The following is a 48,546-nucleotide window of genomic DNA, read 5'->3' on the forward strand; positions in this document are numbered from 1 at the left end:
TGAATAGCTTTATGAATGTTCGAAATCTCGGTCATCATTGCCTCATCAACTGCCAAACGTCCAGCGGTATCTATAATAACCACGTTAAAGCCATTAGCTTTAGCATAAGCAACACCTGCTTTGGCAATCGCTACAGGATCGGTATTACCGCGATCACTAAACACCTCAACATTGATTTGATCTCCTACCACGTGAAGTTGATCAACCGCCGCCGGACGATACACGTCACAAGCCACTAATAAAGGTTTCTTTGTTTTTTTGTTTTTAAGAAAATTCGCCAATTTTCCGGAAAACGTCGTTTTACCAGAACCTTGTAAACCAGACATCAAAATAACGCTTGGATTTCCTGAAAGATTCAATCCTTCAGCCTCACCACCCATAAGTTCAGTTAATTCATCCTTCACCAACTTTACCATCAACTGTCCAGGTTGCAAGGTGGTCAATACATTTTGACCCATTGCTTTTTCCTTCACGGTGTTGGTAAATTCCTTCGCAATTTTAAAGTTAACGTCGGCATCCAACAATGCTCTTCGAACTTCTTTCAAAGTCTCGGCAACGTTTACTTCCGTAATACTTCCATGTCCTTTAAGAACGTGTAAGGCTTTATCTAACTTTTCACTTAAATTATTAAACATATGTTTTCAGTCTTCTGTTTGTAGTGTTTAAAACCACAAGAATTAAATTTTGAGTTGCAAATTTACATATTTGATGTGTATTTATAAAACCTAAGGGCTTAATAAATTACATACGTTCTGGCACATCAATTCCCAACAAACCAAATGCTTTCTTAATGGTCACGGCAACCTTATTGGACAATGCCACTCTGAAAGCTTTTTCATTGTCGTTTTCAGCACCAAGAATGGATACATTTTGATAAAAAGAATTGAATTCCTTCACTAAATCATAGGTGTAATTGGCCACTAAAGCAGGACTATGATTCTCCGCTGCATTCTGAATCAGTTCAGGAAATAACATGATAAATTTTATAAGTTCCTTTTCTTTTTCGTGCAAACTAATTGTTTTGAAATCGATAGGCACATCTTGATCGGCCTTTCTTAATATCGATTGGATTCTAGCATAGGTATATTGTATAAATGGTCCGGTATTCCCTTGAAAATCGATGGATTCCTTCGGATCAAAAAGAATACGCTTCCGCGGATCCACTTTTAAGATGTAATATTTTAATGCCCCCAAACCGATAGATTGGTAAAGTGCTGCTTTTTCGGTTTCTGAATAGCCGTCTAATTTGCCCAATTCCTCAGAAATCTCTTCGGCAGTTTGTGCCATTTCTACAATCAGATCATCAGCATCCACAACGGTTCCCTCTCTACTCTTCATTTTTCCTGAAGGTAAATCGACCATTCCGTAACTTAAATGAAACAGGTTTTTCGCCCATTCAAAACCAAGCTTTTTAATAATCAAAAACAAGACTTGAAAATGGTATTCCTGTTCATTTCCAACCGTATAAACCATCCCGCCAACATCAGGAAAATCCTTAACACGCTGAATAGCTGTACCAATATCTTGAGTCATATAAACCGCAGTGCCGTCTGAACGTAAAACGATTTTTTCATCCAAACCATCTGCCGTCAGATCACACCAAAGGGAACCATCTTCTTTTTTGAAAAACACGCCTGATTTCAAACCTTCGGCTACAAATTCCTTTCCTAAAAGATAGGTTTGACTTTCGTAATAAAGACTATCAAAATCAACACCTAAATTTTTATAGGTTTCATCAAAACCTTTATAAACCCAGCCGTTCATTTTTTCCCAAAGCGTCACAACGTCTGCATCGCCGGCCTCCCATTTTAAAAGCATGTCTTGTGCTTCAATAATAATCGGTGCTAGCTTTTTGGCTTCTTCTTCAGTTTTTCCTTGGGCGATTAACTCCTGAATTTCCTTTTTATATTCTTGATCGAATTTGACATAGTAATTCCCAACGAGCTTATCACCTTTTAAACCTGTGGATTCCGGTGTCTCGCCATTTCCATAACGCTCCCAGGCCAACATGCTTTTACAAATATGAATTCCTCTGTCATTGATGACTTGGGTTTTATAGACTTTTTTACCCGATGCCTTCAAAATTTCGGCAACACTATATCCTAATAAGTTATTTCGGATATGTCCCAAATGCAAAGGTTTGTTGGTATTTGGCGAAGAATACTCGACCATAATCGCTTTATCTTCTGGATTAGGAGTAACAAATCCGAAAGTATTTTGGTTTTTTATCGACTGAAAAAAATCAAGATAATAGACCGCATCAATTTCAACATTTAAAAACCCTTTCACCACATTGAAAGATTTTACTTCAGCAACATTATCCAAAAGATATTGACCAATTTGTTCGCCAATTTGAACCGGATTTCCTTTCACCACACGTAGCATCGGGAAAATTACTACAGTGATATCGCCCACAAACTCTTTGCGTGTGGATTGCAATTCTACCGACTCTATGGTCGCGCCAAAAATATCGTTTACTGCTTTTTTTACCTGATGTGATATGGTCTCCTGAAGATTCATCTGTTGTATAATTTAAGCTTGCAAAGATAGGATTTTTATTAAATTTTTGAGTCGTCAAAACTGTAATGTTGTGCAAAATAGATACGCACGGCAGGCGCTTTTAATTCTAAGGAATATCACTCGTCCAAAATTGATTAAATTCAAATAAGAAAATACCTTATGATTTACCGAAGCCATTAGTAAGGCTTTTTGCTTTTAATCAATAAAAACATAATTCCAAATAAGTCACAGCAGTAACTATTGGTATACTTTATGTTTCCTGACCATCGAATAATAAGACAAAACGTACAACAAATAGGAGTAGTCGAAAGAATTTGCATTTCATCGACACAAAGGTCGTATTTCTATGATATTTACCTTTCATCGATAAGGGAATTTATCCAAAAAAGAATAAGTATCACTTTATCTAATTTTTTGGCATTAAAACCCAAAAATTAGATTTTAAGAACGCTTTTAGTCATTTTTGACGAAGCTATTAATCAAAGTCCCAAAAACGTTGATGCACCATTTTTAAAAATCCTTAACAGCAATGTTATTGTATACTGTGAACGTGCCTAACCTCTCCCTCAAGGCAAGCTCTTATCACATCAACATTACATTTTATAACTAATTGCCAAAAAATGAATCGGTTAATTGTCTTAGCTGCCTTTTTTGCTATCTTATATGGTCATGCCCAAACCAAAAAGATAGACAGCCTTGCTATACAATTAGCTTATCAAAAACAGGATTTATCCAAAGTCGATACGTCAATTGAACTTATCAAAGCCCTTTACAAAACACAAGATTATCAAAAGGCACTCTTATATATTTCCGAGACCGAACAGCTTTCAATCTCACTAAATTACAATAAGGGCATAGCAGAAGCCAACTATTATAAGGCGCTTATTTATTCCAATAAGAATGATTATTACAACGCGATTGATCATTTCAATAAATCCAAAAAACTGTTTTCCGACCTCAATGATTCCATTGGAATTGCCAAAGTAAGCAACAGCATTGGCCTCATCGAAATCAAAAGAGGCAATTACAGCACGGGATTAGTAAATTCTTTGGCAGCGATCAAAATATTCGAAACCCAAAATCTATATGAAGATCTTGGTGCGGCGTACAATAATTTGGCCGAAGCGTATTTCCAAACACATCAAATTGACAAAGCTCTTGAATTCAACATGAAAGCACTGAATATAAGACAACGCCTAAAGGATAGCACAGGCATTAAAATGTCCACAAAAAACATTGCACGTTTGTATTCAGAACGCAAGGAACACCGAAAGGCCATTGAATATTATGAAGCTGTTTTAGCAATGCTCAACCCTGAAACCGACCAAAAGCTTAGAGGCGAAGTGTTACCGCGCATTGGAGAGGAATATCTAAAGTTTAATGATTATGACAAGGCTTCCGAATATTTGATGGAAGGATTAAAGTACAACAGAAAAACAAACAATAACGACGGTATTTTGAGAGCCTTAAATTCTATTGGGCATCTTAACCTCGAAAAAAAGAACACACGACTTGCCGAAAGCCAGATTTACGAAGCTCACGAGTTGGCTAAAAACACTGAAAACACTGAGGAGCTTCTAAAAAACTATAAACTCTTGATGACTTTGGACTCCACCAAAGGCAAGTTTCAAAATGCTTATAAATGGCAAAGAGAATATTTTACTTTAAAACACCTTATCGATAGAGAAAACCAACCTAAACTCCCAACAAATACCGATTCTATCGAGGAGATTATAGAGAAAAAATCCGAAGCTGATACTGTTGTAATTACGCCTCATAATGCCACCGTCGGTCAAAATGACCAGGTCAAAAATTTAAAACTTCTGTCTTATGGACTGATTATAGCGTTTTTAACAGCTCTAACCATTTTACTTTTAATCTATCTGAAGAGAAAAAGTTCTATTCAATATACTCAGGAATTAGAGACAAAGAATACGCAAATTCAACTTCAACATGATGCTATTATGGAGCAGAAGCGCGATCTTGAAGAGATCAACAATATTAAGGATCGCTTATTCTCCATTGTTTCGCATGATTTAAAGGATTCGATTTCATCCATTAAAGGTTTTTTGGATTTACTTAATGAAGAAAATATCAGCAAAGAAGAGTTTAATGAATTGATTCCAGAACTGAGTGAAAACGCCAATAATGCCTCCTTATTATTATTCAATCTATTAAATTGGTCAAAGTCTCAAATGCAAAATTTGGAACCTAATCCTGAACTTCTCAATATCCAGGAAATTTTCCATGACAAAATCAATTTAGTAGAACCAAAAATAGAACAAAAACGCCTTGTGGTTATTGATGAGACGCAACGTGAATTTGTCTACGCCGATAAGAGCATGGTCGAAATTATTATTCAAAACCTCATTACCAATGCGGTAAAATTCAGTCGTGTGGGCGATATTATTACCATCTCAAATAAAGAGCACCATGGCAAATCCTTGATTTGTGTGGAAGATACGGGTGTGGGTATTTCAAAGGAGAACCTCAAGAAACTTTTCAAAAACAACAATTTCACAACTATCGGCACCCAAAACGAAAAAGGCACCGGTTTAGGATTGACCATCTGCAAGGAATTAGTCGAACTCAATCACGGTCGTATCTGGGTAGAAAGTATTGTCAATGTCGGAACCAAGTTCTATATTGAGCTTCCTAAGAAGAAAATGCAAGAGTGAAATTAAAAAGTTTTTTGTTTCAGGTTTCTTGTTTCGAGTTCTCCTATAGAGAGACCCAAAACGAAAAGACACTGGCTTAGGATTAACAATCTACAAGAAATTAATAGAACTTAATCAAGGCCACATCTAGGTAGAAAGAACTGAAAATGTCGATATCAAATTTTAAGACGAAAACCGAAGTACAGAACTAAAAAAGCTTCAAATTCAAGTTCGATTTCGCGCCTCTCCACTAAAGTTACTGACGGGCAAGCAAATTCGACTTTGATTTCAAGTTCAAATTCGATTTCAATTTCAACTTCATTATGCTTTCGGCAAAAACACTTCTGCCATCATGCAACGTGCGCTTCCACCACCACAGGTTTCTATAGTTTCTAAATCACTATAGAGCACATCGCAATGCATAGATATTTTTGAAATCTGCAAGCTCGTTAAACTCTCATGAGCCGCTTTACTCATGACCAAATAACGTTTTTCATCTGCTCCTCTTACCTGTAACATATTACCAGCAAAATGATGCATTTGTTCTTCAGTAATTGCAATTATTTCTTTACCATCTTTTTTAAGATGCTCCACAACATTCTTGCGTTCCTTTTTATCATCAATAGTATCCAAGCAAATGACTGCAAAAGTCTCAGCAATACACATCATGACATTGGTGTGGTAAATAGGCAATCGCTCGCCATCTACAGTTTGATAAGCCGTAAAAATTACCGGAAAATAATCGAAGTCTTCACAGAATTCAATAAATAATTCTTCATCTGCCCTTGCCGATAATGCGCAGTAAGCTTTTTTATTGACACGATCCAAAATGATACTTCCTGTACCTTCCAAAAAGAAATGATCTTCTTCAGCACTGGTATAGTCCATAATATCGTTGATCTCAAATCCCTCATCTTCCAAACGGTCAAACAGCTCTTCACGACGTTCCTTGCGTCGGTTTTCTGCAAACATAGGATAGAGCGCCAAATCGCCATTTTCATGGAAACTCACCCAATTATTCGGAAAAATCGAATCTGGAGTATCGTTAGCGATGTCATCATTTTCTACAATAACATTAACACCGACAGCTGTGAGTTTTTCAAAAAAAGCATCAAATTCAGCTTGTGCTTTTTTATTAATTTCCGAATTTTTCAGATCTAAATCTTCCTGAAAATAATTATTGACAGCGGTTTGTTCATTCATCCTGAAATTTACCGGACGAATCATCAAGATTGTATTTGTGGTTTGGTGCATGGTGAAGTCAAATTTATGCCTGCAAAATTAGTTTAATTTGAGTAATTTTGGAAGACATTGTGTTTATTAATTATACATGAATCTGAATCGAAAATAATTCCTAATGAAAACCACTTTCCTCTGCTTTTTGATATGCCTTTCTGGTATTGCTCAAAATAAAAATTCAAATAAAGATTTCTTGACTGTTTTTGAAAAAAGCGACGGACTTAAAACTGCGGCTTACCAGGAAGTAATCGCGTATTATCAGCTCTTAGCAGATAGTTTTCCTCAAATTCACTTGGACAGTATAGGAATGACGGATGCTGGCAAACCTTTGCATATCGCAACCTTTAACCCGGATAAAATTTTCGAATTCGAAACCATCAGAAAAACCAAGCAAATATTACTGATCAACAACGGCATTCATCCTGGCGAACCTGATGGCATTGATGCCACGATGCTTTTGTTCAGAGATCTTGCACAAGGAAAAATTAAAATACCTAAACACACTGTTTTAGTGACCATTCCCATCTATAATATTGGTGGCAGCCTCAATAGAAATTCAACCACTCGCACCAACCAAGATGGCCCAGAGGAATACGGTTTTAGAGGCAATGCCCGAAACTATGATTTGAACAGGGATTTTATAAAAGCCGACACTAAAAACGCACGTACGTTTACCCAGATTTATCATATGGTACAACCCGCTGTTTTCATTGACAATCACGTCAGTAATGGTGCCGATTATCAATATACTCTGACTCACTTATTTACGCAACACAATAAACTTGGAGGTGATTTGGGCAATTATCTCCATACGGAAATGATGCCAAGTTTGGAGCAGCAACTAGCCATTAAAAAATTGGATATCACGCCCTATGTCAACGTTTTCAACGAAGTCCCTGAAGCTGGGTTTAGTCAGTTTTTGGATGGCCCTCGTTATTCAACGGGATATACTGCTTTATTCAACAGCTTGGGCATGATGGTTGAAACGCATATGCTCAAACCTTACAAGCCTCGTGTTGAAGGCACTTATGAATTGATGAAAACCATGATCGACATCATTGAAAAAGATCACGTTAAAATTAAAAACTTACGATCCAACGCACTTAAACAATTTCAAGCGTCCAAAACCTATCCGCTAGATTGGAAGGTTGACACCACAAAATCTACAACGCTATCATTTAAAGGTTATGAAGGAAAAATGATTCCGAGTGAAATTACTGGTGGCAAACGTTTAAAATATGACCGTAACAAACCCTTTATCAAAGCTGTTAAATATCAGAATTATTTCAAACCTACAGTTGAAGTCACCATTCCAGAAGCTTATGTCGTCCCCCAAGGCTGGTGGAACGTGATCGATTTATTAAAACTGAACCAAGTTGAAATGTCCATATTTGAAAAGGACACAACAATTACGGTTGAAAGCTATAAGATTGACACCTACCAAACTCGAAGCCAAGCTTATGAAGGACATTACCAACATTATAACGCCAAAGTAATTTCAAAAACTCAAGACGTCAAATTCAGAAAAGGCGATTTTTATGTACCTACCAATCAAAACGCCTTTAGATACCTGTTGGAAACTTTGGAACCACAAGCTCCAGATTCCTTCTTCAACTGGAATTTCTTCGATACCATTCTGCAGCAAAAAGAAGGGTTTTCTCCTTATGCCTGGGAAGACATGGCGGAAGAATTATTAATGAAGAATGGAGAATTAAAAATGGAGTTTGAAGCGAAAAAGATAGCAGAAACAGATTTCGCCAATAATTGGTACGCACAATTGGATTGGTTGCACAAACACAGCTCGAGTTACGAGTTGGCGCATATGCAGTATCCGGTTTATAGAGCAATATAGCACTTGACTTTCCAAAAAAAATAGTTGAAATTCGTTTAGGACCGGATATAAAACATTCTAACAATTTCATTTTCTAAAATTCCAATACCATATTGATGGCAATCATGAGGTGGTTTTGAATTGCCTTTCTCTATTAATTTTGTTGTCAAAAAACAACCCCAGAATCATTAAAGTTAAAACTGTAATTTGTAAATTTGGTTTATGGACACAAACATTCAAGATAAAAAAATAGAATTGATTCAATGGTTGACTACATTGAACGATAATTCTATCCTTGAAAAAATCATGAAGCTTCGAGAGTGCGAAAAAACGGATTTGTGGAATGAAATCTCCTCAGCAGAAAAAGATTCAATTGAAAAAGGATTGGAAGACGCTGATTCGGGAAATCTGAAACCACATTCAGAGGTCAGGAAGCTCTATGAAAAATGGTTATAAAATAATATGGACCGATCATGCCATTTCTGACTTAAGAGAAGTAATTAAATATCTTGAATAAAACTGGACAGAAAGAGAGCTTGAAAATTTTTCTAAAGAAATAGATCATACCCTTGAATTGATTTCCAAAAATCCAAATCTTTTTCAAATATCTAAACAAAAGAAGAATGTTCGAAGAGCAGTAATACTAAAATACAATAAACTCTATTATCGAACTAAAAACAATAGCGTTGAAATCTTATCTCTTTTTGGCACTAGAAATGATTCAAACAAATTAACCTTATAGCATTTTTTTCCAAAAGTCAACAAAAAAACCTACACCAAAATCTTAATATTTGCATAAGAATTCTCCATAGCTTCTTTAATCTGTGCTGGATTTAGCCATTCCACTTTAGTAATCCCTTCCTCTTCTTGTGGCTCCAAGACCCCAGCATAAGTAGAAGTCATTTCAAACCAATAGGTGATTTTTAGTTGGAGTCGGCCATTGCGTTTAAAGATATGGTAGGTCGTTTCTAAAGGTTTTACGATTTTCAACCCATTGACTTTGGTTTCTTCTTCCACTTCACGTAAGGCAGTATCTTCTATACTTTCGTTGTCCTCGATTTTCCCTTTGGGCAAATCCCATTTATCGTTGCGATAAATAAAAAGAATGTCGCCGTTACTATTGAATACCTTCCCACCGCCCGCTATGACGTTGGGCAATTTTTTCAGAAATGATTTTAGGAGTTTATCTTCTTTTTTACCAATAATCCGGATACCCTCCAAATCCGTCGTGTTAAGCTCTTTAATAACCTTACCAATATTAACGGTACTCATGAGATAGTTTTTGAAAAGCTTTTCCTTCTTGACCTTGGTGGTCAAAATAATGGGCTTGTCATTAACAAAAATTCTGTGCGTCATTTCTTTCATGGAAGTGTTGAATTGGTAAAAATATAGTTTTTTGATTCATAGTTGCACTTTTGAAAAATATTTTCAAGAAGTTTTTGATTTCAAAATCTATAAATTTGTTTAATTTTGCAGCATGATTCTCAACAAACAAACCGCCAAAAAAACCGCTGAGCTGCTATTGCAGATTCACGCGATCAAATTACAACCAAATGAACCATTTACGTGGGCCTCTGGTTGGAAATCGCCAATTTATTGCGACAACCGGATTATACTATCCTATCCGCCAATTCGAAATTATGTGCGTGAAATCATGGCAAAGCATATTGAGCAACAGTATGGCAAACCAGACGTTATTGCTGGCGTAGCTACAGGCGCCATTGGTATTGGCGTTTTGGTCGCTGAATATCTAGGCTTGCCCTTTGTATATGTCCGACCTGAAGCAAAAGGTCACGGACGCCTTAATCAAATTGAAGGTCGAGTTGACAAAGGACAAAACGTAGTGGTCATTGAAGATTTGATCAGCACCGGAAAAAGTAGTCTTAATGCAGTAAAAGCGCTTGAGGACGCTGGTGTAAACATCAAAGGAATGGTGGCCATTTTCTCTTATGGATTTGAAGTGGCAAACGCCAATTTCAAAGAAGCTAATATCACTTTACAAACCTTAAGTAATTATGAATCGCTTTTGGAGCAAGCTTTGGACACTAAATATATCACCAGTAAAGAACAGGAAATTTTGGCCGATTGGAATGCCAATCCTAGCGAATGGAATGCCATTTGAGCTAGTGAGGTTGTAAAGTTGCTTGTCGTTTAGTTGATGCAACTGAAAATCATACAACGTTAAAAAATAAACATTTATCCGTCCGGTGTATTTGCGCAGGCGGAACAAAACATAACAAAACCATGAATTTAGAGTCACCAAAAGTAAATCTTCAAAAGAGTCCGCAGGAAGTCTTCGATTTTTTGTCTGATGTCAAGAATTTTGAACAATTAATGCCTGAAAACATCAGTAAATTTGAAGTTTTAGGCGACGATAAGTTTTTATTTGCCCTGAAAGGCATGCCTGAGATCATATTGAAGAAAAAAGAAAGCATTGCTCCTAACAAAATCGTTCTTGGTGCAGCAGGAGGAAAATTGGATTTTTCTTTAACTGGCGACATTCAAGAAACAGACGACAATCAGAGTGATGTGAAATTGACCTTTGCAGGCGACTTCAATCCAATGATGGCCATGATGATTAAAGGTCCTATTTCAAAGTTTATTGAAACCTTAGTGACTAACCTGTCTAAAGCAGTTTAGTACATCAGTACGACTTCCTTAAAGTCAAAACTTTTTATGATGTTGTCCTCCACCCTGATTAATAGGTTTCCCAATTCGGAAATTCCAACAATATATCCCAAAAACAACGCACCTTCAGCATTTCTAAAAGTTGAAGGTTTGTTTTTTCTGAACAGATGCGATTCATAACGCGACTTCAAAAGCTTGAATTGTTTATTTTTCAAATAGTTAAAATGGATCTCAATCTGCTTTAAAACAATATTTAAAACTTCGTCCAAATCGTTGACCTGTCCAGAAAGTAATAGTAAGGAGGACGCCGATGGCAAATCTGCAAAATCTGTTTGATTGACATTAAGTCCAATTCCAATTACCGACCCTGAAATAACATTCAGTTTAATGACATTTTCAATTAGGATGCCGGCAATCTTCTTATTGTCTGACAAAATGTCGTTAGGCCATTTTACACTTATGCGCTGCAGTCCCAAACTGTTTAAGGCCTCATAAACGGCTAAAGACACGGCCATGCTGATGTAAAAGTGCTGCGCGATATTGACAAAAGAAACATCCTTAAACACGCTAAAGGTTAGGTTCTTGGCCTCTTGAGAATCCCAAACAGTTCCCATTTGACCTCGCCCGTGAGTTTGAAATTTAGCCACTACCGCCAGGCCGTCTTCGGCATTACCCGCAACACTCAACTGTTTTAAGTAAGTATTGGTAGAGTCAATGGCATCAAGTTTGATAATACGCATGTGCAAGCTTTAAATAAATTATAAATTTCTTATGAAATATAAAGTCTCAAAAGAATAAATAAAACAATAACTTTGCACAAATTTAATTTAAATTAATGGCGAAAGAAAACATTAACTCAGACGCACTGATATCCACTATTTTAGAAGGCATTGAAGACGTCAAAGGGAAAGAGATAAAAATTCTCGATTTACGGGATATTGAAAATACGGTTTGTGATTATTTCATTATTTGCGAAGGAAACTCAAACACACAAGTGAACGCTATTGTAAATGCAGTTCAAAAGAAAGTCAGCAAAACACTTAAAGACCATCCGTGGCATGTGGAGGGAAGCGAGAACGCCGAATGGGTTTTAATGGATTACGTCAACGTTGTTGTACATGTTTTCCAAAAACACATTAGACAATATTATGATATTGAAGGACTATGGGGCGACGCAAAAACAACCGTTATAGAAACTAGTTACTAAAAGAAAATTAATGTCAAAAGAAAATAAAAACTTAAACAAAAAACCGAAACTAAGTCCCTATTGGATTTACGGAATGGTGATCGCTGCGTTTTTTGCAGTTCAAATATTCTCCGGTGGTTTTGGTGGACAGGATACTAAAAAAACAACCCCTGCTCAATTTTTCGAGTATTTGAGCCATGGTGATGTTGCCAAAGTTGAAATTGTCAATAATAGAGAAGCCAAAGTTTACTTGACTGACGAAGCTTTAAAATTAGAAAAACATAAAGGCAGCAAGCCTAACAACATTTTGCCTTCTGTAACGCCGAGTCCAAATTACAAATTTGAGTTTGGAGACTTAGCGCTCTTTCAGGAGCAAATAAGCACAGTTATTAAAGACAATAACCTTACCAATACTAAAGTTACGTTTGAGACAGAGCATAACGTTTGGGGCGATTTCCTATTAGGCCTCTTGCCATTTGTATTGATTATTGGCGTTTGGATATTTATCATGAGACGGATGTCTGGTGGTGCTGGCGGTGGTGCTGGTGGACAGATATTCAATATCGGAAAATCCAAGGCAAAATTGTTTGATGAAAACACCGATGTCAAAACGTCCTTTAAAGATGTAGCCGGTTTGGAAGGTGCCAAAGAAGAAGTACAAGAAATTGTAGACTTCTTAAAAACTCCAGAAAAATATACTTCTTTAGGTGGTAAAATTCCAAAAGGAGCACTTCTTGTAGGACCTCCAGGAACCGGTAAAACGCTATTGGCAAAAGCTGTTGCTGGTGAAGCTAAAGTTCCTTTTTTCTCTTTATCTGGTTCAGATTTCGTAGAAATGTTTGTGGGTGTTGGAGCTTCCAGAGTGAGAGACTTATTTAAACAAGCCAAAGAAAAATCACCATCTATCATTTTTATTGATGAGATTGACGCCATTGGACGTGCCAGAGGTAAAAACGCCATGTCAGGTTCTAACGACGAGCGTGAAAACACCTTGAATCAGTTATTGACTGAAATGGACGGTTTTGGAACCAACACTAACGTGATTGTTCTTGCTGCAACCAACAGAGCTGATATTTTAGATAAGGCCTTAATGCGTGCTGGTCGTTTTGACAGACAGATTTTTGTTGATCTTCCAGATATCGTTGAACGCAAGGAAATTTTTGAGGTGCATTTAAGACCGATCAAAAAAGGCGAAGATTTAGACATTGATTTTCTTGCCAGACAAACACCTGGATTCTCTGGGGCTGATATTGCCAACGTGTGTAACGAAGCGGCATTAATAGCAGCTAGAAAAGGCAACAAATCTGTAAACAAACAAGATTTCTTGGATGCTGTTGACAGAATTATCGGCGGACTTGAAAAGAAAAACAAGATCATCACTCCAGATGAAAAACGCGCCGTTGCGTTCCACGAAGCGGGACACGCAACCATAAGTTGGATGTTGGAACATGCTGCGCCTTTAGTGAAGGTAACTATTGTACCAAGAGGAAGATCATTGGGTGCTGCTTGGTATTTGCCAGAAGAGCGACTTATTGTAAGAACAGAGCAAATGCTCGACGAAATGTGCGCTGCTCTTGGTGGCCGTGCTGCCGAGAAAGTAATTTTCGATAAGATTTCCACTGGTGCTTTGAGTGATTTAGAAAAAGTCACAAAACAAGCCCGTGCTATGGTTACGGTGTATGGATTGAGTGAGAAAGTAGGAAACTTAACCTATTATGATTCTTCAGGACAATCTGAATATGGTTTTTCAAAACCTTATAGCGAAAAGACTGCAGAGTTGATTGACGAGGAAATTTCTGTGATTATTGAAGAGCAATATGCTCGCGCCATCAAAATTCTTGAAGAGAATAAAGATAAACTGACCGAATTAGCAGAAGAATTACTTGAAAAAGAAGTCATTTTCAAGGACAATTTAGAACGTATTTTTGGCAAGCGTCCTTACGAAAAAGTGATTTTAGAAACGGCAAAACAAACACATCCAATTACCACAATTCAAGATATTGAAGTACCGGTTGAAGACATCCCAAAAGATGAGCCGTTAATTTAAATAAAAATTTCAAATTCATATAAAAAACTTAAATTAAACCTTTGTTAATTTAAGTTTTTTTATATTTGAGGAAACCATTAGTAAAATCAGGTTAATAGCAACCCATTCATGAGTCTATTTCGTAAAATTTTCGGCTTAAAATATACGCCAGAAGATAAAATAAAAAGCGAAGAGAGAGGCAAGTATATGCCAGAGATTAAACTACCTATAGACGAAAAATTTACTATAAATTTTAAGGCCAATGGTGGAAAATTCCTGTATTGTGAGAATATGGGAGAAGTCCATAAATCTTTACATAACATTCTTCAGGAGAACGATTGGGAAGGCATGAACGTTTTCTTATTAGATACAAGACTTAAAGATTTATTCAAGGATTTTGATCTTCCGATCACCAGAAAACCTGAAGAAGGTCAATATTTCCTTTCTACTTGCGAATATTTAATAGCCGATGATGGTTCTTTATTGATCTCTTCCAATCAAATTGCGGAAAAAAAATTAGGCGATCTACCTGCTAACTTTATCATCTACGCAACAACTAGTCAGTTTGTTGAGAACATTGGTGAAGGCCTAAGAGGCATTAAAAATAAGAATAAGGATAAAATCCCAACTAATATTACCACCATCAAACATTTCAAGACTATAGAAGATAAAAACTTTCTTAGTTATGGAAGTAGCTCAAAAAACCTATATTTGCTGCTTCTAGAAGATTTATAATGGAACTTTTCACTTTATTTCATGGGAAACCACTATTTGAAAGGCGTCATCTGTTATTAAAAACCTACTAAAATTTACAGATGAAAGAACTTAGTACGAGAGCTATTTCTGGCGCTATTTATATATCATTGCTGATACTCTCCATTTATTGGCAATATCTATTGGTCGCTCTTTTTTTCGTATTTGGGATTATTTGCATGGCCGAATTTAAAAAGCTAATTCAGCTAGAAAGCAAAGCACCTTATATTGTCTTTACCCTGATGTATGCTAGTTTTAGTGTGTGGGCAATCGTCCCTGGATTGGATGCCGGTTTTAACGAAGCCATAAAAATACTTCAGGTCCTCACTATTTTTGTCCAGCTATTTTTAATCAAGGATTTATTTTCAGAAAAGACCATACCACTGTTTGAAACCAAGCGTTATATTCTTACCACATTTTATTTGGCCAGTGCTTTTGTTTTTTTAATCTTGATTGCCAATAACGATAAGATATTCACGCCAATGCTATTGCTTGGAGTATTTGTATTGATTTGGATAAATGACACCGGTGCCTATTTTGTAGGTAAGAATTTTGGGAAACAAAAACTATTTCCAAGTGTCTCGCCTAAAAAAACCGTCGAAGGCTTTATGGGCGGCTTATTTTTTGCCTGTTTAGCAAGTTATTTTATCGCTACATTTACAGATACTTTAGATTTCACAAATTGGCTCATATTAAGTATTATTGCAAGTGTATTTGGGACTTTGGGCGACTTGATTGAGTCCAAGTTCAAAAGGCAGGCCGGAGTCAAAGACAGTGGCGTGATTATGCCAGGACATGGCGGTTTGCTAGATCGGTTAGATAGTATTATTTTTGCAGCACCATTTTTTTATTTATTTTTAAGACTATTCCCCTATGTTTCATAAAGAAGGCCATAAAATTGTAATGATTACGATTGCTCTAGTTGTAATAGCGATCATGAGTATTGATTATTTTGTATCAATAGAATGGTTAAGAACCACCTTAATGCTCATTGTTGTAGCGTTTTTCATCATCATTCTTCAATTTTTTAGAAATCCAAAACGTATTGGAACCCTGCATGATCATCATGCCCTCTCCCCTGTTGACGGTAAAGTTGTTGTGATTGAAGAAGTTTTTGAAAAAGAATTTTTCAAGGATAAACGCATTCAGGTTTCCGTATTTATGTCACCAATAAACGTCCATGTGACGCGCTACCCAATTGGAGGAAAAGTAGTTTTCAGTAAATACCATCCTGGAAAATTTTTAGTTGCGTGGCATCCAAAAGCGAGTGAAGAAAACGAACGTACTACAGTTGTGGTTGAAAACGAATTCTTCGGAAAAGTACTCTATCGTCAAATCGCGGGCGCCTTGGCAAAACGTATTGTTAATTATGCTATAGCAAATGATGACGTCAAACAAGGAGCAGATTCTGGATTCATTAAATTTGGCTCGAGAGTAGATTTATTTTTACCTTTGGATTCAGATATTAAAGTAGTACTTAATCAAAAAGTAAAAGGTGGTGTAAGTGTTATTGCCGAAAGAAAATGATTTCAGAAGACAGTTTAGATATTGAATTTAAGGAAGCTGTAGATCGTATCAATAGCTATACAAAGCCTTTCCCTGCCGATTTGCTACTGCGCCTCTATGCGTATTATAAAAAAGCAACGAATAACTATAAAAGTCCTAAGGGTAATAAACCCATGATTACAGCATTTAAGACGAATGCGCTATTTCAAGTAAAGAATGTTACTCCTGACGAGGCCAAACGCATCTATATAGATTTGGTCAATAATTATTTTTTATACGGAAAGTAAGATTAAGCGTTGGTTTAAATAACTTCCATAAGGCAATTATTCCCTAAGTTATATTTGAATATATTTGATTTGAATAGTTACCCAGAGAAATGAGTAGTAGCATTTTAAATTAAATACCTATGACTTCTAAACTAATTTTTAAAAGAGATTATCTACTTTTACCAATCCTCAGCCTACTCTATTTTTTAGCTATAAAAAATGTCATTCCTGCGTTTATATATCTGCTGATTGCGCTTTTAACAAGCATCTATTTTTTCCCAATAAAATTATTCTTAAGATATGATTCCACACCGTCTAACAACAAAAGGAGGATTGTGGTATTGCTTTCATATTTTATTATTAGCAACATCATAGCTCTGTCAGCTTTGGTGGCTTTCCAGTCTGATTTGGGGTTCATTCGTACCGGAATATCTTTTTATGGTCTTATAAATTTTGCCTTCCTCATTTATTTTCACAGGACAGAAAAAGGCAGTTATAACTTTATATTGGCCTGTTGCACTGTTGTCTTGACTTCAGCAATAATTGGTGTTTAATTAGGATAAAAAAATAAGCGGTATCATCACAATTAATAATACTGCTTTAAATCTTTTAATCCCTTATCAAAGGTAACGTGCTGCAACGTAATAAACCTTCTTGTTTTGCTATTTCAGCATATGGCACTTCTTCCACTGTAAAACCATTATTGCGAAGCCAAGTATTCAATCGCGTAAAATTTCCTTCTGAAATAACAACGTCTTCTGCAATAGAGAAAATATTGCTATTCATATGATACATCTCTTCACGTGTGATGTGAAATAGGTTTTCCTTCCCAAACAAATTGACTAAGTACATATAATCACTTTCTTCGCGAAAGCCACTTTTATAAATGATACCTTTATTTTTTCCAACGGGTTGAAAGCAACAATCCAAATGCAGTGCATTATCCCTTGGCTCAATTCGCGATTTTACCAAATCAAATTCCTTGACAATTTTATGGGGAAATAATTCCTTTATATAGTTGACGCCCTCTATATTGGTGCGTGCTGTAATATAATCCTTATAATCACTGCCTTTATAAGTCCCAATAAAAATATGATCATTCCATAACATGACATCGCCACCTTCAATATGAACTTCCTCTGGTGGTCGGACAACTTTTTCAGGATCGATTTGCTCAATAACATACTGAATGGCCTCCAATTCCTTTTCCCTATCAGGCAGGATATTAGCTTTAATTAAAAGGTCATCAATAACAAAAGCAATGTCCCTTGCAAAAATTTGGTTATAATTTTCGATCAGTTCTGGACGATAGATCTTCACATCATATTTTTCAAAAACTTTGGCTACCGCTTCCATTTCCTCCGTCATATCAGCTTCCACAGGATAAGTTCCCGCTTTAATATGCTCTAATGACTTTGGATCATAGGCTTCTTCTGCTTTAGGTGTCGGTCCGTTGCTTACGGCAGTCCCCAAAACCACAGCTCTTAGTCGGGATGTTTCGTTCTTAATATTCAGTTTTAGCATGTTGTAAAGTATAAAAAAAGCTCCATCTTTAAAAATGAAGCTTTGTTGTATTAATCTATTCTATTTAACGTTTTTCAATAGCTTTAAAAGGCCTCAATGTTGCACCAACATATATTTGTCTTGGTCGTCCTATTGGCTCTTTGTTCAATCTCATTTCTTTCCATTGAGCAATCCAGCCTGGCAGACGTCCTAAAGCAAACATTACCGTAAACATATCTGTTGGGATCCCCATAGCTCTGTAGATAATTCCTGAGTAGAAATCCACGTTAGGATAAAGTTTACGATCCACAAAGTACGGATCTTTCAAAGCTTCTTTTTCCAAAGCTTTAGCAATATGAAGAATTTTATCTTCCACTCCCAAATCATTCAATACTTCATCGGCTGCCTTTTTGATGATTTTTGCTCTTGGGTCAAAGTTTTTGTAAACACGGTGTCCAAAGCCCATCAAGCGGAACGGATCCTCTTTATCTTTAGCTTTCGCCATGTATTTATCAGTATCACCACCATCAGAATTGATAGCTTCCAACATTTCCAAAACCGCTTGGTTAGCACCGCCGTGAAGCGGACCCCAAAGTGCAGAAATACCTGTAGAAAGTGATGCGAACAAACCTACATGAGATGAACCTGCTATTCTTACGGTTGACGTAGAACAGTTTTGCTCATGATCGGCGTGAAGGATTAAAAGTTTATCCAACGCATTTAATACGATAGGATTTACTTTATAATCTTCATTCGGTTGTTTGAACATCATTTTAAGGATGTTCTCAACATAGCCTAAGTTTTTATCGCCATAATCCAACGGCAATCCATTCTTTTTACGGAAAGTCCATGCCACAAGCACTGGGAATTTACCCAAAATTTTAACAATGGCTTTGTACATATCTTCTTCAGAATTGACATTTACTGAAGATGGATTAAAAGCAGTCAGTGCACTGGTAAGTGAAGCAATCACACCCATTGGATGCGCCGATTTTGGGAAAGCATCCACAATTTTACGGATATCTTCATCCACAACGGATTGTGACTTGATATCTGCATGGAATTTTTCCAATTCTACTTTGGTTGGTAATTCACCAAAAATGAGAAGGAAAGCTACTTCAAGAAAATCCGCTTTTTCGGCCAACTCTTCTATTGCATACCCTCTATATCTCAAAATTCCTTGTTCACCATCCAAAAATGTGATGGCACTTTCGCATGAACCGGTATTTTTAAACCCTGGGTCGAGTGTAATAACACTATCTGTGGTGGTTCTTAAATCACTGATATCGATGGCAACTTCATTTTCGGTGCCTACGACGAGAGGAAATTCATATTTTTTACCTTGTATTTCTATTGTAGCTTTATCGGACATATATATTTTTGTAAGTTATATTTAAAATTACAGATCATCGTTAGTGGATGATCGGAGTCACGAATTTACAAAATATATCATGATATAGAAAAGAACTTAACAAGCATTTTAACAATCTTAGAATATATAAAAACTATAGGAAAATCTATCTTTAAGAACGAATTTACATAAGTTTTTTATTTTTGTGTACCCCGCCAGAACTACAAATATATTAATGTGGTTTTTCCTACTTATGTTGGTTTTGGTACTTGTAAGAAGAGCCACAAAAGAGGAATTGGATTCGGCGGAAATTACACTCAATTAATATTACACCTATGAAAATCAGTATTAGCTCCATCTTATTCTTTCTAATAATTACGAACAGCTATTCACAAGTGATTAATGTAGAAACTTTAAGAAAAAAGACGGATTCTGCCAAATGGACAGGATCAGTAAGTTTAGATGCCAGTTTAATCAAGAACAAGAATAATATTTTCAAAATCGCGACCAAGTCGGATATTCAATATAATAACAAAAAAGAATTATGGCTATTTGTAAACGATTTAAAGTTTGAAAAAGCGGCAGGAGAATCCTTCGTGAACAAAGGAACACAGCACTTGCGGTACAATCATAGAATTACGGAAACGATTAAAATGGAAGCCTTTGCCCAAGCGCAATATGATGCCATTTCAGAAATTGATTTTAGAGGATTGATAGGCCTTGGTCCACGATTTAAACTAACCTCCAACGAAAATTATCGTTTTTATCTGGGCACATTGGTCATGTACGAATATGAAAAAGCCTCAGACATTGCCGAAAATAGAATTCATAAAGATTTCCGTGCAAGCACTTATCTGTCTTTTAGCCTCTATCCTACGGAAACTCTTGGTATTATCAACACCAGTTATTATCAGCCACGATTGGATGCCTTAAACGATTACAGACTCTCAAGTACGACGAGTGTCTTGTTTAAAATTCTAAAGAATCTTGCTTTTAAAACAACCTTCATTTATAATTTTGATGCGTACCCTGTTGTGACCATACCACAATCGCAATACGAGCTAACAAATGGGCTTTTGTTTACGTTTTAACACTCAAGGTGAATTTTGTTTGAAGTTCGTTTCCGTAAATATTGATGTTCAACATTTTCTACAAACACAATGCAACCATTTTTTTACGATTTAAAATTTAATCGTAAAAGTACAAGCAACCTTCATTACCATAAAAAAAGGGTTAGATTTCAAAAAAATCTAACCCAATTATTTACTCTTACCTTAAAAGGTAGCTGAATATTTATTTTACTTTAAAAGCTCTTACCCCAGGAAAGTAAGCCACATCTTCCAACTCCTCCTCAATACGTAGCAATTGGTTGTATTTGGCCATACGGTCACTACGTGATGCTGAACCGGTTTTAATCTGTCCGCAGTTTAAAGCCACAGCTAAATCAGCAATGGTGTTGTCTTCTGTTTCACCTGAACGGTGCGACATTACCGAAGTATAACCCGCATTATGTGCCATATTAACCGCTGCGATAGTTTCAGTCAACGTTCCGATTTGGTTGACTTTAATCAGAATAGAATTCGCAATGCCGTTTTCAATTCCTCTTGATAATCGTTCTACATTGGTTACGAATAAATCGTCACCTACCAGTTGTACTTTATCGCCTATCTTTTCAGTCAAATATTTCCATCCTTTCCAGTCGTTCTCATCCATTCCATCTTCAATAGAAAGGATTGGATATTTAGCGGCCAGTTCTGCCAAATAATCGGCTTGTTCTTTACTGGTTCTTATTTTTCCAGAGGCGCCTTCGTATTTTGTATAATCATATTTTCCGTCCACATAAAATTCTGCAGCAGCACAATCTAAAGCGATCATTACGTCATCACCTAAAGTATAACCTGCTTTTTCAACGGCTAATTTAATTGTGTCCAAAGCATCTTCAGTTCCCCCAGCTAGATTTGGTGCAAATCCACCTTCATCGCCCACAGCAGTACTCAAACCTCTGTCGTGCAATACATTTTTAAGATTATGGAAAATCTCAGTTCCCATTTGCATGGCATGTGTGAAATTTTTCGCTTTCACTGGCATGATCATAAATTCCTGAAATGCAATAGGGGCATCAGAATGTGAGCCACCATTGATGATATTCATCATTGGCACAGGAAGCGTATTGGCAGAAACGCCACCAACATATCTGTACAAGGGCATGCCCAACTCATTAGCAGCCGCTTTAGCAACCGCTAAAGACACTCCTAAAATGGCATTGGCACCCAGTTTTGATTTGTTTGCAGTACCATCCAAATCAATCATCATCTGGTCCACTTTATTTTGTTCGAATACTGAAGTTCCCAATAATTCTTGAGCAATTACTGAGTTTACGTTTTCAACGGCATTATGAACGCCTTTACCCATAAAAGCTTTTCCACCATCTCTAAGCTCTACAGCTTCATGTTCTCCCGTAGAAGCCCCAGAAGGCACCGCAGCGCGTCCAAGGACACCGTTTTCTGTAATGACATCTACTTCAACAGTTGGATTACCACGTGAATCAAAAATTTGTCTTGCATGAATGCTAAGGATGATACTCATTGTTATAATATTTAAAGTTAATATTCTATTCTTTCTTACTATTAATTAATTTCTATTGGGACTATGCAAAGTGACTTAAACCACCACTGCCGCAAGCCACGCTAATTTACGAAATACTTACCTGGAACTCCCGCTCCAGTTTCGGAATTACATTTAAAATCTGCGATAATGTTTGCGCTATAAGAAAACCTCAAAAAAGATGCTGTTTTTTTGAGGTTTCGTTACTATTTTTTTTGCATGTTTTCTATAAACTGATCAAACAGATAAGACGCATCATGTGGACCAGGACTGGATTCAGGATGGTATTGTACAGAAAACACATTTTTTGATTTCATACGTAACCCTGCAACGGTATTATCGTTTAAATGGTTATGTGTGATTTCAATGTCTGGATGTTGTTCTGTTTCTTCTCTATTGAGTGCGAAACCATGATTTTGAGATGTGATTTCACCTTTTCCTGTCATCAGATTTTTAACTGGATGATTGATCCCTCTATGACCATTATTCATTTTATAGGTTGAAATGCCATTAGCCAAACCAATGATTTGATGGCCAAGACAGATTCCAAAAAGTGGTCTATTGTGTTTGATAATTTCCTGAGTTAAAGCAATGACGCCGAGCAATGGTTGTGGATCTCCAGGGCCGTTGGAAAGAAAGAATCCGTCAGGTTCAAAAGCATTCATCTCCTCATAAGTGGCATCGTATGGAAACACTTTAATGTAGACATCCTTTTTGGCCAAATTGCGAAGAATATTCTTTTTAATGCCTAAGTCCAACGCAGCAACACGGTAGGTCGCCTTTTCATTACCTACAAAATAAGGCTCTTTGGTACTCACTTTTGAAGCAAGTTCCAAACCTTTCATTTGTGGTACTTCAGCAAGCTGCTTCTTTAACCCTTCTATATTGTCCACTTCCGTAGAAATGACCGCGTTCATGGCACCATTATCGCGAATATAGCTTACTAAAGCACGTGTATCAACATCGGAAATAGCAAGGAGATTGAATTTATTGAAGAATTCCTCCAAAGAACCATCAGCTGCAGGTCGTGAATAATTATAACTAAAATTCTTACAGACCAAACCTGCTATTTGAATGGAATCCGATTCCACTTCTTCAGTAACAATTCCGTAATTACCCAAATGTGCAGTGGTAGCGACCATTATTTGACCATAATAGGATGGATCTGTTATCACTTCTTGATACCCAGTGGCACCTGTGTTAAAACAGATTTCCCCAAAGGCTGAACCTTGTTTTCCTATTGATTTACCGTGAAAAATCGTGCCATCTGAAAGAAGAATGATGGCTTTGTGTCTTTTAGTATATTTCATTCTAATTATTATGAGATTCCCGCCTTCATTGCGTTAGGCGCAATGCAAGCGCAGGAACAAGTTTTGCAAAATTGCATAAAAAAAAGGATAAACTAAAACGTTTATCCTTTTTATATTATAAATGATTACCCATTTATTCTTCTTCCTCGTTGGTTGCTTTTTTGTCAACCACTGGAGCAGCAGTAGCGGCAGTACCAGTAGCGGCAGCAGCAGTTGCGTCAACAGTATCGTCAGCTTTTTTAGCACGACCTCTACGAGTTGTTTTCTTTTTAGGTTGCTTATCTGCATTGTAGATTTCGTTGTAATCTACCAATTCGATCATTGCCATATCAGCGTTATCCCCTAAACGATTCCCCAACTTGATGATACGTGTGTATCCTCCTGGACGGTCGCCAACTTTTGGAGCAACATCTCTAAACAATTCAGCTACCACTTCTTTTTGTCTCAAACGGCTATAAACAATACGTCTGTTGTGCGTAGTGTCTTCTTTTGACTTTGTAATCATTGGCTCAACAAATTGCTGTAAAGCTTTCGCTTTTGCAACTGTTGTGTTGATGCGCTTGTGCTCAATTAAAGAACAAGCCATGTTTGCCAACATTGATTTTCTGTGTGCCGTTTTACGACTTAAATGGTTGAATTTTTTTCCGTGTCTCATGACATTTTAAATTTGACATCATCTTGCTACCATATCCATCCGGAGAGCAAATTATGTGTCGTTAATAATTGTTTATTTTGAAAAAAAAAGAAGTTACTGATCGTAAATCAGAAATCCACAATCGTAAATCTTCTAGTCTTTATCTAACTTGTACTTGCTTAAATCCATTCCGAAGCTAAGACCTTTAACACTCACTAGTTCTTCTAGTTCAGTTAATGATTTCTTACCGAAGTTTCTGAATTTCATTAAATCATTTTTGTTGTATGCAACTAAATCTCCTAAAGAATCAACTTCAGCAGCTTTCAAACAGTTAAGCGCACGCACTGAAAGATCTAAATCAACCAATTTGGTTTTCAATAGTTGTCTCATGTGAAGTGACTCTTCATCATAAGTTTCTGTTTGCGCAATTTCGTCAGCTTCTAAAGTGATACGCTCATCAGAGAATAACATGAAGTGGTGGATTAAAATCTTAGCCGCTTCTGTTAACGCATCTTTAGGGTTAATTGAACCGTCAGTGATGATCTCAAAAACAAGTTTTTCGTAGTCTGTTTTTTGTTCAACACGGAAGTTTTCAATTGCGTACTTTACGTTTCTTATTGGTGTATAAATTGAATCTGTAAAGATCGTTCCAATTGGTGCAGAGGCTTTTTTATTTTCTTCTGCAGGAACATATCCTCTACCTTTTTCAATGGTCAACTCCATATTGATGCTCACCTTTGGATCTAGATTACAGATGACCAAATCTTTGTTCAGAACTTGAAATCCTGAGATAAATTTTTGGAAATCTCCAGCCGTAATTTGCTCTTGTCCTGAAATAGAAATCGTAACAGTTTCGTTATCAATTTCATCAATTTGACGCTTAAAGTTAATTTGCTTTAAGTTCAAAACTATTTCAGTAACATCTTCAACTACGCCAGCAATTGTAGAAAACTCGTGATCAACACCTTCTATTCTTACAGATGTAATTGCAAACCCTTCCAAAGAAGATAACAAAACTCTTCTTAAAGCATTACCTACTGTCAATCCATAGCCAGGCTCTAAAGGTCTGAATTCAAACTTCCCTTCAAAAGGAGTTGAATCAATCATAATCACTTTGTCGGGCTTTTGAAAATTTAATATTGCCATATTGCGTTTTGTATCAGTTATTATTTAGAGTATAATTCGACGATAAATTGTTCGTTGATATTTTCTGGAATTTGTACTCTAGCTGGAATTGAAACATACGTCCCTTGTTTGGTTTCGTTGTTCCATGTCATCCACTCGTAAACGTTGCTAGAGTTAGACAATGCTGTTGTAATAACATCAAGAGATTTTGATTTCTCTCTGATGGCAACAACGTCGCCAGCTTTTAATTGGTAAGAAGGAATGTTTACGATGTCCCCATTAACAGTAATGTGTCTGTGAGAAACTAATTGACGCGCTCCGTTACGTGAAGGCGCTAATCCCAATCTGAAAACCACGTTATCTAAACGAGATTCACATAATTGTAACAATACTTCACCAGTAATTCCTGATGCCGCAGTTGCTTTCTTAAACATGTTTCTGAATTGCTTTTCTAAAATACCATAAGTATATTTAGCTTTTTGCTTCTCCATTAATTGAATAGAGTATTCAGATTTCTTTCCACGACGCTTGTTCGCACCGTGTTGACCTGGAGGATAGTTTCTTTTTTCGAAAGCTTTGTCATCTCCGTAAATAGCTTCGCCGAATTTTCGGTCTATTTTAGTTTTAGGACCAGTATATCTTGCCATTTCTTAATTTGATTTTGAGAGTGTCTATGAATTAAGGTCTTAATCTATCCTTCGATAAACAGTGATCTCTCGTTTTTGATACTTGTTAATAATTTTTTTCAGTTTGCAAATTTACATATAAAAAATCAATATCAACCATTTAAAATGATTGATATTGATTATAAATACGTTATAAATTATACACGTCTACGTTTTGGAGGGCGACATCCGTTATGTGGTAATGGTGTAACGTCAATAATTTCTGTTACTTCAATACCTGCATTGTGGATAGAACGGATAGCAGATTCTCTACCGTTACCTGGTCCTTTAACATAAACTTTTACTTTCTTCAATCCAGCTTCTTTTGCTACACCTGCAGCATCTTCAGCGGCTACTTGAGCAGCATACGGAGTATTCTTTTTAGAACCTCTGAAGCCCATTTTACCAGCTGATGACCAAGAAATCACATCACCTTTTTTGTTTGTTAAAGAAACAATGATGTTGTTGAATGAAGCGGCGATGTGTGCCTCTCCAGTTGCTTCAACAATAACTTTACGTTTTTTAACTTTTGTACTTGACTTTGCCATAATTTTTAGTTTCTAGTTGTTAGCTTTTAGTTGTTAGAATCCTAGACTTTTACATTTCAGACAGATTCATCTAACGCCCTAATGACTAATGACTAATGTCTTGTTATTATTTAGTTACTTTTTTCTTGTTAGCAACAGTTTTTCTTCTACCTTTTCTAGTTCTAGAGTTATTCTTAGTACGTTGTCCTCTTAATGGAAGTCCAACTCTATGACGAATACCTCTGTAACATCCAATATCCATCAAACGTTTGATGTTTAATTGAATTTCTGAACGTAATTCACCCTCAATAGTAAAAGCACCAACAGCTTCACGAATACCACTTATTTCGTCATCTGTCCAATCCTGAACTTTTGTGTTTTCATCAACCTTAGCTTCCGCCAAAATTGCTTTAGCTCTGCTTGCACCTATCCCGTAGATGTAAGTTAAAGAGATTACTCCTCTTTTCTGTTTAGGTATATCTACCCCTGCAATTCTTGCCATAATTATCCTTGTCTTTGTTTGAATCTAGGATTCTTTTTGTTAATGACGTAAAGTCTACCTTTTCTGCGCACTAGTTTACAGTCTGCGCTTCGTTTTTTAACTGATGCTCTTACTTTCATCTGTTTCTATTATTAGTTTTATACTTTAAGATACCACCTTTCGATAGCACCATTATTAGTACCTATAAGTTATGCGAGCCTTAGATAAATCATAAGGGCTCATTTCTAATTTTACTTTGTCCCCTGGTAATAGTTTAATATAGTGCATACGCATTTTACCAGAGATATGCGCTGTTACAATATGTCCATTTTCTAATTCAACACGGAACATAGCATTGGATAATGCTTCTATAATTGATCCGTCTTGTTCTATTGCTGATTGTTTTGCCATCGTTACATTTTTAGTTTTTAGTAGGTAGTTGGTAGTATTTCCTTTTGATAATTTAGAGTCACTAACCTCTAACCACTATCCACTATCTTTCCAATTTAAGCTATTGCTTTTCTATTTTTACCGGTTTTCATTAAACCATCATAATGCTTGTTCAACAAGTATGAATTGATTTGTTGCATCGTATCTATTGCAACACCCACCATAATCAATAATGAAGTACCTCCGAAGAACAAAGCCCAACCTTGCTGTACACCCATCAATTTTACGACAATCGCTGGGAACACAGCAATAAGTGCTAAAAAGATAGAACCTGGCAACGTAATTTGAGACATAATCTTATCTAGATACTCAGAAGTTTCAGTTCCTGGTCTAATACCTGGTATGAAACCACCACTACGTTTTAAGTCATCAGCCATTTTATTGGTTGGAACGGTAATCGCGGTATAGAAATACGTAAATATGATAATCAACAATGCAAAAACAATATTGTACCAAAGCCCAAATATGTCAGAGAAATTAGATTGCAACCACTGTCCGACAGCGCCTTCACCTAATCCTTTACCAATTAAAGTAGGAACAAACATAATTGCTTGTGCAAAGATAATTGGCATAACACCTGAGGCATTCAACTTTAAAGGTAAAAATTGTCTTGATCCAAATACATTTTTCTCATATCCACCAGAGGCAGTACGACGTGCATATTGAACCGCAATTTTACGAACAGCCATGACCAACATGATAGCTAACAAAATGATTACAAACCAGATTACCAATTCAATCAATACCATCATTAATCCACCGTTTCCACCACCTTCTACTCGAGACGCAAAGTTCTGAACAAATGATGCTGGTAAACGTGCAATGATACCCACCATAATTAATAATGAGATACCGTTACCGATTCCTTTATCTGTAATCTTTTCACCCAACCACATTGCAAAGACACAACCTGTCACCAAGATTATTACCGAAGACACATAGAACATCGTTCCTGTACCCAATAAGAATGCTGAAGAAGGAATACCTAAAGCCGGTAAACTTGCCAAGTATCCTGGTGCTTGCACCAAACAAATAGCAATAGTCAACCAACGTGTGATTTGGGTAATTTTCTTTTGACCGCTAGCACCATCTTTCTGTAATTTTTGAAGGTATGGAATTGCGATCCCCATTAACTGAACCACAATCGACGCCGAAATGTATGGCATGATCCCCAAAGCAAATACCGAAGCATTTGCAAAAGCGCCACCAGTAAATGCATTAAGAAGTCCTAAAATACCTTGGTCTGTATTATCAGCCAAAGCACCTAGTTGACTTGCGTCAATACCTGGTAAAACTACCTGAGCACCAAAACGGTAAACTAAAAGAAGACCAAGCGTAAGCATGATTCTATCTTTTAGTTCTGTTATTTTCCAAACATTTTTTAAAGTCTCTATAAATTTCATCCTCTAAATGGTCTTATAAAGTTACAGCTTCACCTCCTGCAGCTTCAATAGCAGCTTTTGCTGAAGCGGTAAATTTATGAGCAGTTACTTTTAATTTTGATTTCAATTCTCCTCGACCCATGATTTTAACAAGATCATTCTTGCCAACAATTCCTAGTTCAAGTAGATTCATCAAATCAACTGTATCTGTGATGATTTTATCATCCACCAATGCTTGTAATTTATCCAAGTTGACACCTTGATATTCTACACGATTGATATTTGTAAATCCAAATTTAGGCACACGTCTTTGAAGTGGCATTTGCCCACCTTCAAATCCAACTTTCTTAGAATAACCTGAACGCGATTTCTGACCTTTGTGACCCTTTGTTGCAGTACCACCTTTACCAGAACCTTGTCCTCTACCTATTCTTTTGCCTTGATTTTTAACTGACCCTTCAGCCGGTTTTAAATTACTTAAATCCATTATTCTGCTGTATTATTTTGTTTCCTCTACAGAAACTAAATGTTGAACTTTATTAATCATTCCAAGGATACTTGGCGTGTCGTCATGCTCAACAACCTGGTTCATTTTATGCAAGCCTAAAGATTCTAATATTCTCTTTTGTCTTAATGTACGGTTGATTGCACTTTTTACTTTTTTTACTTTAATCTTTGCCATTATTCTATTGATTAACCGTTAAATACTTTATCAAGTGAAATCCCTCTATCTCTAGCAACAGTTCCAGCATCTCTTAAGTTTAACAAAGCATCAAAAGTTGCTTTTACAACGTTATGAGCGTTTGAAGATCCTTGAGATTTTGATAATACATCATGTACACCAACAGCCTCTAAAACCGTTCTAACAGCACCACCTGCGATAACTCCAGTACCTTCACAAGCTGGAATGATATTTACTCGAGCACCACCAAACTTACCTTTTTGTTCGTGTGGTAATGTCTTTTTAAGGATAGGAATTCTAACTAAGTTTTTCTTAGCGTCCTCAATTGCTTTAGCGATCGCTGTGGCCACATCTTTAGATTTCCCTAAACCATGTCCTACAACTCCTGCCTCGTCTCCAACTACAACAATAGCTGAAAAACCGAATGCTCTACCACCTTTAGTAACTTTAGTAACTCTATTCACACCGATAAGGTGATCTTTAAGGTCCAAACCACTTGGTTTTACTAGCTCTATGTTTTTATATTTTTGATACATAACGTCTTAAAATTTTAGTCCTGCTTCTCTAGCACCTTCTGCTAATGATTTTACTCTTCCGTGATATTGATATCCACCTCTATCAAAAGCTATAGTTTCAACACCAGCTTTCAATGCTTTTTCACCCAATGATTTCCCAACTAAAGTGGCAATATCAGATTTGGTTCCTTTAGCAGAACTAATGTCTTTATCTCTTGAAGATGCAGCACTAATAGTATTACCAGTTACATCGTCTATTATTTGAGCATAAATTTCTTTATTGCTTCTAAATACAGCCAAACGAGGTCTTGCTTCTGTTCCAGAAACAACCTTACGAATTCTGTTTTTAATTCTTAATCTTCTTTGATTTTTTGTCAATGCCATAACTAAACGATTATGCTGATTTACCTGCTTTTCTTCTTAATACTTCTCCTACAAACTTAATCCCTTTACCTTTGTAAGGCTCTGGTTTTCTATAACCACGGATTTTGGCTGCAACTTGTCCAACCAATTGTTTGTCATATGAAGTTAACTTTACGATTGGATTTTTTCCTTTCTCAGAAATGGTTTCCACTGTAACTTCTGGAGCAACCTCCAAAACGATATTGTGAGAAAACCCTAAAGCCAAATCTAATCTTTGTCCTTGGTTTGTCGCTCTATAACCTACACCAACCAATTCTAATTGTTTGGTCCAGCCTTGAGAAACGCCTTCTACCATATTTTTCACCAATGATCTGTAAAGACCATGGTTTGTTCTTGCTTCTTTACTATCAGAAGGGCGTGCCACTGACACTTGACCATCCTGAACAGTAATTTCAACGTTTGAAAACTCTTGACTTAGTTCTCCTAACTTACCTTTTACAGTAACTACGTTGTCTTTGACGTCTACTGTAACCCCTTCTGGGATTGCTACTGGATTATTTCCTATTCTTGACATATCTCTCCTTTATTAGTAAACGTAGCACAATAATTCTCCACCAACCTTTTTCGCTTGCGCTTGCTTACCTGTCATAACTCCGTAAGAAGTAGAAACAATAGCGATTCCAAGTCCGTTAAGGATCCTTGGCATTTCGTTAGAGCCTGCGTATTTACGTAAACCTGGTTTACTTATTCTTTGGATTTTTCTGATAACCGGTTCTTTGGTTTCCTTGTTGTACTTAAGCGCTATTTTGATAGTGCCTTGTACTGTAGAATCATCAAATTTGTAACTTAAAATATATCCTTGGTCGAATAATATTTTAGTAATTTCTTTTTTTAGATTAGATGCAGGAATCTCAACAACTCTATGGTTGGCTTTCACTGCATTTCTAACTCTCGTTAGGTAATCTGCGATTGGATCTGTATTCATTTATATTAAATTGCGGACGTGGTTTTTGGGTTTCCCCCAAACCTATGTCCAGTTATACTCTTTGTTGAGATGCGACGTAGCGCATCTACTACCAGGATGCTTTTCTAACTCCTGGGATCAAGCCTTGGTTTGCCATTTCACGTAGCATCACACGAGAGATTCCAAAAGTACGGATATATCCTCTTGGTCTTCCGGTTAATTTACAACGGTTGTGCAAACGTACAGGTGAAGCGTTTCTTGGTAGTTTTTGTAGCGCTTCGTAATCTCCAGCTTTTTTCAAAGCTTTACGTTTCTCAGCGTACTTATCTACTACTCTTTGTCTTTTCACCTCACGGGCTTTCATTGATTCTTTAGCCATATCTTAATTCTTTTGAAAAGGTAAACCTAATTCTGTTAATAGCGATTTTGCTTCTTTATCTGTAGGAGCCGAAGTCACAAAGGTAATATCCATTCCTGAAATATTGTTGATTTTATCAATATCTATTTCTGGAAAGATAATTTGCTCAGTAACACCTAAGTTATAGTTACCTCTTCCGTCAAAGCCAGTAGCTTTAATACCGTTAAAGTCTCTAACTCGTGGGAGTGCTGCTGTTACCAGACGGTCTAAAAACTCATACATTTGCTCACCGCGCAATGTAACTCTAGCTCCAACTGGCATACCTTTACGTAATTTAAACGATGCGATATCTTTTTTAGATAATGTAGGAACCGCTTTTTGACCAGAAATTTTAGTCAATTCGTCCACTGCATGGTCTACTAATTTTTTATCGGCAACGGCTGCACCTACTCCTTTAGATATTACTATCTTTTGAAGTTTAGGAACTTGCATTACGTTTTTATATCCGAATTCTTCTGTAAGAGCAGAAACTACTTTGTCCTTGTACTCTTGTTTTAATCTTGGAATATAAGCCATAACTAAATTACTTCATTTGATTTTTTAGAAAATCTCACTTTTTTATCGCCTTCCATTCTATATCCAACTCTTGTAGTTTCACCTTTTTTATTCAAAAGTGAAAGGTTAGAAATATGAATAGGCGCTTCTTTCTCTACAATGCCACCTTGAGGACTTTGTGCACTTGGTTTCGTATGTTTCTTAACCATGTTCACGCCTTCAACGATCACTTTGTTCTTATCTTTTAAGATCTTTACAACCTTGCCTTCTGTACCTTTATGGTCTCCTGCAATTACTTGTACGGTATCTCCTGATTTTATTTTAAACTTTGTCATCTTATTAGTCATTAAAGCACTTCAGGTGCCAATGATACAATTTTCATGAATTGCTTGTCACGAAGTTCTCTTGCTACAGGTCCAAAAACACGTGTGCCTCTCATTTCTCCTTGCGGATTTAAAAGTACACAAGCATTATCATCAAATCTGATATAAGATCCGTCAGGACGTCTTACTTCCTTTTTGGTACGAATAACAACAGCCGTAGAAACAGCTCCTTTTTTAATGTTACCGTTAGGCGTTGCATCTTTAACAGAAACAACAATCTTGTCACCTAAAGAAGCATATCTTCTTTTAGTTCCACCTAAAACACGGATAGTCAAAACTTCCTTTGCTCCAGTGTTATCAGCTACTTTTAATCTTGATTCTTGTTGTAACATAATTATTTCGCTCTTTCAATTATTTCTACTAATCTCCAACTTTTCGATTTAGATAAAGGTCTTGTTTCCATGATCTTTACTGTATCTCCAATGTTGCAGTCATTTGTCTCATCGTGCGCAACGTATTTTTTCGTTTTCAACACGAATTTTCCGTACATAGGGTGTTTTACTTTTTTAACTTCGGCAACAACGATGGATTTCATCATTTTGTTACTAGTTACCACTCCTATACGTTCTTTTCTTAAGTTTCTTTTTTCCATCTTTCCGCGGGAATACAAATTATTGTACTTCTCTTTTAGTTAATTCGGTTGCAATTCTTGCCACTGAACGTCTTACGTTGCGCAATTGAATTGGATTTTCTAAAGGAGAAATAGCGTGTGCCATATTCAGGTCAGCATAACTCTTTTTAGTTTCACCTAACTTTTCTTGTAATTCAGCTGTAGAAAGCTGTTTAATTTCTGATTGCTTCATAATATCAATGTATTAAGCTCCGTAATCTCTAGCGATTAAGAATTTGGTTTTTACAGGTAATTTTTGAGCTGCCAAACGTAACGCTTCTTTTGCAACGTCCAATGGCACACCACCAACTTCAAACATCACTCTACCTGGCTTAACTATAGCTACCCAATACTCTACAGCACCTTTACCTTTACCCATACGTACTTCAAGAGGTTTCTTGGTGATAGGCTTGTCTGGAAATATTTTGATCCAAAGTTGCCCTTCTCTTTTCATAAAACGTGTAGCTGCAATACGAGCTGCCTCTATTTGACGAGATGTTAAAAACATTCCCGTTTCGTGTACCGATTTTATACCGAACGTTCCATTTGAAAGTTCATGTCCTCTTCCGGCGTTTCCTTTCATGCGGCCTTTATGCTGCTTACGGAATTTTGTCTTTCTAGGTTGTAACATTTTTCTTTTACTTTAAAAATTACTTTCTACGACGGGACTTATTAGCGTTCCCACCTCGTCTTGGTGCTTCAGTTCCTCCTTTGCCACCTTGTTTTTTGGATAAACCAACTAACGGAGAAAGTTCTCTTTTACCATATACTTCACCTTTCATGATCCAAACTTTAACACCCAATCTACCGTAAGTAGTATGTGCCTCAACTAAAGCATAGTCAATATCGGCTCTAAACGTTGATAATGGAATTCTTCCTTCTTTATAGTGCTCAGAACGTGCCATCTCAGCACCGTTCAAACGACCACTAATTTGAATCTTGATTCCTTCAGCATTCATTCGCATTGTTGCAGCAATTGCCATTTTGATGGCACGTCTGTAAGAAATACGATTCTCGATTTGACGAGCAACGCTAGATGCAACTAAAAACGCATCCAATTCTGGTCTCTTGATCTCAAAGATGTTCAATTGAACTTCCTTATCTGTAATTTTCTTAAGCTCTTCCTTTAACTTGTCTACCTCTTGGCCACCTTTCCCGATAATGATACCAGGTCTTGCAGTAGTGATAGTAACGGTTACAAGTTTAAGCGTACGCTCAATAATTACTCTCGACACACTTGCTTTGGATAAACGAGCGTGAACATATTTTCTAATCTTATCGTCTTCAGCAAGTTTATCTCCATAATCATTGCCACCATACCAGTTAGATTCCCATCCTCTGATAATTCCTAAACGATTTCCGATTGGATTTGTCTTTTGTCCCATATCTCTATTTAAGCTTGTGTGTTATTTTTTGCTCCTATTACCACGGTTACGTGGTTGGAACGTTTTCTAATTCTGTGTGCACGACCTTGAGGTGCTGGACGCAATCTTTTCAACATTGCTCCTCCATCAACTCTGATCTCTTTTACGAATAAGTCAGCATCTTCAATGCTCGCATCTTCGTTTTTTGATTGCCAGTTGGCAATTGCTGAAAGCACCAACTTCTCTAAACGACGAGATGCTTCTTTAGGACTAAATCTTAAGATATTAAGAGCCATTTCAGCTTTTTGTCCTCTAACCAAATCCGCAACTAAGCGCATTTTTCTTGGCGATGTAGGACAGTTATTAAGCTTTGCAAAAGCGATGTGCTTTCTTTCTTCCTTAATAGCGTCTGCCATTTGTTTTTTACGACTTCCCATAGCTCTACTTATTTTTTACCTTTATTTTTAGCACCCGCGTGACCTCTAAACGATCGTGTTGGTGAAAACTCTCCTAATTTGTGACCTACCATGTTCTCAGTTACATAAACTGGTACAAATTGACGACCATTGTGAACAGCGATTGTTTGTCCAACAAAATCCGGAGAAATCATAGAGGCTCTAGACCACGTTTTGATTACCGTCTTTTTGTTTGAAGTAACATTCTCTTCAACTTTCTTACTCAATTTATAATGGATGTAAGGTCCTTTTTTTAATGAACGTGCCATATTATCTCAGTTATTTCTTTCTACGTTCTACAATATACTTGTTGCTCGCTTTGGTTTTGCTACGTGTTCTAAACCCTTTAGCTGGAATACCGTTTCTTGATCTTGGATGACCTCCTGAAGCTTTACCTTCACCACCACCCATTGGGTGATCGACAGGGTTCATAACCACCGGTCTTACTCTTGGACGTCTTCCCAACCATCTTGATCTACCTGCTTTACCAGATACAATCAATTGATGATCATGGTTAGATACAGCACCAATAGTTGCCATACATTCTACAAGGATCAAACGTGTTTCTCCTGAAGGTAATTTTATAGAAGCAAATTTCCCATCTCTCGCCATTAATTGAGCAAATGCACCAGCACTTCTTGCCATGATTGCTCCTTGTCCAGGACGCAATTCGATACAAGAAATAATGGTACCAAGCGGAACGTACTTTAAGAGCATTGCATTTCCAATTTCTGGAGCAATACCTTCAGCGCCAGAAACGACGTTCTGTCCAACTTGTAGTCCTGCTTGAGCAATGATATAACGCTTTTCACCATCTTGATAATTCAAAAGAGCAATAAATGCAGTTCTATTTGGATCGTACTCGATAGACGCAACTTCTGCTGGAACTCCAGTTTTGTTACGTTTGAAATCGATAATACGATACCTTCTTTTATGACCTCCACCAATTTGGCGCATGGTCATCTTTCCTCTGTTGTTTCTACCACCAGATCGCGTGTTCGGAGCGAGTAAACTCTTTTCCGGCTTATCAGTAGTAATGGCGTCAAATCCATTTACTACTCTAAATCGCTGCGCTGATGTGACTGGTTTTAATTTTCTTACTGACATTATTGTCTAATTACATGTTAGTGTATAAATCAATCGATTCACCTTCCGCCAGTTGTACAAGTGCTTTTTTAACAGCATTTGTTTTACCATGTTGAATACCTGTCTTTGTATGACGGGTTCTTCTATCTGGACGGACATTAATAGTACGAACTTTTTCAACGGAAACGCCATAAGCAGCTTCCACCGCTTTTTTTATTTCAACCTTGTTCGCCTTCGTATTTACTTGGAAGCTATAGCAGTTGTTTAACTCACTATTCATAGTTGCTTTTTCAGTAATAATAGGTTTAATTAAGATGCTCATGTTTCCTTATTTACTTAAATTCGATTCAATTCCTTCTAAAGCACTTTCTAAAAGGACTAATTTGTTTGCATTTAAAATCTTGTAAGTGCTTAATTCTGAGTTCATTATAACGTCAGAGCCCTTTAAATTACGTGAGGACAAATATACATTATTATTTGAAGCACCCAACACAAACAAGGATTTTTTATTCTCAACACCCAACGCTTTCAATACGTTAGTGAAGTTTTTCGTGTTTGGAACATCAAAATTAAAATCTTCCATTACTACGATTGAACCATCATTAGCTTTCATTGATAAGGCTGATCGACGTGCAAGACGCTTAAGACCTTTGTTCAATTTGAAGCTATAGTTTCTTGGTCTTGGACCAAACATACGTCCACCTCCTCTAAATACACCAGACTTGATAGATCCTGCACGTGCAGTACCAGTACCTTTTTGCTTTTTAATCTTACGTGTACTTCCAGAGATTTCAGCTCTTTCTTTAGCCTTGTGCGTTCCTTGACGTTGGTTAGCAAGATATTGCTTAACATCTAAGTAAACTGCATGGTTATTAGGCTCGATAGCAAACACCTCTGCAGAAAGTTCAACCTCTCTACCTGTGCTTTTTCCGTTTATATCTACAACTGCTACTTTCATTATTTCTGAATAATTACATAAGAGTTATTATGACCAGGAACACATCCTTTAACCACCAACAAGTTCTTTTCAGGAACTACTTTGTAAACTCTTAAATTTTCAACATTCACTCTTTCGCCGCCCATACGACCTCCCATCTTGATACCTTTGAATATTCTACCAGGATAAGAAGCTGCTCCTACAGAACCCGGTGATCTCAACATACTTTGTTGACCGTGTGTTCTTTCTGAACCAGCGAATCCATGACGTTTTACAACCCCTTGGAATCCTTTCCCTTTAGATGTACCTGTAATGTCCACATATTCACCTTCGATGAAATGATCAACAGTGATGGCATCACCTAATTTGTAACCTTCTTCAAATCCTTGGAACTCGACGACTTTTCTTTTAACAGAAGTACCAGCTTTCTTAGCATGACCTGCTTCAGCTTTGGTGGAACTTTTCTCTGTCTTGTCATCGAAACCAAGTTGAAGAGCACTATACCCGTCAACCTCTTCGGTTCTGACTTGGGTAACGATATTTGGTCCAACTTCGATTACTGTACATGGAATGTTTTTTCCATTTTCGTCAAAGATGCTGGTCATACCGATTTTCTTTCCAATTAACCCAGACATAATTATTATTTGTTATGTTATGGACAACTCGCGATTTGTCCGTGCTTTTTTGTTTAAATGGACAAGTCGCGACTTGTCCCTACGTATTTAAAAATATTCAGGGCCGAAAATACTTCAGCCCTGAATGTATTTTTTACCGTTTTTCCCTCGCACGCAGCTTAGGACATGTTGAGACGCATTTTATTACATCCCTTCATTCTGTACAAACGCATGATTATGCGTCTCTATCGTACAGACGCAATGCATTGCGTCTCTATACCTTGATCTCTACTTCTACACCACTTGGTAACTCCAATTTCATCAAAGCATCAATTGTTTTTGATGAAGAGCTATAGATATCCAAAAGTCTTTTGTAAGAACTTAATTGGAACTGCTCTCTAGCTTTCTTGTTAACGTGTGGAGAACGTAATACAGTGAAAATTTTCTTATGCGTTGGTAATGGAATTGGTCCAGTTACTACAGCTCCAGTGCTTTTTACTGTTTTTACAATCTTGTCAGCAGATTTGTCTACTAAACTGTGATCGTAAGATTTTAGTTTTATTCTAATTTTTTGACTCATTTTCGTAAGATTTAAGCTTCGATGCCTTTAGCTGCTTTAATCACTTCTTCAGATATGTTAGAAGGAGTTTCAGCATAATGTGAAAATTCCATTGTTGATGTTGCACGACCTGATGATAATGTTCTTAATGTTGTAACATATCCAAACATTTCTGATAATGGTACAGTTGCTTTCACAGTTTTTGCTCCAGCTCTATCACCCATATCACTCATCTGACCTCTTCTTCTGTTTAAGTCACCTACAATATCACCCATGTTTTCTTCTGGTGTGATAACTTCAATCTTCATGATAGGCTCCATGATAACCGCTTTCGCAGCTTTAGCAGCATTTCTAAATCCGATTTTTGCAGCCAACTCAAATGATAGTTGATCCGAATCCACGTCGTGATATGATCCATCTGTTAAAGTCACTTTCATGGAGTCTACTTCGTAGCCTGCCAATGGACCATTAACCATGGCCAATTTAAATCCTTTTTCTATTGAAGGGATAAATTCTTTAGGAACGTTACCACCTTTAATTGCAGAAATGAATTCTAAACCTGTCTTGCCTTCATCTGCTGGCTCAAGTGTGAACTGAATATCAGCAAACTTACCACGTCCACCAGATTGTTTCTTGTAAACTTCTCTGTGTTGTGCGGCTCTTGTGATTGCTTCTTTGTACTCCACTTGTGGCGCACCTTGATTTACTTCAACTTTGAACTCACGACGCAAACGGTCGACAATAATATCCAAGTGAAGCTCACCCATTCCAGAAATAATAGTCTGTCCTGAAGCTTCATCTGTACGTGCTGTAAAGGTTGGATCTTCCTCTGCCAATTTAGACAAAGCCATTCCTAATTTATCAACATCAGCTTTAGTTTTAGGCTCAACCGCGATACCAATTACTGGATCTGGGAAGTCCATAGATTCTAAAACGATAGGATGTTTTTCATCAGACATAGTATCACCAGTCTTGATATCTTTAAATCCTACTGCTGCTCCAATATCTCCTGCTTCGATATAATCTAATGCATTTTGTTTGTTAGAGTGCATTTGGTAGATACGTGAGATACGTTCTTTTTTACCTGAACGGTTGTTCAAGATATAAGAACCTGCATCTAAACGTCCAGAATACACACGGAAGAATGCTAAACGTCCTACGAAAGGATCGGTAGCAATCTTAAATGCTAAAGCAGCAAAAGGCTCCTTAACATCTGGTCTACGTCTTTCTTCTGCACCTGTATCAGGGTTTGTTCCGATGACACTTTCTCTATCCATTGGAGAAGGTAAGTAACGACAAACAGCATCCAATAAGAATTGAACTCCTTTGTTTTTGAATGATGAACCACATACCATTGGTATGATAGCCATATCCATAACAGCAGCTCTTAATGCAGCGTGTACTTCTTCTTCTGTAATAGAGTCTTCATCTTCCATGAATTTCTCTAATAAGTTTTCGTCGTAACCTGCAACTTCTTCTATTAATAAAGCTCTGTATTCACGAACTTCTTCCTTCATTTCTTCAGGAATAGCAACTACGTCATACGTAGCGCCAAAGTTTTCATCGTGCCATACTACGGCTCTATTTCTTACTAAATCCACAACACCTTTAAAGTCACCTTCATCACCAATTGGCAATACGATTGGCACGGCGTTAGAACCTAACATTTCTTTTACTTGTTTGTTAACTTCTAAAAAGTTAGCACCTTGACGGTCCATTTTATTAACGAAACCAATTCTTGGCACTTTGTAGTTATCAGCTAATCTCCAGTTAGTTTCAGATTGTGGCTCAACACCATCCACTGCACTAAACAAGAACACCAACCCATCAAGTACACGTAACGAACGGTTTACCTCTACGGTAAAGTCAACGTGACCTGGAGTGTCAATAATATTAAAGTGATAACTTTGAGCGTCTTCTGTAGGCTCTCCATTTTCTTTAGGAAAAACCCAGTCACAAGTCGTTGCAGCAGAAGTAATGGTAATACCTCTTTCTGCTTCTTGCTCCATCCAGTCCATTGTTGATGACCCTTCGTGAGTTTCACCTAACTTATGGTTTACACCGGTATAAAATAAGATACGTTCTGTAGTTGTTGTTTTTCCAGCATCAATGTGAGCTGCAATTCCTATATTTCTTGTAAGTTTTAAATCTCTTGCCATGGTATATTAGAATCTAAAGTGCGAGAATGCTTTGTTAGCTTCTGCCATTTTATGAGTATCCATACGCTTTTTAACAGCAGCACCTTCTTCTTTAGCCGCAGCTAAGATTTCAGCAGCTAGTTTAGCGGGCATAGATTTCTCATTTCTTTTTCTTGAGTAAGTGATCAACCATTTCATGGCTGTAGATACTTTACGATCTGGACGAATTTGCATTGGGATTTGGAATGTTGCACCTCCAACACGACGGCTACGTACTTCTACGTGAGGCATTACGTTAGATAAAGCATCTTTCCATGTGTCCAAGGCTGATTTCTCTTCGTCAGTTTTCTTTGATTCTACAATGTCAATCGCATCATAGAATACTTTAAAAGCTACGGACTTCTTTCCATCCCACATCATCATGTTCACGAAACGAGTTACTAACTGGTCGTTGAAACGTGGATCTGGTAAAAGCGGTCTCTTTTTTGCTGCTCTTTTTCTCATGTCTTCTTTTTGAGTTTTTTTTTGTTAATTGCTAATTGTTAATCGTCAAGGTGCTTTGCACTCCTAACTCCTAACTCCTAACTCCTAACTTGTTTTTACTTCTTAGGGCGTTTTGTTCCGTATTTAGATCTACGTTGCGTTCTACCTGTAACACCTGCTGTGTCTAAGGCACCACGGACAATGTGATATCTAACTCCTGGCAAATCTTTTACCCTTCCACCTCTAACCAATACTATCGAGTGCTCTTGTAGGTTGTGCCCCTCGCCGCCGATGTATGCGTTAACCTCGTTACCGTTTGTTAAACGAACCCTTGCTACCTTACGCATTGCTGAGTTAGGTTTTTTAGGTGTCGTCGTGTAAACACGAGTACACACACCACGTCTTTGTGGACACGAATCTAAAGCAGCCGATTTACTCTTCTTGGTTATTTTGGCTCTTCCTTTTCGTACTAATTGTGAAATTGTTGGCATATATTTCTATATAAAATTGTTTTACTCCTCGCTTTTGAGGGGTGCAAAGATAGAAATAAATTCTTTTTTTTCAAATGTAAAGTGATTAATTTTCAAATCTTTGCTCAAATATTTAACATTGTACAAATTTTTAGATAAATATTTCGGTTAGCTTTGAAGATGTTTAAGTTTCAGATGGCTTTAAAAATATGGGGATTCTTTTTGCTCTTCGGATGCTTATCCGCCTCGGGTATATTTGCCCAATCGCTGCACCTGAAAGCCTTAGGCAGCTCTGCCAACGACACAAAAATTCTTAACACCTTAGATTACCAAAACACATTTAACGACTTTAATTCACTTGAATTGGAGACCAAATCCATAACAGAAATCCTATCCAATTTAGGATATTTGGAAAGCGAATTTTTGTCTCTTAATCAAGTGAATGATTCGTCATTTGTGGCAAATTATCGTTTAGGCGAGCAATATTCCAAAGCGATAATTCATTATGACTCTGGTTTTAATAGAAATATGTTGAAACTGGTGTCTAATAAGATCACTGACAATTATTTCGAAATTGAAGTTCATAAACTCGAAGTATCTCTTGAAACTTTAAATACCGAAATTTCAAATTCAGGAGATCCATTTGCAACCCTGCAACTTACCAATATCCAAAAAAAGAATGGCATTTTGTACGCCGATTTAAAAGTTGTGGAAAAACGGCAAAGAACTATCGACACCATTATTATTAAAGGCTATGAGAAATTTCCAAAATCGTTTGTAAAACGCTATCTCAAAATCAAAAGCAAACAGTCTTTCAATTTAAAAACGATCAAAGAAAAAACTGAGGCTTTGGAGAATTTACAGTTCGCCTCTCAAATAAAAGATCCTGAAGTCCTATTCACGAAAGATTCCACTCTACTCTACCTTTATCTAGAAAAACAAAAAAGCAACACCTTTGATGGCTTTTTGGGTTTTGGCACGAACACCGAAACCAGCAAAATAGAATTTGACGGCTACCTCAATCTCAACCTCATCAACAATCTCAATTATGGCGAATCTTTCAGATTGCTTTATAAAAGCGATGAGAGCGAACAAAAAACCTTCGATGTAAAAACGAAACTGCCCTATTTGTTCGGCTCCCCCATTGGCTTGCAATTGGGTCTTAATATTTTCAAAAAGGACTCTTCGTTTGTGACCACCTCCCAATTTGCCATGGTGGATTATCAAATTAATCCAAAAAACAGTGTGGCTTTAGGAATTAACGCAAAGGCATCTACCAATTTGATGGACAACCCTATCTTCACAATTACTGATTTTAAATCTACATTTTTCACCTTAGGTTATAATCACACACAGCAGCAACGCTACGACCAATTGTTTCCCATTAATTTTATGTTTGACATTTCCGCAGGAAAGGGAAAAAGAACTATTGAGAAGGCTGATCAATCACAGACCAAGTTTGAATTGAACACGTTTAAAATTTTCAACCTCAATCTCAGGAACAGTATTTATGGCCATTTGAATGCCGCCATTTTAAATTCGGACAATTTTGTTGAAAACGAGTTATCTCGATTTGGAGGGATCAATTCCATTCGGGGTTTTGAAGAAAACAGCTTGATAGGAAATCTGTATGGTGTGTTCAATACAGAATACCGCTATAAATTGACCAACAGTCTATATGTCAATTCCATTATTGACTTTGCTTATTATGAAAATCAAATTCTTGAGACAAAAAGCAAGTTGTTCGGACTCGGATTTGGTTTTGGAATCCTCACTCAAACTGGACTCTTAAAATTGAATTACAGCAATGGCAGCACAGAAAACCAAGCTATTAAGTTATCGAACTCCAAAATTCATATCAGTCTGTCTGCAATATTTTAATTGCATTGGCCTATAATTAGATCTCCATAACACATCTCATATTGTTTTGAATTACAGAACCTGCACTTCTGAACACTTGGAATTTTTCTACAAATCACAATTAAGGCTCAAAACACTCAGAATCAAACTTCTCACTCTCATTAAAAACCAATTATCGCTATGTTTTTGATGCTTTTTCAAAATAACCCCATTCAAAAAACTATCCTAAACACCTGTGAATCAGGTGCTTTATGAATTATATTTAAATTACAAGAAAATAAAATTGCTTTTTTAACTTTTTATTAGGACTTTTATGACAGGCTAATTCAAATTAATTTAATTATGAAAACACTTTTACGTGTAATTCTAACGCTATTCCTAGTGTTAGTCGCTCATACATCGTATGCGCAAGACAAAACAATTTCTGGGACCATATCGGATGGTTCTGGTTTACCTCTTCCGGGAGTTAATATAATTGTAAAGGGAACCTCAACAGGAACCCAATCCGATTTTGATGGTAAATATTCCATTGAAGCTAAAATAGGTGATATTCTCTCCTTCACTTATGTAGGGCTTAAACCTCAAGAAATCACAGTAGGATCATCAAACTTGATCAACGTGACAATGAAGGAAGACGCTGCAATGCTTGATGAGGTTATAATTACCGCACTTGGAGTGAGTCGTGAGAAAAAATCTCTTGGTTATTCCGTTCAGGATTTAGGTGGCGAGGAAATAAACAAAACAAAACCAACCAATGCGCTCAGCTCACTATCTGGGAAAGTTGCTGGCGTTTCTGTTTCCACTCCAACTGGAGGTTTGGGTGGTTCCACACGAATCTTACTTCGGGGCGCAAGCTCTGTGACAGGTGAAAACAGACCGCTTATTGTTGTTGACGGTATTCCTTTGGACAATAGTAATTACAACTCCACCGATGCACAAAACGGTCGTGGAGGTCGCGATTACGGTGATGCCTCTTTTGACATCAACCCTAGCGACGTTGAGAATGTAAGCGTTCTTAAAGGTGGAGCTGCCGCTGCACTTTATGGCTCTAGAGGCTCAAACGGAGTTATTCTTATTACCACCAAATCAGGTAAAAAAGGTAAATCTGAAGTTACTGTAAATTCAGGGATGACTTTTGATCATGTTAGTATATTGCCTAAAGTCCAAAAATTATATGGAGGTGGCGCTGGTAATCCAGATACATTCGAACAATCTGTTTTTGATACCGCTATCATCAACGGTGTTGAATATAACATTGTAGATTATGGCACAGATGAATCATGGGGGCCTATTTACGACCCTAACAAACTTGTATTGCACTGGGACAATTTAGATCCTTCATATCCAGAAGACTATTTAAAGCCTCGTCCATGGATCTATCCTAAGAATGATAAAAATGATTTCTTTAATACTGGAGTCACGTTAAATACAGGAGTTGCTTTTACACAAGGTAGTGAGAATTCGAATTTGAGATTTTCTCTAAACAATTCGCAACAAGAAGGTATCGTACCAAATACAAAACTAGACAGAACTTCAGTGAACATGAATGGAATGTCACAACTTACAGATAAGTTAAAAGTAAATGGTACCGTTAATTTGACAATCACAGACGGTTTTAATAGACCGGCCACAGGATATACTGGCGAGGGTGTTATTCAACAATTGTATCAATTTGGTCAAACCCAATTGGATTATGAACGTTTGAAAAAATATTTGAGACCTGATGGGACTCAAAGATCCTGGAATATTGTTGGCGTGGATAATCGTGAGCCATTGTATTCGGACAATCCGTATTGGACGCTTAATGAGAATATCTCAACAGATAAGAGAACACGGTGGTACGGTAATTTCGGCACACAATATAATTTCACCGATAATCTTTATGCCGTAGCCAATTTATATATTGATACCTATAGTTTGCGTATTACTAATAGAAGAGCAATTGGCTCAGTAGATCAATCTTTCTATTCAAATGCAGATAGAACCTTTCAAGAAATAAACTACGAAGGTAGATTACATTTTGACGACAACTTTTTAAATAATAAATTGACCTTTAATGCTTTTGTCGGTCTCAATAGAAGAGATAATCAAACGCACAGAGTTAGTGCAGAAACACAAGGTGGTTTGGCAACTCCAGGAATTTACTCGCTGAACAATTCGAGCGATCCTTTACTGGTTACTCAGTTTGACTCCAACAAAAGAATAAACAGTGTTTTTGGTTCTGCCTCATTTGGATATGATGGACTACTATATATTTCCGGGACTTTTAGAAATGACTGGTCTTCAACTTTACCTGCAGGAAATAACTCCTATTTTTATCCTTCGATTAATGGAAGTTTTGTATTCAGCCAACTTATTGATGCCAGCTGGTTGAGCTTCGGAAAACTTCGCGGTGGTTATGCTCGTGTTGGTAGTGATACTGATCCTTATCAATTAAAAAACACCTTTACATCCCGCCCTCCGTTTGGACCGAATGGCTCACTCATTCAGTATGAAAATGACGAGGTTAAACGAAATCCAAACTTAACGCCTGAGTTCACTAACACTAGTGAGATTGGACTTGAAATGGCATTCTTTAACAGACGATTAGGATTTGATTTTACTTATTATGACCAAATAACTTCAGAACTAATTACCTCTGTTCAATTAGACCCAGCGACAGGCTTTAACTCCGTTTTTACGAACGGTGGAAAACTTTCAAACAAAGGTATTGAGGCTTTAGTAAACATTACGCCAATTACCAATGATAACTTTAGCTGGGACTTTACCTTTAATTTTGCGAAAAACAAAAATAAATTATTAGAGCTTATACCAGGAGTGAATTCTTTGAGATTGGCAACGTATCCGTTTAATGGTGTTACATTAAATGCTGTTGTTGGTGAAGCTTATGGACAAATTAGAGGTACTAACTACGTTTTCGATTCCCAAGGAAATAAAGTCGTGGGTGCAAACGGAAGTTATCTCGAAACCAGGAATGTTGAAAATCTTGGTTCCGTACTACCTGACTATAATATGGGCTTTAGAAACTCATTTACCTACAAAGGAATCAATTTGGGTGTGTTGGTAGATGTCCAAAAAGGTGGTGTCTATCGTTCTTTAACTAATCTTTGGGGGCATTATTCAGGTATATTGGAAGAAACTGCAGCAAACAATATTCGGGTTGATGGCGTCGTAAACCAAGGTGTGACAGGTGATGTAACTTATAATGCCGACGGTACATATACAGTAACCAATACAGCTCCAAACACACAGGCAATTCCAGCTCAAGCTTGGGGCACAGATTTCTATTTCGGTAATGATGCACAAAATATCTTTGATGCGAGTTACGTAAAACTTCGTGAAGTTACTTTAAGCTACACTTTACCTAAAAAAGTCATGAATGACTTCGTCGCGGTTACCCTTTCTTTATTTGGAAGAAACTTGGCGACCTGGGGATTAGACAATAATAATTTTGATCCTGAATCTACAACTGGGGGCAGTGGTAACATACAAGGTTCAGAAGGTGGTGCATTGCCATCTACTCGCTCAATAGGATTTAACGTAGAATTAAAATTTTAAAAAATCATGAAAAGAATACTTATAATAACTCTATCCTTCGCAGCACTCATAATGACATCGTCATGTGATGATGGTCTGGAAGAATTAAATGTAAATCCTAATAATCCAGAATTTGTATTGACCAATACTATATTCAACTATGGGACTAAGCGGTACTCCGATATTACCCGAGATGAATTTAATATGGGAAGACTGGATTTAAACTGGATGGAATATTGGGGCCAAACGGCCTATGCAGATGAAGATCGATATTTATATCGTGAAACTTCAGCGACCAGCATATATCAAAATTCCTATTTTATTGCTACAGAATTTAAAACGATTATTGATTTAAATTTAGATCCTAAAACCGTACCGATCGTTGCCACAGTTGGAAACAATGAAAATCAAATCGCTGCTTCTCGAATTATGCTCGCGTGCATATTCAGTGACCTTACAAACTTTTTTGGGGATGTTCCTTATTACTCTTACGGCACGCAAGATCCTGATTTTCAAGCCCTACAGATTGATAATGTAAAATCGCCTGTATTTGCATCACAACAGAAAATTTATGCAGATATCCTAAAAGAATTAAGAGAATCCGCAGATATGATTAATGTAGACGAGCCTGTTTTCACTAGTGGTGATAACATTTTTAATGGTGATGCAGCTAAATGGAAAAAGTTTGCGAATAGCTTGATTCTAAGAATTGCAAATCGATTGAAAGCCGTCGAGGCTGGTGCGGCTAATACCGCGATTGCTGCCGCAATAGCATCTGGTGTTATGACTTCAAATGATGACAACGCAGTCCAATTATACGAATCATCGGATGCGAATGCCTCACCTTTTTGGAGAGCATTTATATCAAGAACAGATTTTGCTGTGGCAGCTCCATTTGTTGATCTATTAAAAGGCAAAACGGGTAAGTATGGTGCTGATCCACGTCTTTTTGAAATGGCAGCACCGAAAGCGGCTAGCATTAATAGCGTAAAGGCCGGTGATTATAATATCAGTGCTAACCCAGACGATTATCAAGGCATACCCTTTGCTTTCCCTGTTACTAACCTATTGCCACGAAGTACTTATTCCTATATGAGCAGTAAGGTGTTACGTCCAGACTTCGGGAGTGTATTGATGGAATATGCGGAAGTACAATTCCTGCTTTCGGAAATAAACAATTTCGATCAAACCTTCTACGAAAATGGCGTGCGCGCTTCTATGGAAAAATGGGGTGTCCCAACTGGAGCTATCGACGCTTTTGTCGCAAGGTTACCAGCGGCGAATTTGGAAAATGTCATTACCCAAAAGTATGTTGCTCTTTATATGCAAGCGCATGAAGCCTGGGCTGAATATAGAAGGACAGGATTCCCCAATACAGACATTCTACTTCTACCAGGTGAATCGTACACATTACCTGCCGACCAAGCAGCAGCGTCTAAACTTACTACCTATGAATTTAAAGCTGCTCCCAATTCATTAGACCTGCCTTTTAGAATTCGTTATCCTCAAACTTTACAAACGCTTAATGGTGAAAACCTTTCTAATGCAGTTTCTAAATTACCGAATGGAGATACCGTTTTAAGTAAGTTGTTCTGGGACATTAATTAGAATAAAATCATATTAATAAAAAACCCCTTCAGTTTAAAAAACTTTAGGGGTTTTTTCATACAATAAATTGATATTTGTATTGATTAAACTCCTACTTTTTTATCTTTCGTTTTTTACAAAGCTTGTCAAAATAAGAGCGTTTATTTTATACCTTTGTTGCCATGGAACACGAAACAACTATTTTTGGAATCAGAGCGGTCATAGAAGCCATTAAATCTGGTGAAAACATTGATAAAATCTTTTTACAAAAAGGATTACACGGCGAATTATTTACTGAACTGGAACAGCTCTTGCACAAAGAGCGATTAAACTCTTCTTATGTTCCTGTTGAAAAACTGAACCGACTGACCCAAAAGAACCA

The 48,546-nt window shown here is 37.0% G+C and carries 58 protein-coding genes; 17 read left to right on the top strand and 41 right to left on the bottom strand.

Annotated elements, in window-relative coordinates; all coding sequences use genetic code 11:
• Together ABIQ28_RS14045 and argS are read right to left on the bottom strand one after the other, a co-directional pair.
• Positions 1 to 635: signal recognition particle receptor subunit alpha (locus tag ABIQ28_RS14045; RefSeq protein WP_348038378.1), on the bottom strand; the 635-nt coding region annotated here is incomplete at its 3' end.
• A 106-nt stretch (positions 636 to 741) separates the two neighbouring features.
• Positions 742 to 2,520 (bottom strand): arginine--tRNA ligase, encoded by a 1,779-nt coding sequence (gene argS / locus ABIQ28_RS14050; protein ID WP_348038380.1) that lies wholly within the window; start codon positions 2,518 to 2,520, stop codon positions 742 to 744.
• A gap of 620 nt (positions 2,521 to 3,140) precedes the next feature.
• Between argS and ABIQ28_RS14055 the strand changes: the two genes are divergently transcribed.
• Positions 3,141 to 5,198: a tetratricopeptide repeat-containing sensor histidine kinase gene (locus ABIQ28_RS14055; RefSeq protein ID WP_348038382.1), complete on the top strand. Its 2,058-nt coding sequence runs from the start codon at positions 3,141 to 3,143 to the stop codon at positions 5,196 to 5,198.
• 300 nt (positions 5,199 to 5,498) lie between these two features.
• Here ABIQ28_RS14055 and ABIQ28_RS14060 read toward each other — a convergent pair whose 3' ends face one another.
• A complete protein-coding gene (locus tag ABIQ28_RS14060) occupies positions 5,499 to 6,431 on the bottom strand; it encodes an arginine deiminase-related protein (RefSeq protein ID WP_348038384.1) in 933 nt (310 codons plus the stop codon).
• Positions 6,432 to 6,534: 103 nt separating this feature from the next.
• Here ABIQ28_RS14060 and ABIQ28_RS14065 point away from each other — a divergent pair, with 103 nt between their 5' ends.
• Together ABIQ28_RS14065 and ABIQ28_RS14070 are read left to right on the top strand one after the other, a co-directional pair.
• Entirely contained in the window at positions 6,535 to 8,268 is a 1,734-nt protein-coding gene (locus tag ABIQ28_RS14065) for a M14 family metallopeptidase (RefSeq protein ID WP_348038386.1), read from the top strand.
• Positions 8,269 to 8,469: 201 nt separating this feature from the next.
• Positions 8,470 to 8,703 (top strand): hypothetical protein, encoded by a 234-nt coding sequence (locus ABIQ28_RS14070; protein WP_348038388.1) that lies wholly within the window; start codon positions 8,470 to 8,472, stop codon positions 8,701 to 8,703.
• A 315-nt stretch (positions 8,704 to 9,018) separates the two neighbouring features.
• On the opposite strand, the gene ABIQ28_RS14075 is transcribed toward ABIQ28_RS14070, so the two are convergent.
• On the bottom strand, positions 9,019 to 9,603 hold the full coding sequence (locus ABIQ28_RS14075) for an NUDIX domain-containing protein (RefSeq protein ID WP_348038390.1): 585 nt from the start codon (positions 9,601 to 9,603) through the stop codon (positions 9,019 to 9,021).
• Between the two features lie 121 nt (positions 9,604 to 9,724).
• On the opposite strand from ABIQ28_RS14075, the gene pyrE reads away from it, so the two are divergent.
• Positions 9,725 to 10,369, top strand: coding sequence for an orotate phosphoribosyltransferase (pyrE, locus tag ABIQ28_RS14080; protein WP_348038392.1), 645 nt, complete (start codon positions 9,725 to 9,727; stop codon positions 10,367 to 10,369).
• A gap of 122 nt (positions 10,370 to 10,491) precedes the next feature.
• Positions 10,492 to 10,887 (top strand): SRPBCC family protein, encoded by a 396-nt coding sequence (locus ABIQ28_RS14085; protein WP_348038394.1) that lies wholly within the window; start codon positions 10,492 to 10,494, stop codon positions 10,885 to 10,887.
• Here ABIQ28_RS14085 and ABIQ28_RS14090 read toward each other — a convergent pair.
• Positions 10,884 to 11,615 carry a biotin--[acetyl-CoA-carboxylase] ligase gene (locus ABIQ28_RS14090; protein WP_348038396.1) on the bottom strand — a complete coding sequence of 244 codons (732 nt, stop codon included), beginning with the start codon at positions 11,613 to 11,615 and terminating at the stop codon, positions 10,884 to 10,886. The genes ABIQ28_RS14085 and ABIQ28_RS14090 overlap by 4 nt on opposite strands.
• A gap of 95 nt (positions 11,616 to 11,710) precedes the next feature.
• Between ABIQ28_RS14090 and rsfS the strand changes: the two genes are divergently transcribed.
• The 7 genes from rsfS (at position 11,711) to ABIQ28_RS14125 (ending at position 17,166) form a co-directional block, all read left to right on the top strand.
• Complete coding sequence (gene rsfS / locus ABIQ28_RS14095) at positions 11,711 to 12,082, top strand: ribosome silencing factor (RefSeq protein ID WP_348038398.1); 372 nt, start codon at positions 11,711 to 11,713, stop codon at positions 12,080 to 12,082.
• A gap of 10 nt (positions 12,083 to 12,092) precedes the next feature.
• Entirely contained in the window at positions 12,093 to 14,108 is a 2,016-nt protein-coding gene (ftsH, locus tag ABIQ28_RS14100) for an ATP-dependent zinc metalloprotease FtsH (protein ID WP_348038400.1), read from the top strand.
• Positions 14,109 to 14,216: 108 nt separating this feature from the next.
• Positions 14,217 to 14,822 carry an LUD domain-containing protein gene (locus tag ABIQ28_RS14105; protein ID WP_348038402.1) on the top strand — a complete coding sequence of 202 codons (606 nt, stop codon included), beginning with the start codon at positions 14,217 to 14,219 and terminating at the stop codon, positions 14,820 to 14,822.
• Between the two features lie 80 nt (positions 14,823 to 14,902).
• Complete coding sequence (locus tag ABIQ28_RS14110) at positions 14,903 to 15,724, top strand: phosphatidate cytidylyltransferase (RefSeq protein ID WP_348038404.1); 822 nt, start codon at positions 14,903 to 14,905, stop codon at positions 15,722 to 15,724.
• Positions 15,714 to 16,367, top strand: coding sequence for a phosphatidylserine decarboxylase family protein (locus ABIQ28_RS14115; RefSeq protein WP_348038406.1), 654 nt, complete (start codon positions 15,714 to 15,716; stop codon positions 16,365 to 16,367). Before ABIQ28_RS14110 ends, ABIQ28_RS14115 begins: the two co-directional genes overlap by 11 nt.
• On the top strand, positions 16,367 to 16,633 hold the full coding sequence (locus ABIQ28_RS14120; protein WP_348038478.1) for an acyl-CoA-binding protein: 267 nt from the start codon (positions 16,367 to 16,369) through the stop codon (positions 16,631 to 16,633). The genes ABIQ28_RS14115 and ABIQ28_RS14120 overlap by 1 nt, the downstream gene beginning before the upstream one ends.
• A 119-nt stretch (positions 16,634 to 16,752) precedes the next feature.
• Positions 16,753 to 17,166, top strand: coding sequence for a hypothetical protein (locus ABIQ28_RS14125; RefSeq protein WP_348038408.1), 414 nt, complete (start codon positions 16,753 to 16,755; stop codon positions 17,164 to 17,166).
• Between the two features lie 55 nt (positions 17,167 to 17,221).
• On the opposite strand, the gene ABIQ28_RS14130 is transcribed toward ABIQ28_RS14125, so the two are convergent.
• Together ABIQ28_RS14130 and ABIQ28_RS14135 are read right to left on the bottom strand one after the other, a co-directional pair.
• Positions 17,222 to 18,136, bottom strand: coding sequence for an arginine deiminase family protein (locus ABIQ28_RS14130; RefSeq protein ID WP_348038410.1), 915 nt, complete (start codon positions 18,134 to 18,136; stop codon positions 17,222 to 17,224).
• 64 nt (positions 18,137 to 18,200) lie between these two features.
• Entirely contained in the window at positions 18,201 to 19,487 is a 1,287-nt protein-coding gene (locus ABIQ28_RS14135) for a citrate synthase (RefSeq protein WP_348038412.1), read from the bottom strand.
• A 314-nt stretch (positions 19,488 to 19,801) separates the two neighbouring features.
• On the opposite strand from ABIQ28_RS14135, the gene ABIQ28_RS14140 reads away from it, so the two are divergent.
• Positions 19,802 to 20,557, top strand: coding sequence for a DUF481 domain-containing protein (locus ABIQ28_RS14140; RefSeq protein ID WP_348038414.1), 756 nt, complete (start codon positions 19,802 to 19,804; stop codon positions 20,555 to 20,557).
• Between the two features lie 202 nt (positions 20,558 to 20,759).
• Here the strand turns inward: ABIQ28_RS14140 and eno are convergent, their stop codons facing one another.
• The 34 genes from eno to rpsL form a co-directional block, all read right to left on the bottom strand.
• The gene (gene eno / locus ABIQ28_RS14145) at positions 20,760 to 22,052 is read right to left on the bottom strand and encodes a phosphopyruvate hydratase (protein WP_348038416.1); all 1,293 of its coding nucleotides are present in this window, start codon (positions 22,050 to 22,052) and stop codon (positions 20,760 to 20,762) included.
• 224 nt (positions 22,053 to 22,276) lie between these two features.
• On the bottom strand, positions 22,277 to 23,380 hold the full coding sequence (carA, locus tag ABIQ28_RS14150; protein WP_348038418.1) for a glutamine-hydrolyzing carbamoyl-phosphate synthase small subunit: 1,104 nt from the start codon (positions 23,378 to 23,380) through the stop codon (positions 22,277 to 22,279).
• Between the two features lie 133 nt (positions 23,381 to 23,513).
• Complete coding sequence (gene rplQ / locus ABIQ28_RS14155) at positions 23,514 to 24,035, bottom strand: 50S ribosomal protein L17 (protein WP_348038420.1); 522 nt, start codon at positions 24,033 to 24,035, stop codon at positions 23,514 to 23,516.
• A 132-nt stretch (positions 24,036 to 24,167) separates the two neighbouring features.
• Positions 24,168 to 25,160, bottom strand: coding sequence for a DNA-directed RNA polymerase subunit alpha (locus ABIQ28_RS14160; RefSeq protein WP_348038422.1), 993 nt, complete (start codon positions 25,158 to 25,160; stop codon positions 24,168 to 24,170).
• 20 nt (positions 25,161 to 25,180) lie between these two features.
• Positions 25,181 to 25,786 (bottom strand): 30S ribosomal protein S4, encoded by a 606-nt coding sequence (gene rpsD, locus ABIQ28_RS14165; RefSeq protein ID WP_348038424.1) that lies wholly within the window; start codon positions 25,784 to 25,786, stop codon positions 25,181 to 25,183.
• Positions 25,787 to 25,962: 176 nt separating this feature from the next.
• The gene (gene rpsK / locus ABIQ28_RS14170) at positions 25,963 to 26,352 is read right to left on the bottom strand and encodes a 30S ribosomal protein S11 (protein WP_348038426.1); all 390 of its coding nucleotides are present in this window, start codon (positions 26,350 to 26,352) and stop codon (positions 25,963 to 25,965) included.
• 106 nt (positions 26,353 to 26,458) lie between these two features.
• Complete coding sequence (gene rpsM, locus ABIQ28_RS14175; RefSeq protein ID WP_348038428.1) at positions 26,459 to 26,833, bottom strand: 30S ribosomal protein S13; 375 nt, start codon at positions 26,831 to 26,833, stop codon at positions 26,459 to 26,461.
• Positions 26,834 to 26,835: 2 nt separating this feature from the next.
• A complete protein-coding gene (gene ykgO, locus ABIQ28_RS14180; RefSeq protein ID WP_008269159.1) occupies positions 26,836 to 26,952 on the bottom strand; it encodes a type B 50S ribosomal protein L36 in 117 nt (38 codons plus the stop codon).
• 55 nt (positions 26,953 to 27,007) lie between these two features.
• A complete protein-coding gene (gene infA / locus ABIQ28_RS14185) occupies positions 27,008 to 27,223 on the bottom strand; it encodes a translation initiation factor IF-1 (RefSeq protein WP_169933369.1) in 216 nt (71 codons plus the stop codon).
• 95 nt (positions 27,224 to 27,318) lie between these two features.
• Positions 27,319 to 28,665, bottom strand: a complete 1,347-nt coding sequence (gene secY / locus ABIQ28_RS14190) for a preprotein translocase subunit SecY (protein WP_348038431.1) — start codon at positions 28,663 to 28,665, stop codon at positions 27,319 to 27,321.
• A gap of 13 nt (positions 28,666 to 28,678) precedes the next feature.
• The gene (rplO, locus tag ABIQ28_RS14195) at positions 28,679 to 29,131 is read right to left on the bottom strand and encodes a 50S ribosomal protein L15 (RefSeq protein ID WP_348038433.1); all 453 of its coding nucleotides are present in this window, start codon (positions 29,129 to 29,131) and stop codon (positions 28,679 to 28,681) included.
• A 12-nt stretch (positions 29,132 to 29,143) separates the two neighbouring features.
• The gene (rpmD, locus tag ABIQ28_RS14200; protein ID WP_325578262.1) at positions 29,144 to 29,326 is read right to left on the bottom strand and encodes a 50S ribosomal protein L30; all 183 of its coding nucleotides are present in this window, start codon (positions 29,324 to 29,326) and stop codon (positions 29,144 to 29,146) included.
• Between the two features lie 11 nt (positions 29,327 to 29,337).
• On the bottom strand, positions 29,338 to 29,862 hold the full coding sequence (gene rpsE / locus ABIQ28_RS14205) for a 30S ribosomal protein S5 (protein ID WP_348038435.1): 525 nt from the start codon (positions 29,860 to 29,862) through the stop codon (positions 29,338 to 29,340).
• A 6-nt stretch (positions 29,863 to 29,868) separates the two neighbouring features.
• Positions 29,869 to 30,225: a 50S ribosomal protein L18 gene (gene rplR, locus ABIQ28_RS14210; RefSeq protein WP_348038437.1), complete on the bottom strand. Its 357-nt coding sequence runs from the start codon at positions 30,223 to 30,225 to the stop codon at positions 29,869 to 29,871.
• A gap of 10 nt (positions 30,226 to 30,235) precedes the next feature.
• Entirely contained in the window at positions 30,236 to 30,778 is a 543-nt protein-coding gene (gene rplF, locus ABIQ28_RS14215) for a 50S ribosomal protein L6 (RefSeq protein ID WP_348038439.1), read from the bottom strand.
• A 12-nt stretch (positions 30,779 to 30,790) separates the two neighbouring features.
• Positions 30,791 to 31,189 (bottom strand): 30S ribosomal protein S8, encoded by a 399-nt coding sequence (gene rpsH / locus ABIQ28_RS14220; RefSeq protein ID WP_348038441.1) that lies wholly within the window; start codon positions 31,187 to 31,189, stop codon positions 30,791 to 30,793.
• An 88-nt stretch (positions 31,190 to 31,277) separates the two neighbouring features.
• The gene (gene rpsN, locus ABIQ28_RS14225; protein ID WP_348038443.1) at positions 31,278 to 31,547 is read right to left on the bottom strand and encodes a 30S ribosomal protein S14; all 270 of its coding nucleotides are present in this window, start codon (positions 31,545 to 31,547) and stop codon (positions 31,278 to 31,280) included.
• A 3-nt stretch (positions 31,548 to 31,550) separates the two neighbouring features.
• Positions 31,551 to 32,102 carry a 50S ribosomal protein L5 gene (gene rplE, locus ABIQ28_RS14230; RefSeq protein ID WP_348038445.1) on the bottom strand — a complete coding sequence of 184 codons (552 nt, stop codon included), beginning with the start codon at positions 32,100 to 32,102 and terminating at the stop codon, positions 31,551 to 31,553.
• Between the two features lie 2 nt (positions 32,103 to 32,104).
• Positions 32,105 to 32,416 (bottom strand): 50S ribosomal protein L24, encoded by a 312-nt coding sequence (gene rplX / locus ABIQ28_RS14235; protein ID WP_348038447.1) that lies wholly within the window; start codon positions 32,414 to 32,416, stop codon positions 32,105 to 32,107.
• An 11-nt stretch (positions 32,417 to 32,427) separates the two neighbouring features.
• Positions 32,428 to 32,796, bottom strand: coding sequence for a 50S ribosomal protein L14 (gene rplN, locus ABIQ28_RS14240; RefSeq protein ID WP_348038449.1), 369 nt, complete (start codon positions 32,794 to 32,796; stop codon positions 32,428 to 32,430).
• A 2-nt stretch (positions 32,797 to 32,798) separates the two neighbouring features.
• Entirely contained in the window at positions 32,799 to 33,056 is a 258-nt protein-coding gene (gene rpsQ, locus ABIQ28_RS14245; protein ID WP_027126040.1) for a 30S ribosomal protein S17, read from the bottom strand.
• Between the two features lie 19 nt (positions 33,057 to 33,075).
• Entirely contained in the window at positions 33,076 to 33,267 is a 192-nt protein-coding gene (rpmC, locus tag ABIQ28_RS14250) for a 50S ribosomal protein L29 (RefSeq protein ID WP_299397421.1), read from the bottom strand.
• Positions 33,268 to 33,279: 12 nt separating this feature from the next.
• Entirely contained in the window at positions 33,280 to 33,705 is a 426-nt protein-coding gene (gene rplP, locus ABIQ28_RS14255) for a 50S ribosomal protein L16 (RefSeq protein ID WP_348038452.1), read from the bottom strand.
• Between the two features lie 19 nt (positions 33,706 to 33,724).
• Positions 33,725 to 34,459 (bottom strand): 30S ribosomal protein S3, encoded by a 735-nt coding sequence (rpsC, locus tag ABIQ28_RS14260; protein ID WP_348038454.1) that lies wholly within the window; start codon positions 34,457 to 34,459, stop codon positions 33,725 to 33,727.
• 8 nt (positions 34,460 to 34,467) lie between these two features.
• Positions 34,468 to 34,875 carry a 50S ribosomal protein L22 gene (gene rplV / locus ABIQ28_RS14265; protein ID WP_348038456.1) on the bottom strand — a complete coding sequence of 136 codons (408 nt, stop codon included), beginning with the start codon at positions 34,873 to 34,875 and terminating at the stop codon, positions 34,468 to 34,470.
• 8 nt (positions 34,876 to 34,883) lie between these two features.
• Positions 34,884 to 35,162, bottom strand: coding sequence for a 30S ribosomal protein S19 (rpsS, locus tag ABIQ28_RS14270; RefSeq protein ID WP_129018485.1), 279 nt, complete (start codon positions 35,160 to 35,162; stop codon positions 34,884 to 34,886).
• 10 nt (positions 35,163 to 35,172) lie between these two features.
• On the bottom strand, positions 35,173 to 36,000 hold the full coding sequence (gene rplB, locus ABIQ28_RS14275) for a 50S ribosomal protein L2 (RefSeq protein ID WP_348038459.1): 828 nt from the start codon (positions 35,998 to 36,000) through the stop codon (positions 35,173 to 35,175).
• Between the two features lie 10 nt (positions 36,001 to 36,010).
• Complete coding sequence (gene rplW / locus ABIQ28_RS14280; RefSeq protein WP_027126033.1) at positions 36,011 to 36,301, bottom strand: 50S ribosomal protein L23; 291 nt, start codon at positions 36,299 to 36,301, stop codon at positions 36,011 to 36,013.
• Between the two features lie 6 nt (positions 36,302 to 36,307).
• Entirely contained in the window at positions 36,308 to 36,937 is a 630-nt protein-coding gene (rplD, locus tag ABIQ28_RS14285) for a 50S ribosomal protein L4 (protein WP_348038461.1), read from the bottom strand.
• Complete coding sequence (gene rplC / locus ABIQ28_RS14290; protein WP_348038463.1) at positions 36,937 to 37,551, bottom strand: 50S ribosomal protein L3; 615 nt, start codon at positions 37,549 to 37,551, stop codon at positions 36,937 to 36,939. The genes rplD and rplC overlap by 1 nt, the downstream gene beginning before the upstream one ends.
• Before the next feature lie 253 nt (positions 37,552 to 37,804).
• A complete protein-coding gene (rpsJ, locus tag ABIQ28_RS14295) occupies positions 37,805 to 38,110 on the bottom strand; it encodes a 30S ribosomal protein S10 (RefSeq protein ID WP_129018480.1) in 306 nt (101 codons plus the stop codon).
• 11 nt (positions 38,111 to 38,121) lie between these two features.
• Positions 38,122 to 40,248, bottom strand: coding sequence for an elongation factor G (gene fusA, locus ABIQ28_RS14300; protein ID WP_348038465.1), 2,127 nt, complete (start codon positions 40,246 to 40,248; stop codon positions 38,122 to 38,124).
• 6 nt (positions 40,249 to 40,254) lie between these two features.
• Positions 40,255 to 40,731, bottom strand: a complete 477-nt coding sequence (gene rpsG, locus ABIQ28_RS14305) for a 30S ribosomal protein S7 (RefSeq protein ID WP_348038467.1) — start codon at positions 40,729 to 40,731, stop codon at positions 40,255 to 40,257.
• 95 nt (positions 40,732 to 40,826) lie between these two features.
• Positions 40,827 to 41,201: a 30S ribosomal protein S12 gene (gene rpsL, locus ABIQ28_RS14310; protein WP_325449940.1), complete on the bottom strand. Its 375-nt coding sequence runs from the start codon at positions 41,199 to 41,201 to the stop codon at positions 40,827 to 40,829.
• 174 nt (positions 41,202 to 41,375) lie between these two features.
• On the opposite strand from rpsL, the gene ABIQ28_RS14315 reads away from it, so the two are divergent.
• From ABIQ28_RS14315 to ABIQ28_RS14330, 4 genes are all read left to right on the top strand, one after another.
• Complete coding sequence (locus ABIQ28_RS14315) at positions 41,376 to 43,061, top strand: ShlB/FhaC/HecB family hemolysin secretion/activation protein (RefSeq protein ID WP_348038470.1); 1,686 nt, start codon at positions 41,376 to 41,378, stop codon at positions 43,059 to 43,061.
• 321 nt (positions 43,062 to 43,382) lie between these two features.
• Positions 43,383 to 46,598, top strand: a complete 3,216-nt coding sequence (locus tag ABIQ28_RS14320; RefSeq protein WP_348038472.1) for a SusC/RagA family TonB-linked outer membrane protein — start codon at positions 43,383 to 43,385, stop codon at positions 46,596 to 46,598.
• Positions 46,599 to 46,649: 51 nt separating this feature from the next.
• Positions 46,650 to 48,185: a SusD/RagB family nutrient-binding outer membrane lipoprotein gene (locus ABIQ28_RS14325; RefSeq protein WP_348038474.1), complete on the top strand. Its 1,536-nt coding sequence runs from the start codon at positions 46,650 to 46,652 to the stop codon at positions 48,183 to 48,185.
• 161 nt (positions 48,186 to 48,346) lie between these two features.
• The coding region (locus ABIQ28_RS14330) for an RNA methyltransferase substrate-binding domain-containing protein (protein WP_348038476.1) at positions 48,347 to 48,546 on the top strand (200 nt) is incomplete at its 3' end.

This window comes from Gelidibacter sp. (assembly GCF_039916245.1).
In the GTDB taxonomy this organism is placed as follows: Bacteria; Bacteroidota; Bacteroidia; order Flavobacteriales; family Flavobacteriaceae; genus Gelidibacter.

What these genes read in the sequence shown, in the direction of transcription:
- argS (WP_348038380.1), bottom strand. Translation starts at nt 2,520, where the DNA reads ATGAATCTTCAGGAGACCATATCACATCAGGTAAAAAAAGCAGTAAAC.
- ABIQ28_RS14055 (WP_348038382.1), top strand. Translation starts at nt 3,141, where the DNA reads ATGAATCGGTTAATTGTCTTAGCTGCCTTTTTTGCTATCTTATATGGT.
- ABIQ28_RS14060 (WP_348038384.1), bottom strand. Translation starts at nt 6,431, where the DNA reads ATGCACCAAACCACAAATACAATCTTGATGATTCGTCCGGTAAATTTC.
- ABIQ28_RS14065 (WP_348038386.1), top strand. Translation starts at nt 6,535, where the DNA reads ATGAAAACCACTTTCCTCTGCTTTTTGATATGCCTTTCTGGTATTGCT.
- ABIQ28_RS14070 (WP_348038388.1), top strand. Translation starts at nt 8,470, where the DNA reads ATGGACACAAACATTCAAGATAAAAAAATAGAATTGATTCAATGGTTG.
- ABIQ28_RS14075 (WP_348038390.1), bottom strand. Translation starts at nt 9,603, where the DNA reads ATGACGCACAGAATTTTTGTTAATGACAAGCCCATTATTTTGACCACC.
- pyrE (WP_348038392.1), top strand. Translation starts at nt 9,725, where the DNA reads ATGATTCTCAACAAACAAACCGCCAAAAAAACCGCTGAGCTGCTATTG.
- ABIQ28_RS14085 (WP_348038394.1), top strand. Translation starts at nt 10,492, where the DNA reads ATGAATTTAGAGTCACCAAAAGTAAATCTTCAAAAGAGTCCGCAGGAA.
- ABIQ28_RS14090 (WP_348038396.1), bottom strand. Translation starts at nt 11,615, where the DNA reads ATGCGTATTATCAAACTTGATGCCATTGACTCTACCAATACTTACTTA.
- rsfS (WP_348038398.1), top strand. Translation starts at nt 11,711, where the DNA reads ATGGCGAAAGAAAACATTAACTCAGACGCACTGATATCCACTATTTTA.
- ftsH (WP_348038400.1), top strand. Translation starts at nt 12,093, where the DNA reads ATGTCAAAAGAAAATAAAAACTTAAACAAAAAACCGAAACTAAGTCCC.
- ABIQ28_RS14105 (WP_348038402.1), top strand. Translation starts at nt 14,217, where the DNA reads ATGAGTCTATTTCGTAAAATTTTCGGCTTAAAATATACGCCAGAAGAT.
- ABIQ28_RS14110 (WP_348038404.1), top strand. Translation starts at nt 14,903, where the DNA reads ATGAAAGAACTTAGTACGAGAGCTATTTCTGGCGCTATTTATATATCA.
- ABIQ28_RS14115 (WP_348038406.1), top strand. Translation starts at nt 15,714, where the DNA reads ATGTTTCATAAAGAAGGCCATAAAATTGTAATGATTACGATTGCTCTA.
- ABIQ28_RS14125 (WP_348038408.1), top strand. Translation starts at nt 16,753, where the DNA reads ATGACTTCTAAACTAATTTTTAAAAGAGATTATCTACTTTTACCAATC.
- ABIQ28_RS14130 (WP_348038410.1), bottom strand. Translation starts at nt 18,136, where the DNA reads ATGCTAAAACTGAATATTAAGAACGAAACATCCCGACTAAGAGCTGTG.
- ABIQ28_RS14135 (WP_348038412.1), bottom strand. Translation starts at nt 19,487, where the DNA reads ATGTCCGATAAAGCTACAATAGAAATACAAGGTAAAAAATATGAATTT.
- ABIQ28_RS14140 (WP_348038414.1), top strand. Translation starts at nt 19,802, where the DNA reads ATGAAAATCAGTATTAGCTCCATCTTATTCTTTCTAATAATTACGAAC.
- eno (WP_348038416.1), bottom strand. Translation starts at nt 22,052, where the DNA reads ATGAGTATCATCCTTAGCATTCATGCAAGACAAATTTTTGATTCACGT.
- carA (WP_348038418.1), bottom strand. Translation starts at nt 23,380, where the DNA reads ATGAAATATACTAAAAGACACAAAGCCATCATTCTTCTTTCAGATGGC.
- rplQ (WP_348038420.1), bottom strand. Translation starts at nt 24,035, where the DNA reads ATGAGACACGGAAAAAAATTCAACCATTTAAGTCGTAAAACGGCACAC.
- ABIQ28_RS14160 (WP_348038422.1), bottom strand. Translation starts at nt 25,160, where the DNA reads ATGGCAATATTAAATTTTCAAAAGCCCGACAAAGTGATTATGATTGAT.
- rpsD (WP_348038424.1), bottom strand. Translation starts at nt 25,786, where the DNA reads ATGGCAAGATATACTGGTCCTAAAACTAAAATAGACCGAAAATTCGGC.
- rpsK (WP_348038426.1), bottom strand. Translation starts at nt 26,352, where the DNA reads ATGGCAAAGTCAAGTACAAAAGTTAAAAAACGTAAAGTTATTGTTGAA.
- rpsM (WP_348038428.1), bottom strand. Translation starts at nt 26,833, where the DNA reads ATGGCAAGAATTGCAGGGGTAGATATACCTAAACAGAAAAGAGGAGTA.
- ykgO (WP_008269159.1), bottom strand. Translation starts at nt 26,952, where the DNA reads ATGAAAGTAAGAGCATCAGTTAAAAAACGAAGCGCAGACTGTAAACTA.
- infA (WP_169933369.1), bottom strand. Translation starts at nt 27,223, where the DNA reads ATGGCAAAACAATCAGCAATAGAACAAGACGGATCAATTATAGAAGCA.
- secY (WP_348038431.1), bottom strand. Translation starts at nt 28,665, where the DNA reads ATGAAATTTATAGAGACTTTAAAAAATGTTTGGAAAATAACAGAACTA.
- rplO (WP_348038433.1), bottom strand. Translation starts at nt 29,131, where the DNA reads ATGGATTTAAGTAATTTAAAACCGGCTGAAGGGTCAGTTAAAAATCAA.
- rpmD (WP_325578262.1), bottom strand. Translation starts at nt 29,326, where the DNA reads ATGGCAAAGATTAAAGTAAAAAAAGTAAAAAGTGCAATCAACCGTACA.
- rpsE (WP_348038435.1), bottom strand. Translation starts at nt 29,862, where the DNA reads ATGTATCAAAAATATAAAAACATAGAGCTAGTAAAACCAAGTGGTTTG.
- rplR (WP_348038437.1), bottom strand. Translation starts at nt 30,225, where the DNA reads ATGGCATTGACAAAAAATCAAAGAAGATTAAGAATTAAAAACAGAATT.
- rplF (WP_348038439.1), bottom strand. Translation starts at nt 30,778, where the DNA reads ATGTCAAGAATAGGAAATAATCCAGTAGCAATCCCAGAAGGGGTTACA.
- rpsH (WP_348038441.1), bottom strand. Translation starts at nt 31,189, where the DNA reads ATGAATACAGATCCAATCGCAGATTACCTAACGAGAGTTAGAAATGCA.
- rpsN (WP_348038443.1), bottom strand. Translation starts at nt 31,547, where the DNA reads ATGGCTAAAGAATCAATGAAAGCCCGTGAGGTGAAAAGACAAAGAGTA.
- rplE (WP_348038445.1), bottom strand. Translation starts at nt 32,102, where the DNA reads ATGGCTTATATTCCAAGATTAAAACAAGAGTACAAGGACAAAGTAGTT.
- rplX (WP_348038447.1), bottom strand. Translation starts at nt 32,416, where the DNA reads ATGACAAAGTTTAAAATAAAATCAGGAGATACCGTACAAGTAATTGCA.
- rplN (WP_348038449.1), bottom strand. Translation starts at nt 32,796, where the DNA reads ATGTTACAACAAGAATCAAGATTAAAAGTAGCTGATAACACTGGAGCA.
- rpsQ (WP_027126040.1), bottom strand. Translation starts at nt 33,056, where the DNA reads ATGGAAAAAAGAAACTTAAGAAAAGAACGTATAGGAGTGGTAACTAGT.
- rpmC (WP_299397421.1), bottom strand. Translation starts at nt 33,267, where the DNA reads ATGAAGCAATCAGAAATTAAACAGCTTTCTACAGCTGAATTACAAGAA.
- rplP (WP_348038452.1), bottom strand. Translation starts at nt 33,705, where the DNA reads ATGTTACAACCTAGAAAGACAAAATTCCGTAAGCAGCATAAAGGCCGC.
- rpsC (WP_348038454.1), bottom strand. Translation starts at nt 34,459, where the DNA reads ATGGGACAAAAGACAAATCCAATCGGAAATCGTTTAGGAATTATCAGA.
- rplV (WP_348038456.1), bottom strand. Translation starts at nt 34,875, where the DNA reads ATGGGAAGTCGTAAAAAACAAATGGCAGACGCTATTAAGGAAGAAAGA.
- rpsS (WP_129018485.1), bottom strand. Translation starts at nt 35,162, where the DNA reads ATGGCACGTTCATTAAAAAAAGGACCTTACATCCATTATAAATTGAGT.
- rplB (WP_348038459.1), bottom strand. Translation starts at nt 36,000, where the DNA reads ATGTCAGTAAGAAAATTAAAACCAGTCACATCAGCGCAGCGATTTAGA.
- rplW (WP_027126033.1), bottom strand. Translation starts at nt 36,301, where the DNA reads ATGAGCATCTTAATTAAACCTATTATTACTGAAAAAGCAACTATGAAT.
- rplD (WP_348038461.1), bottom strand. Translation starts at nt 36,937, where the DNA reads ATGAAAGTAGCAGTTGTAGATATAAACGGAAAAAGCACAGGTAGAGAG.
- rplC (WP_348038463.1), bottom strand. Translation starts at nt 37,551, where the DNA reads ATGTCTGGGTTAATTGGAAAGAAAATCGGTATGACCAGCATCTTTGAC.
- rpsJ (WP_129018480.1), bottom strand. Translation starts at nt 38,110, where the DNA reads ATGAGTCAAAAAATTAGAATAAAACTAAAATCTTACGATCACAGTTTA.
- fusA (WP_348038465.1), bottom strand. Translation starts at nt 40,248, where the DNA reads ATGGCAAGAGATTTAAAACTTACAAGAAATATAGGAATTGCAGCTCAC.
- rpsG (WP_348038467.1), bottom strand. Translation starts at nt 40,731, where the DNA reads ATGAGAAAAAGAGCAGCAAAAAAGAGACCGCTTTTACCAGATCCACGT.
- rpsL (WP_325449940.1), bottom strand. Translation starts at nt 41,201, where the DNA reads ATGCCAACAATTTCACAATTAGTACGAAAAGGAAGAGCCAAAATAACC.
- ABIQ28_RS14315 (WP_348038470.1), top strand. Translation starts at nt 41,376, where the DNA reads ATGGCTTTAAAAATATGGGGATTCTTTTTGCTCTTCGGATGCTTATCC.
- ABIQ28_RS14320 (WP_348038472.1), top strand. Translation starts at nt 43,383, where the DNA reads ATGAAAACACTTTTACGTGTAATTCTAACGCTATTCCTAGTGTTAGTC.
- ABIQ28_RS14325 (WP_348038474.1), top strand. Translation starts at nt 46,650, where the DNA reads ATGACATCGTCATGTGATGATGGTCTGGAAGAATTAAATGTAAATCCT.